The organism is Streptosporangium sp. NBC_01639 (genome assembly GCF_045209755.1).
Lineage (GTDB): Bacteria > Actinomycetota > Actinomycetes > Streptosporangiales > Streptosporangiaceae > Streptosporangium.
This window is the reverse complement of sequence record NZ_CP109272.1, coordinates 7,392,367-7,449,807: the sequence shown is the minus strand read 5'-3', so window position 1 is coordinate 7,449,807 and position 57,441 is coordinate 7,392,367. Positions and strand designations below refer to the sequence as shown.

54 protein-coding genes (2 of these 54 cut by a window edge) are annotated in these 57,441 nt (G+C 69.0%); 29 read left to right on the top strand and 25 right to left on the bottom strand.

The features are described from left to right. Positions 1–13: the beginning of a glycoside hydrolase family 127 protein gene (locus tag OHA77_RS33870; protein ID WP_406313385.1), read on the bottom strand. It extends 1,883 nt beyond the left edge of the window; the window shows 13 of its 1,896 coding nt (coding positions 1–13); the start codon lies at positions 11–13; the stop codon falls past the left edge of the window. A 166-nt stretch (positions 14–179) separates the two neighbouring features. On the opposite strand from OHA77_RS33870, the gene OHA77_RS33865 reads away from it, so the two are divergent. Next, entirely contained in the window at positions 180–1,211 is a 1,032-nt protein-coding gene (locus OHA77_RS33865; protein WP_406313384.1) for a LacI family DNA-binding transcriptional regulator, read from the top strand. Between the two features lie 66 nt (positions 1,212–1,277). On the opposite strand, the gene OHA77_RS33860 is transcribed toward OHA77_RS33865, so the two are convergent. Continuing rightward, the gene (locus tag OHA77_RS33860) at positions 1,278–3,200 is read right to left on the bottom strand and encodes an Ig domain-containing protein (protein ID WP_406313383.1); all 1,923 of its coding nucleotides are present in this window, start codon (positions 3,198–3,200) and stop codon (positions 1,278–1,280) included. 188 nt (positions 3,201–3,388) lie between these two features. Here OHA77_RS33860 and OHA77_RS33855 point away from each other — a divergent pair, with 188 nt between their 5' ends. Then, a complete protein-coding gene (locus OHA77_RS33855; RefSeq protein ID WP_406313382.1) occupies positions 3,389–4,408 on the top strand; it encodes a LacI family DNA-binding transcriptional regulator in 1,020 nt (339 codons plus the stop codon). 91 nt (positions 4,409–4,499) lie between these two features. Here the strand turns inward: OHA77_RS33855 and OHA77_RS33850 are convergent, their stop codons facing one another. Further along, positions 4,500–5,492 (bottom strand): LacI family DNA-binding transcriptional regulator, encoded by a 993-nt coding sequence (locus OHA77_RS33850; RefSeq protein ID WP_326824145.1) that lies wholly within the window; start codon positions 5,490–5,492, stop codon positions 4,500–4,502. Between the two features lie 219 nt (positions 5,493–5,711). Here OHA77_RS33850 and OHA77_RS33845 point away from each other — a divergent pair, with 219 nt between their 5' ends. Both OHA77_RS33845 and OHA77_RS33840 read left to right on the top strand, forming a co-directional pair. Then, positions 5,712–6,911 carry a thiolase family protein gene (locus tag OHA77_RS33845; RefSeq protein ID WP_406313380.1) on the top strand — a complete coding sequence of 400 codons (1,200 nt, stop codon included), beginning with the start codon at positions 5,712–5,714 and terminating at the stop codon, positions 6,909–6,911. Further along, positions 6,908–8,980 carry a 3-hydroxyacyl-CoA dehydrogenase NAD-binding domain-containing protein gene (locus tag OHA77_RS33840; protein WP_406313378.1) on the top strand — a complete coding sequence of 691 codons (2,073 nt, stop codon included), beginning with the start codon at positions 6,908–6,910 and terminating at the stop codon, positions 8,978–8,980. Before OHA77_RS33845 ends, OHA77_RS33840 begins: the two co-directional genes overlap by 4 nt. 216 nt (positions 8,981–9,196) lie before the next feature. Here OHA77_RS33840 and OHA77_RS33835 read toward each other — a convergent pair whose 3' ends face one another. Beyond that, complete coding sequence (locus tag OHA77_RS33835; RefSeq protein WP_406313377.1) at positions 9,197–10,666, bottom strand: amino acid permease; 1,470 nt, start codon at positions 10,664–10,666, stop codon at positions 9,197–9,199. Positions 10,667–10,806: 140 nt separating this feature from the next. Here OHA77_RS33835 and OHA77_RS33830 point away from each other — a divergent pair, with 140 nt between their 5' ends. Next, positions 10,807–11,463: a DedA family protein gene (locus OHA77_RS33830; protein ID WP_406313376.1), complete on the top strand. Its 657-nt coding sequence runs from the start codon at positions 10,807–10,809 to the stop codon at positions 11,461–11,463. On the opposite strand, the gene dxs is transcribed toward OHA77_RS33830, so the two are convergent. Then, positions 11,408–13,327, bottom strand: a complete 1,920-nt coding sequence (dxs, locus tag OHA77_RS33825) for a 1-deoxy-D-xylulose-5-phosphate synthase (RefSeq protein ID WP_326824150.1) — start codon at positions 13,325–13,327, stop codon at positions 11,408–11,410. The genes OHA77_RS33830 and dxs overlap by 56 nt on opposite strands. 168 nt (positions 13,328–13,495) lie before the next feature. Here dxs and OHA77_RS33820 point away from each other — a divergent pair, with 168 nt between their 5' ends. Further along, positions 13,496–14,323: a neutral zinc metallopeptidase gene (locus OHA77_RS33820; protein WP_326824151.1), complete on the top strand. Its 828-nt coding sequence runs from the start codon at positions 13,496–13,498 to the stop codon at positions 14,321–14,323. Between the two features lie 108 nt (positions 14,324–14,431). Continuing rightward, positions 14,432–15,208: a neutral zinc metallopeptidase gene (locus tag OHA77_RS33815; protein WP_406313374.1), complete on the top strand. Its 777-nt coding sequence runs from the start codon at positions 14,432–14,434 to the stop codon at positions 15,206–15,208. Between the two features lie 129 nt (positions 15,209–15,337). On the opposite strand, the gene OHA77_RS33810 is transcribed toward OHA77_RS33815, so the two are convergent. From OHA77_RS33810 to OHA77_RS33770, 9 genes are all read right to left on the bottom strand, one after another. Then, positions 15,338–16,540 carry an ROK family protein gene (locus OHA77_RS33810; protein WP_406313373.1) on the bottom strand — a complete coding sequence of 401 codons (1,203 nt, stop codon included), beginning with the start codon at positions 16,538–16,540 and terminating at the stop codon, positions 15,338–15,340. Between the two features lie 35 nt (positions 16,541–16,575). Next, positions 16,576–17,823 carry a sugar ABC transporter permease gene (locus OHA77_RS33805; protein ID WP_406313372.1) on the bottom strand — a complete coding sequence of 416 codons (1,248 nt, stop codon included), beginning with the start codon at positions 17,821–17,823 and terminating at the stop codon, positions 16,576–16,578. Beyond that, positions 17,820–18,584, bottom strand: coding sequence for an ATP-binding cassette domain-containing protein (locus OHA77_RS33800; RefSeq protein WP_326824155.1), 765 nt, complete (start codon positions 18,582–18,584; stop codon positions 17,820–17,822). Before OHA77_RS33800 ends, OHA77_RS33805 begins: the two co-directional genes overlap by 4 nt. 60 nt (positions 18,585–18,644) lie before the next feature. Then, positions 18,645–19,763 (bottom strand): sugar ABC transporter substrate-binding protein, encoded by a 1,119-nt coding sequence (locus OHA77_RS33795; protein WP_406313370.1) that lies wholly within the window; start codon positions 19,761–19,763, stop codon positions 18,645–18,647. A 609-nt stretch (positions 19,764–20,372) separates the two neighbouring features. Then, positions 20,373–23,144: an aconitate hydratase AcnA gene (acnA, locus tag OHA77_RS33790; RefSeq protein ID WP_406313368.1), complete on the bottom strand. Its 2,772-nt coding sequence runs from the start codon at positions 23,142–23,144 to the stop codon at positions 20,373–20,375. Positions 23,145–23,331: 187 nt separating this feature from the next. After that, entirely contained in the window at positions 23,332–24,060 is a 729-nt protein-coding gene (locus tag OHA77_RS33785) for a metal-dependent hydrolase (protein WP_406313367.1), read from the bottom strand. A 626-nt stretch (positions 24,061–24,686) separates the two neighbouring features. After that, complete coding sequence (locus tag OHA77_RS33780) at positions 24,687–25,400, bottom strand: HAD family hydrolase (protein WP_406313366.1); 714 nt, start codon at positions 25,398–25,400, stop codon at positions 24,687–24,689. A gap of 157 nt (positions 25,401–25,557) precedes the next feature. Further along, positions 25,558–25,875 (bottom strand): recombinase family protein, encoded by a 318-nt coding sequence (locus OHA77_RS33775; RefSeq protein ID WP_406313365.1) that lies wholly within the window; start codon positions 25,873–25,875, stop codon positions 25,558–25,560. Further along, positions 25,872–26,033, bottom strand: a complete 162-nt coding sequence (locus tag OHA77_RS33770) for a hypothetical protein (RefSeq protein WP_406313363.1) — start codon at positions 26,031–26,033, stop codon at positions 25,872–25,874. Before OHA77_RS33770 ends, OHA77_RS33775 begins: the two co-directional genes overlap by 4 nt. A gap of 177 nt (positions 26,034–26,210) precedes the next feature. Between OHA77_RS33770 and OHA77_RS33765 the strand changes: the two genes are divergently transcribed. The 5 genes from OHA77_RS33765 to OHA77_RS33745 all read left to right on the top strand — a co-directional run bounded on the left by OHA77_RS33765 (position 26,211) and on the right by OHA77_RS33745 (position 29,298). Beyond that, positions 26,211–27,029, top strand: a complete 819-nt coding sequence (locus OHA77_RS33765) for a hypothetical protein (protein WP_406313362.1) — start codon at positions 26,211–26,213, stop codon at positions 27,027–27,029. Then, positions 27,026–27,403, top strand: coding sequence for a GntR family transcriptional regulator (locus tag OHA77_RS33760; RefSeq protein ID WP_406313361.1), 378 nt, complete (start codon positions 27,026–27,028; stop codon positions 27,401–27,403). Before OHA77_RS33765 ends, OHA77_RS33760 begins: the two co-directional genes overlap by 4 nt. A gap of 152 nt (positions 27,404–27,555) precedes the next feature. Continuing rightward, the gene (locus OHA77_RS33755) at positions 27,556–27,807 is read left to right on the top strand and encodes a hypothetical protein (protein ID WP_406313360.1); all 252 of its coding nucleotides are present in this window, start codon (positions 27,556–27,558) and stop codon (positions 27,805–27,807) included. A gap of 219 nt (positions 27,808–28,026) precedes the next feature. Continuing rightward, positions 28,027–28,776, top strand: coding sequence for a PadR family transcriptional regulator (locus tag OHA77_RS33750; RefSeq protein ID WP_406313359.1), 750 nt, complete (start codon positions 28,027–28,029; stop codon positions 28,774–28,776). Between the two features lie 6 nt (positions 28,777–28,782). Then, entirely contained in the window at positions 28,783–29,298 is a 516-nt protein-coding gene (locus OHA77_RS33745; RefSeq protein ID WP_406313357.1) for a DUF1707 domain-containing protein, read from the top strand. Positions 29,299–29,352: 54 nt separating this feature from the next. Here OHA77_RS33745 and OHA77_RS33740 read toward each other — a convergent pair whose 3' ends face one another. The 5 genes from OHA77_RS33740 to OHA77_RS33720 all read right to left on the bottom strand — a co-directional run bounded on the left by OHA77_RS33740 (position 29,353) and on the right by OHA77_RS33720 (position 37,387). Next, the gene (locus OHA77_RS33740) at positions 29,353–30,762 is read right to left on the bottom strand and encodes a sugar porter family MFS transporter (protein ID WP_406313356.1); all 1,410 of its coding nucleotides are present in this window, start codon (positions 30,760–30,762) and stop codon (positions 29,353–29,355) included. A gap of 219 nt (positions 30,763–30,981) precedes the next feature. After that, positions 30,982–32,145, bottom strand: a complete 1,164-nt coding sequence (locus OHA77_RS33735) for a VLRF1 family aeRF1-type release factor (protein ID WP_406313355.1) — start codon at positions 32,143–32,145, stop codon at positions 30,982–30,984. Between the two features lie 119 nt (positions 32,146–32,264). Further along, positions 32,265–34,790 carry a polynucleotide kinase-phosphatase gene (locus OHA77_RS33730; protein WP_406313354.1) on the bottom strand — a complete coding sequence of 842 codons (2,526 nt, stop codon included), beginning with the start codon at positions 34,788–34,790 and terminating at the stop codon, positions 32,265–32,267. Beyond that, entirely contained in the window at positions 34,783–36,348 is a 1,566-nt protein-coding gene (locus tag OHA77_RS33725; protein ID WP_406313352.1) for a 3' terminal RNA ribose 2'-O-methyltransferase Hen1, read from the bottom strand. The genes OHA77_RS33730 and OHA77_RS33725 overlap by 8 nt, the downstream gene beginning before the upstream one ends. Positions 36,349–36,463: 115 nt before the next feature. Beyond that, on the bottom strand, positions 36,464–37,387 hold the full coding sequence (locus tag OHA77_RS33720; protein ID WP_406313351.1) for an LLM class F420-dependent oxidoreductase: 924 nt from the start codon (positions 37,385–37,387) through the stop codon (positions 36,464–36,466). Positions 37,388–37,572: 185 nt separating this feature from the next. Between OHA77_RS33720 and OHA77_RS33715 the strand changes: the two genes are divergently transcribed. The 3 genes from OHA77_RS33715 (at position 37,573) to OHA77_RS33705 (ending at position 39,970) form a co-directional block, all read left to right on the top strand. Next, positions 37,573–38,655 (top strand): hypothetical protein, encoded by a 1,083-nt coding sequence (locus tag OHA77_RS33715; protein WP_406313349.1) that lies wholly within the window; start codon positions 37,573–37,575, stop codon positions 38,653–38,655. A gap of 64 nt (positions 38,656–38,719) precedes the next feature. After that, positions 38,720–39,472 carry a Clp protease N-terminal domain-containing protein gene (locus tag OHA77_RS33710; protein WP_406313348.1) on the top strand — a complete coding sequence of 251 codons (753 nt, stop codon included), beginning with the start codon at positions 38,720–38,722 and terminating at the stop codon, positions 39,470–39,472. Positions 39,473–39,553: 81 nt separating this feature from the next. Continuing rightward, positions 39,554–39,970: a hypothetical protein gene (locus OHA77_RS33705; protein WP_406313347.1), complete on the top strand. Its 417-nt coding sequence runs from the start codon at positions 39,554–39,556 to the stop codon at positions 39,968–39,970. A gap of 512 nt (positions 39,971–40,482) precedes the next feature. Here OHA77_RS33705 and OHA77_RS33700 read toward each other — a convergent pair. Continuing rightward, positions 40,483–41,373 (bottom strand): LysR family transcriptional regulator, encoded by an 891-nt coding sequence (locus tag OHA77_RS33700; RefSeq protein ID WP_326824169.1) that lies wholly within the window; start codon positions 41,371–41,373, stop codon positions 40,483–40,485. Between the two features lie 327 nt (positions 41,374–41,700). On the opposite strand from OHA77_RS33700, the gene OHA77_RS33695 reads away from it, so the two are divergent. The 4 genes from OHA77_RS33695 to OHA77_RS33680 all read left to right on the top strand — a co-directional run bounded on the left by OHA77_RS33695 (position 41,701) and on the right by OHA77_RS33680 (position 44,856). Beyond that, positions 41,701–42,345, top strand: a complete 645-nt coding sequence (locus tag OHA77_RS33695; protein ID WP_406313346.1) for a disulfide bond formation protein DsbA — start codon at positions 41,701–41,703, stop codon at positions 42,343–42,345. Positions 42,346–42,348: 3 nt separating this feature from the next. After that, a complete protein-coding gene (locus OHA77_RS33690; protein ID WP_406313345.1) occupies positions 42,349–42,543 on the top strand; it encodes a uracil phosphoribosyltransferase in 195 nt (64 codons plus the stop codon). Beyond that, positions 42,540–43,499, top strand: coding sequence for an EamA family transporter (locus tag OHA77_RS33685; protein WP_406313344.1), 960 nt, complete (start codon positions 42,540–42,542; stop codon positions 43,497–43,499). Before OHA77_RS33690 ends, OHA77_RS33685 begins: the two co-directional genes overlap by 4 nt. 139 nt (positions 43,500–43,638) lie before the next feature. After that, positions 43,639–44,856, top strand: coding sequence for an MFS transporter (locus tag OHA77_RS33680; protein ID WP_406313343.1), 1,218 nt, complete (start codon positions 43,639–43,641; stop codon positions 44,854–44,856). Between the two features lie 217 nt (positions 44,857–45,073). Here OHA77_RS33680 and OHA77_RS33675 read toward each other — a convergent pair whose 3' ends face one another. Next, positions 45,074–45,265 carry a hypothetical protein gene (locus tag OHA77_RS33675; RefSeq protein WP_406313342.1) on the bottom strand — a complete coding sequence of 64 codons (192 nt, stop codon included), beginning with the start codon at positions 45,263–45,265 and terminating at the stop codon, positions 45,074–45,076. Between the two features lie 15 nt (positions 45,266–45,280). On the opposite strand from OHA77_RS33675, the gene OHA77_RS33670 reads away from it, so the two are divergent. After that, positions 45,281–45,544, top strand: coding sequence for a hypothetical protein (locus OHA77_RS33670; RefSeq protein WP_406313341.1), 264 nt, complete (start codon positions 45,281–45,283; stop codon positions 45,542–45,544). 447 nt (positions 45,545–45,991) lie between these two features. Beyond that, positions 45,992–46,159: a hypothetical protein gene (locus tag OHA77_RS33665; RefSeq protein ID WP_406313340.1), complete on the top strand. Its 168-nt coding sequence runs from the start codon at positions 45,992–45,994 to the stop codon at positions 46,157–46,159. A 191-nt stretch (positions 46,160–46,350) separates the two neighbouring features. Here OHA77_RS33665 and OHA77_RS33660 read toward each other — a convergent pair whose 3' ends face one another. Both OHA77_RS33660 and OHA77_RS33655 read right to left on the bottom strand, forming a co-directional pair. Next, a complete protein-coding gene (locus OHA77_RS33660; RefSeq protein ID WP_326824175.1) occupies positions 46,351–46,527 on the bottom strand; it encodes a hypothetical protein in 177 nt (58 codons plus the stop codon). Between the two features lie 241 nt (positions 46,528–46,768). Next, positions 46,769–47,311, bottom strand: a complete 543-nt coding sequence (locus OHA77_RS33655) for a hypothetical protein (protein ID WP_406313338.1) — start codon at positions 47,309–47,311, stop codon at positions 46,769–46,771. Positions 47,312–47,436: 125 nt separating this feature from the next. Here OHA77_RS33655 and OHA77_RS33650 point away from each other — a divergent pair, with 125 nt between their 5' ends. From OHA77_RS33650 to OHA77_RS33615, 8 genes are all read left to right on the top strand, one after another. Then, positions 47,437–47,658: a hypothetical protein gene (locus tag OHA77_RS33650; protein WP_406313337.1), complete on the top strand. Its 222-nt coding sequence runs from the start codon at positions 47,437–47,439 to the stop codon at positions 47,656–47,658. Positions 47,659–47,712: 54 nt separating this feature from the next. Continuing rightward, a complete protein-coding gene (locus OHA77_RS33645; RefSeq protein ID WP_406313336.1) occupies positions 47,713–48,897 on the top strand; it encodes a helix-turn-helix domain-containing protein in 1,185 nt (394 codons plus the stop codon). A 192-nt stretch (positions 48,898–49,089) separates the two neighbouring features. After that, positions 49,090–49,491, top strand: coding sequence for a hypothetical protein (locus OHA77_RS33640; protein ID WP_406313334.1), 402 nt, complete (start codon positions 49,090–49,092; stop codon positions 49,489–49,491). Continuing rightward, a complete protein-coding gene (locus tag OHA77_RS33635) occupies positions 49,488–49,661 on the top strand; it encodes a hypothetical protein (RefSeq protein ID WP_406313333.1) in 174 nt (57 codons plus the stop codon). Before OHA77_RS33640 ends, OHA77_RS33635 begins: the two co-directional genes overlap by 4 nt. A 236-nt stretch (positions 49,662–49,897) precedes the next feature. Beyond that, the gene (locus OHA77_RS33630; RefSeq protein ID WP_406313332.1) at positions 49,898–52,060 is read left to right on the top strand and encodes a B12-binding domain-containing radical SAM protein; all 2,163 of its coding nucleotides are present in this window, start codon (positions 49,898–49,900) and stop codon (positions 52,058–52,060) included. Positions 52,061–52,136: 76 nt separating this feature from the next. After that, the gene (locus OHA77_RS33625) at positions 52,137–53,144 is read left to right on the top strand and encodes an aldo/keto reductase (RefSeq protein WP_406313330.1); all 1,008 of its coding nucleotides are present in this window, start codon (positions 52,137–52,139) and stop codon (positions 53,142–53,144) included. Positions 53,145–53,225: 81 nt separating this feature from the next. Next, positions 53,226–53,783 carry a class IV adenylate cyclase gene (cyaB, locus tag OHA77_RS33620; RefSeq protein WP_406313329.1) on the top strand — a complete coding sequence of 186 codons (558 nt, stop codon included), beginning with the start codon at positions 53,226–53,228 and terminating at the stop codon, positions 53,781–53,783. Positions 53,784–54,124: 341 nt separating this feature from the next. After that, entirely contained in the window at positions 54,125–55,060 is a 936-nt protein-coding gene (locus tag OHA77_RS33615) for an ornithine cyclodeaminase family protein (RefSeq protein ID WP_406313328.1), read from the top strand. A gap of 380 nt (positions 55,061–55,440) precedes the next feature. Here the strand turns inward: OHA77_RS33615 and OHA77_RS33610 are convergent, their stop codons facing one another. Next, entirely contained in the window at positions 55,441–56,688 is a 1,248-nt protein-coding gene (locus OHA77_RS33610) for a class I SAM-dependent RNA methyltransferase (protein WP_406313327.1), read from the bottom strand. A 61-nt stretch (positions 56,689–56,749) separates the two neighbouring features. Further along, a protein-coding gene (locus OHA77_RS33605; protein ID WP_406313325.1) for an APC family permease crosses the window boundary here: on the bottom strand, positions 56,750–57,441 show its 3' portion. Its footprint extends 1,411 nt past the window's final position; the window shows 692 of its 2,103 coding nt (coding positions 1,412–2,103); its start codon lies beyond the right edge, outside the window — the gene reads right to left on this strand; its stop codon occupies positions 56,750–56,752.

Genomic DNA, 57,441 nt, shown 5'->3' with positions numbered 1-57,441 from the left:
GGAAGGCACCCATCGAGCTCCTCAGGCCAAGGGGAAACAGCGAGCCAGCAGGAAAACTGAGAATAGGTTTTCTCAAACCGACGGTAAGCTGTGACGCAACATGGGTCAAGAGGCCCATGTTCTCCCAGCGTCAGAGCTGTTGTTGTGCGGGAGCCAAGCCGAGCCAAGGAGGAAAACGGTTGTCCAACCCTTCCGGCGAGCCCGGAAAGCCGGCCACGATCAGAGATGTCGCGGCAGCCGCCGGCGTGTCGATCGGGACCGCTTCCAAGGCGCTCAACGGCCGCGGCAGGATGCGCGACGAGACGAGGACCCGGGTGACCGCCGCCGCCGAATTACTCGATTTCCGCCCCAACACCCTTGCCCAGGGCCTGCTGGCCGGCCGTACCCACACCGTGGGCCTGGTGACCGGCGACAGCTTCGGCCGCTTCAGCATCCCGGTCATGCTCGGCGCGGAGGACGCCCTGGGCGCCGGCCAGATCTCCGTCTTCATGTGCGACGCGCGCGACGACCCGATCCGCGAGCGGCACTACGTCCAGCGGCTGCTCGCGCGCCGGGTCGAGGGCATCATCGTGACCGGGCGGCGCACCGAGTCCCGCCAGAGCATCGGCACCGATCTGCCAGTACCGGTGGTGTATGCGATGACCCAGTCGACCGAGCCGACCGATATCTCGGTCATCCCCGATGATTTCGGCGGCGGGGTGCTGGCCACGAGGCATCTCCTCGCCACCGGCCGCACCCGTATCGGCCACATCACCGGACCTGAGCGGTTCCAGGCGGCCAGGCTCCGCGCGGCGGGGCTGTCGGAGGCGCTCGGCGAGGCGGGCGCCGAGCCCGCCGGCGCGCCGCTGTTCGGGGACTGGTCGGAGGAGTGGGGGCGGCAGGGCGCCGACATCCTCCTCCGCGCCCGGCCCGAACTCGACGCGATCTTCTGCGGCAGCGACCAGATCGCCCGCGGCGCCGCCGAGACCCTGCGGGAGCGCGGCCTGCTCATCCCCAATGACGTCGCGCTGGTGGGCTTCGACAACTGGGAGCCGATGGCGCTGGGCAGCAGGCCGCCGCTGACGACCGTCGACATGAACCTGGGTGAGATCGGCCGGGTCGCGGCCGAGCACCTGCTGGACGCGATCGCCGGGTCTCCGCCGCCGGGCGGAGTGCAGACGGTCCCGTGCGAGCTGGTCCTGCGCGAGTCGACCAGGGTCGCCCTCACCTGAACGACGCCCGCAGGGTGGGGCACCCGCCCCCCAAGGCTCTGCTGTTCCTTGATCGCGGTAGACGCGTCAGGAACCGTAGGCCTTCACCTCCAGCAGCCCCACCGAGTCTTGGCCACTGGTCAGCACGACGCGGAGCCGGGTGGTGCTCACCTCGGTGAAGCTCACCCGGTTGTACCGGTTGAGCGCGGTCGGGTATCCGCTCGCACCGGGCACGTCGGCGTAGGCGCCGCCGTTCCAGTACTGCAGTTTCCACGAGGCCGGGGCGCGCACCCCCATGGCGTCGTCGAAGATGTAGACGTCGGCCGACCTGATCGTCCGCGCCGAGGGCCAGGTCAGCTCGGCCCACTGAGTGCCGGTCTGCGGCCAGGTGCCCCAGCGCGGGTTGGCGGTGTCGTTCGAGGACGATGGGTCGATACCGTCGTTCAGTGCCGCGACGCTCTCCCACGGCGAGGTGTAGGACCCCGTCGGGGTCGCGCTCCGCGCCAGGTTCTCCGGCGCGGTGCCGCCGACGGTGATCTGGAAGGTCCTGGTGACCGGGGTGCTGAGCTTGTCGTAGTCGCGCAGCTCGACGGTGGCGGAGTACGTGCCCGCGGCCGCCGTGCTGGTCCCGCTGATCGTTCCGGTGAACCTGTCGAGGCTGAGCCCGGCGGGCAGCGCGCCGCCGGTGACCCGCCAGTCGTAGAACGGGACGCCGCCCTTGGCGGACAGCGTCTGCTGGTACGGCTGGCCCGCGGCGACCTGGGGCAGGGCGGTGGTGACGATGGAGGGCTTGAGGAACGGCGTGAGGTTGCGGTTCACCTTCCAGCCGGCGTTCTCCGCGACCAGCAGGGCGAGCTTGGTCAGCATCCAGCGGCGCGTCGGGAACAGGTGCGTCCAGCCTCCGCTCTGCCCGCTGAGCCGGTCCCAGCTCTCCTGCGTACCCGGAATGTGGTAGCTGCTGTCCAGCGGGACCGGGTGCCCCATGTAGTCGATGACGTCCTGGTCGCTCGCCCCTGACGTGCTGACGTAGTTCCGCATCCCCGCCCAGTCGCTGTGGAAGGCGACGGCGTGGCCGTACTCGTGCATGACCAGGCCGTGCACGTCGAGCACCGAACCCTGAATCTCGGTCTTGTACCAGTCCTCGTCGGCCAAGGAGGTGAAAAGCTGCTTGCCCGCCTCGTCGTACTCGAAGATCATCGCGGTTGAGCGGTGGATCGGGCCGGGCAGCTGCTGCCCGTTCCTGGCGTGGTACTTGCCGTTGGCGGCCGGATAGCCGGTGGAGTAGGGGGTTTGGATACCGCGGAAGTAGACCCACATGCCGTTGTAGGCCGCGTTGTTCGTGACGGAGACGGTGTTCTGCCAGTCGTTGCCCGGCAGGTGGTTGTTCTCGGTCCCGGCGGCCACCGTGTCGAAGGGCTGGAGGTCGAAGAACCTGAACCAATCCTTGACCGCCTCCTCCGCCGCGGTCCTGAAGGGCTGGCCGGAGAAGTAACCGGTGATCGTGTCGTAGCGGTAGTCGAAGGTGATCGGGATCGTCGGTTCCAGCGAAGTCTTCTGGTCCTGCTGGACCCGGATCGGCATGGTCTGCTGGTAGGTCGTGTTGTCCGCGGCCTTGGTGGTGAGCCGCAGAGTGTGCTGTTCGTCGGTGCCCGCGCCCCGTTTGGAGTGGATCGCCAGTTTGAAGGTCTTCTGCTCGGAGGCGTTGGCGAACGTCAGGCTCTTGGTCGCGCCGGTGGCGGTGAGCTGGCTGGGCAGGTCCATCATCAGCCGGGAGGTGCCCTCGGCCTTGAGGTCGATCGTGACCGGGAACGGCACGTCCTGCGGGGGGCGGACGGTGAGTTCGACGTAGGGGTTGGCGAGGTATCCCTCCCAGTCCACCAGCTTGACGCCGTAGCCGTTGACGACCCTGCCGAACATGTCGACGACCTGGACGGTGGGAGCGGCATGCGCGGCCGGCACGCCTACCAGCACGGAGGAGAGAAGGGCCAACGAGAGGAGCGTTCGTTTCATGGCAGGCTCCGGTTCCTGATACCTGTGAGGGTCATCGCGCGCTCCTCCACGCCACCTGAAGGAAACAAAAGGAATAGGTTTTCCTAATGGAAGGTAGATTTGATATGAGCCCGGAGTCAATAGGGGGAGGCCGCCCTCGGAAATGCTCACCCGGGGCTCTGCCCGCTGAACCACGGAGAGGAAAAGGCTTGTCCGAACAGGTGGCAGCCGTCACGATCCGCGAGGTGGCCGCGGCCGCGGGCGTGTCGATCGGCACGGCTTCCAAAGCGCTCAACGGGCGCGGCAAGCTGCGCGAGGAGACACGGGCCCGGGTGGCGGCCGTGGCGGAGGAGCTCGGCTTCCGGCCCAACACGATGGCACAGGGGCTGCTGGCCGGGCGCACATACACCGTGGGCCTGGTGTCGTGCGACAGCTTCGGCCGCTTCAGCATCCCGGTCATGCTCGGCGCGGAGGACGCCCTGGGCGCCGGCCAGATCTCCGTCTTCATGTGCGACACGCGCGACGACCCGATCCGCGAGCGGCACTACGTCGAGCGGCTGCTGGCCCGCCGTGTCGAGGGGATCATCGTCACCGGCCGCCGCACCGAACCTCGCCCGAGCATCGGCACCAGCCTGCCGGTCCCCGTCGTATACGCCATGACCCGGTCGACCGATGACTCCGACTTCTCCGTCATCCCCGACGACCTCGGCGGCGGGGCACTGGTCGCCCGGCATCTCCTGGCCACCGGACGCTCGCGCATCGGTCACGTGACGGGTCCACCGCGGTTCGAGGCGGCCCGGCGGCGGGCGGAGGGCATGACGAGTGCGCTGGCGCAGGCCGGGCTGCGGTCCGCGGGTGAGGCGCTGTTCGGCGAGTGGAGCGAGGAATGGGGCCGCCAGGGCGCCGACATCCTGCTGCGGGCGCATCCCGAGGTCGATGCGATCTTCTGCGGCAGCGATCAGATCGCCCGCGGGGTCTGCGAGACCTTGAGGGAGCGCGGACGGCGCGTCCCCGACGACGTGGCGCTGGTGGGGTTCGACAACTGGGAGCCGATGGCGCTGGGCTGCAGGCCGCCGCTGACCACGGTCGACATGAATCTGGGGGAGATCGGGCGGGTCGCCGCCGAGCACCTGCTCGGCGCCATCAGTGGTGCTCCCCGGCCGAGCGGCGTGCTGACCGTGCCGAGCAGCCTCGTGCTGCGCGAATCCTCCCGAGGCAACCCCAGGTGACCGATCGACGGGAGTGGCCCCTGTTTTCGCAGCTGTCCGGGCTCTCGCGGATCGGGTTCGAAGCGGTCCGGATCCGGCGGCGGGAGGCGGCCTACGCCAGGCTGCGGGCGCTCTCGCGGAGGACGACCTCGCCGCTCACGTGCACGACGCGAGGCTTCTCATCGGAGCCGAGGGCCAGCTCCAGCGCGCGGGCGCCCATGTCGGCCAGCGGCAGCCGTACGGTGGTGAGGGCCGGGACCAGATCCCGGAGGGTGGCGATGTCGTCGAATCCCGCCACCGAGACGTCCTCGGGCACCCGGATGCCACGGTCCCTGAAGGAGGCCAGCGCGCCCACGGCCATCACGTCGTTGACCGCGAACACGCACGTGGCGCCGGAGACCGCGGCCGCCGCCGCGTAGCCGCCGTCGCGGTCGAAGGAACCGTGCACGACCTGCGGCGCCGGCAGGCCGAGCCCGGCGAGCGCACCGGCGAATCCGGCCGTCCTGTCGCCGGCCGTGATCAGTCCGGCGGGGCCCGCGAGCACCGCGAAGCGCCGGTGTCCCAGCCCGGCGAGCGCCTGGGCGAGCGCGGCGGCGCCCTCACGGTTGCCCGGAACGACGGAGTCCACCCCGAGCAGGTCCTGGCCGACGCAGGCCACCCGCCCGCCGGTCCGCCGGTAGTGGTCGAGCTCCTCACGGAGCCCGCGGGTCACGTGGGGGTCGGCGACCCGGGACCCGGCGAGCAGCACGGCACCGACCCGCTGCGCGTTCAGTGTCGAGACGTAGGCGATCTCCCGTTCGGGGTCGCGGTGCGTGGTGCCGACCATGACCACCAGCCCCTGGCTCTCGGCCACCCGCATGGCGCCGTCCGCGATCGCAGCGAAGTAGGGGTCGGTGAGATCGTGGACCACCAGTCCGATCACGTTGCTGGCCCCCCGGGCCAGCGTCTGCGCGGCCACGTTGGTCCGGTAGCCGAGCTGGGCGGCGGCCAGCTCCACCTTGGTCCTCAGGGACGCCCCCACCTGCCGGGTGCTTCCGTTGAGCACCCGTGAGGCTGTGGCGAGCGAGACGCCCGCCTGCCGCGCGACATCCTCGAGCGTGACCACTGACAACCTCCTGGAAAACGTTTTCCAAAGTCTGCCAGAGATGCTCGCCCCCCGCACTCCGGACATGCCGGCCCGGGGAAGGGCCCGACATGCGGCATCGTAACGTCCCGCCGTGATATCGGACACCTTCCCGGGAGCGCGGACGACCTGGTCGCCCAAGATGTTGTTACCGGCGAGTAGCATAGGCGGGAAGCCACCCAGCAACGAGGAGCGAACCCCGTGCCTTCCTCTCGTGACGTCGTATTCGTCGACGGCGTGCGCACGCCGTTCGGCAGGTCGGGTCCCAAGGGCCTGTACGCCGAGACACGCGCCGACGATCTGGTGATCCGCGTCATCCGCGAGCTGATCCGGCGTAATCCCGGCCTTCCCCCGGAGCGCGTTGACGAGGTGGCCATCGCGGCCACCACCCAGATCGGCGACCAGGGCCTGACCATCGGCCGTTCCGCCGCGGTGCTGGCCGGACTGCCCAAGAGCGTGCCCGGCTACGCGATCGACCGCATGTGCGCCGGAGCCATGACCGCCGTGACCTCGGTCGCCGGCGGCATCGCCTTCGGCGCCTACGACGTCGCCATCGCCGGCGGCGTCGAGCACATGGGCCGCCATCCGATGGGCGAGGGCGTGGACCCCAACCCCCGTTTCCTGGCCGAGCAGCTCGTGGACGGCTCCGCCCTGGTCATGGGCATGACCGCGGAGAACCTGCACGACCGCTACCCGAGCATCACCAAGGAGCGCGCGGACGCCTTCGCCCTCGCCTCCCAGGAGAAGGTCGCCAAGGCCTACGCCGACGGCAGGATCCAGCCCGACCTGGTCCCGATGGCCGTCCGGTCGGCGGAGCAGGGCTGGGGCCTGGCCACCGTCGACGAGGGGCCCCGCCCCGGCACCACCCTGGACGGGCTCGCCACGCTGAAGACCCCGTTCCGCCCGCACGGGCGGGTCACCGCCGGCAACGCCTCCGGGATCAACGACGGCGCGACCGGCTGCATCGTGGCCGCCGCCGACGTCGCGCGGGAACTCGGGCTCACGCCCAAGATGCGCCTGGTCTCCTACGCCTTCGCGGGCGTGGACCCCGAGGTCATGGGCGTCGGCCCGATCCCGTCCACCGAGCGGGCGCTCCGCCTGGCGGGGCTGTCGATCTCCGACATCGGCCTGTTCGAGATCAACGAGGCCTTCGCCGTACAGGTGCTGGCCTTCCTGGAGCACTTCGGCATCGCCGACGACGACGCCCGGGTGAACCCCTACGGCGGCGCGATCGCCTTCGGCCACCCGCTGGCCTCCTCGGGAGTGCGGCTGATGACGCAGCTCGCTCGCGAGTTCGGCGAGCACCCCGACGTCCGTTACGGCGTGACCACGATGTGCGTCGGCATGGGTATGGGCGGGACGGTCATCTGGGAGAACCTGGGCTGGGAAGGTAAGAAGTGACGGACATCAAGGAACTCTTCGCTGACGAGGTCGTCACCAGGGCGGTCGTCCGCGACGTGGAGCTGCCGTACGGCGCGGGCACCATGGCCCTGATCACGCTGGACAACGGCCTCGACCACACCAAGCCGTCCACGTTCGGCCCCGGGGGGCTCACCTCCCTGAACGAGGCCCTCGACTCGATCGCCGGCCGCGGCGACCTCGCGGCCGTGGGCGTCGTCGGCAAGCCGTTCATCTTCGCGGTGGGCGCCGACCTCAAGGGCGCCGCCCTCGTCGGCGAGCGGGACCAGGCCCTCGCCATCGGCACGCTGGGCCATGCCGTGTTCCGCCGGCTCGGCGAGCTGGACGTGCCGTCGTTCGCTTTCGTCAACGGCGCGGCGATGGGCGGCGGCCTGGAGGTCGCCCTCCACTGCACCTACCGGACCATCTCCTCCGGCGTGCCCGCGGTGGCCCTGCCAGAGTGCTCCCTCGGCCTGGTGCCCGGCTGGGGCGGCACCCAGCTCCTGCCCCGCCTGATCGGCCCGGCCGCGGCCATCAAGCTGATCGTCGAGAACCCGCTCGCGCAGAACCGCATGATCAAGGGCCGGGACGCCTTCGCCGCCGGCATCGCCGACGCGATGTTCGAGCCCGCCGACTTCCTGGAGGAGTCGCTGCGCTGGGCGGCCCAGGTGCTGCGCGGCGACGTGACCGTCTCGCGCACCGACCACACCACCGAGGACTGGTCCAAGACCGTCGCCGACGCCCGCTTCGGCGTCGACATGAAGCTGCACGGCGCCTCCCCCGCCCCCTACCGGGCGCTGGAGCTGGTCGAGCTGGCCCGCACCGCCTCCCGCGACGAGGGCTTCGACGCCGAGAGCCAGGCGCTGGCCGACCTCCTCATGAGCGACGAGCTCCGCGCCGGCCTCTACTCCTTCGACCTGGTGCAGCGCCGGGCCAAGAGGCCCGCCGGAGCCCCCGACAAGGCGCTGGCCCGCAAGGTCACCAAGGTCGGCGTCGTCGGCGCGGGCCTGATGGCCTCGCAGATGGCGCTGCTGTTCGCCCGACGCCTGGAGGTCCCGGTCGTGCTGACCGACCTCGACCAGGCCCGGCTGGACAAGGGCGTCGGCTACGTCCACGCCGAGATCGACAGGCTGCTCGGCAAGGGCCGCGTCTCCGGCGACCAGGCCAACCGGCTCAAGGCCCTGGTGACGGGCTCGTTGACCAAGGACGGGTTCGCCGACGCCGACTTCGTCATCGAGGCGGTCTTCGAGGACCTGAAGGTCAAGCAGCAGGTGTTCGCCGAAGTGGAGGCGGTCGTCTCCGCCGAGTGCGTGCTGGCCACCAACACCTCCTCGCTCTCCCTCACCGAGATGGCCGCCGGGCTCCGGCACCCCGAGCGGGTGGTGGGCTTCCACTTCTTCAACCCGGTCGCGGTGATGCCGCTGCTGGAGATCATCCGGGGTGCGCGGACCGACGACGCGACGCTGGCCACGGCCTTCTCGGTCGGCAGGTCGCTGAAGAAGTCCTCGGTGCTGGTCAAGGACGCGCCCGCGTTCGTGGTCAACCGGATCCTGACCCGGTTCATGGGCGAGGTCATCGGCGCCGTCGACGAGGGCACCCCCCTTTCGGTCGCCGACCACGCGCTGGACGGGCTCGGCCTGCCGATGACGCCGTTCACGCTGCTCCAGCTCGTCGGCCCGGCCGTCGCGCTGCACGTCGCCGAGACCATGCACGCGGCCTTCCCGTCCCGCTACGGCGTGTCGGAGAACCTCGCGCGGCTGGTCGCGGCCGGCAGGCCCGGCGTCTACGCGCCGGACTTCTCGCTGGACGCCGAGGCCGTGGCCTTCTTCTCCGGCGGCACCTCTCCGTCGACCGCCGAGGAGGTACGGCTGCGCGCGCTGCGGGCGCTTGAGGAGGAGATCCGCATCATGCTCGACGAGGGCGTGGTGGCGGCGGCCCAGGACATCGACCTGTGCATGATCCTCGGGGCCGGCTGGCCGTTCCATCTGGGGGGCATCACCCCGTACCTGGACCGGGCGGGCATCGCCGAACCGCGTTTCCTGCCGCCGGGTACGGCCTCCGTCCCCGGGTAGCGTCACCTTTCCGGAGATGACCGCCGCCCGCCCGGTGCGCCGCTCACCGGGCGGGCGGCGGGATGCCTTCTCCGCTCCCGCGTGCCGCACCCGCTGCCGGCGCCGGGAGGGCCGGCCGGACCGGTCCGGCCGGGCCCGATCCGGGCCGCCTGAACGGGCCGCTTGAACGGGCCGGGCCTCCGGGACGGGCCGGCCGCTGATCCGGGCCGTGGTCTCCTACGGGGTGTCCAGCGGTCGCCGTGCCAGCCGGCTGTGGCGGTAGCCGTAGGTGGCGTACACGACGATGCCGATGATCATCCATATGACGAACCTGAGCCAGGTCTCCACCGGAAGGTTGACCATCAGGTAGAGGCAGGCCAGCACCGACAGGATCGGCACCAGCGGGACCAGCGGGGTGCGGAAGGAGCGCGGGAGGTCCGGGCGGGTGCGCCGCAGGATGACCACCGCTATCGAGACGATCACGAACGCGAAGAGCGTGCCGATGTTGACCAGCTCGGCGATCGTCGACAGCGGCACCAGCCCCGCCAGGATCGCGACGACGACACCCACCATGATGGTGATCCGGTACGGCGTGCCGAACTTCGGGTGGACCTTGGCCAGACCGGCCGGCAGCAGGTGGTCCCGGGACATCGCGAACATCACCCGTGACTGGCCCATCATGAGGATCATCACGACGGTGGTGAGACCGGCCAGCGCGCCGATGCTGATGAGCGTCGCCGCCCAGGTCTGGCCGACCGCCTTGAACGCGTCCGCCAGCGGCGCGGCCTCGCTGAGCTGCGAGTAGGGCTGCATGCCGACGACGACCAGGGAGACCGCGACGTACAGCAGGGTGCAGATGGCCAGCGAGGCGATGATGCCGATCGGCAGGTCACGGCGCGGGTTACGGGTCTCCTCGGCCGCGGTGGCGACCACGTCGAAGCCGATGTAGGCGAAGAACACGATCGCGGCGGCGCTGAAGATGCCCAGCACGCCGAAGGCGACGGGGCTGATCCCGAACATCACCTGGATCAGCGGCGCCGCGAGGCCCTCCACCGCGGGGGTGGCCTTGGACGGCGGGATGAACGGACTGTAGTTGGCCGCCTTGATGAAGAACAGCCCGGCCACGATGACGAGCAGGACCACCGTGAGCTTGATGGCGACGATGACCAGGTTGAACCGGGAGGAGAGCTTGACCCCGGAGACCAGGATGGCGGTGAGCAGCAGCACGACCAGTGCCGCGGGCAGGTTGAAGGTCGCTCCCTCGCCGGCGATCGCGGCGGGCAGGGTGAGCCCCATGGAGGACAGCAGCGAGGTGAGGTAGCCCGACCAGCCGACCGCGACCACCGCCGCGGCGAGCATCAACTCCAGCGTCAGGTCCCAGCCGATGATCCACGCGGGGAACTCACCGAGCGTGGCGAAGGCGAAAGTGTAGGCCGATCCGGCCACCGGCACGGTGGAGGCGAACTCGGCGTAGCAGAGCGCGGCCAGCGCGCAGACGATCCCGGCGGCCACGAACGACAGCGCGACCGCGGGCCCGGCCAGATCCCTGGCGACCCGGCCGGTGAGCACGAAGATACCGGTGCCGATGATGACGCCGATGCCGAAGACGGTCAGGTCGAGCGCGGAGAGATCCTTGCGCAACCGGTGCTCGGGAGCTTCGGTGTCCCGGATCGACTGTTCTATCGACTTAATACGGAAAACCGTCATGAATCCCCCTTACAGCCTAGAGTTGCTGTTCTCCATGAATCAGGTCATGCCCACCTGATCAACGGCTGAACGGGAAGGTAAGGGTTCTTTAGGGGAAAGTCCCTGATGTCCTCAGCACTCTCGCAGGACACCATCGACCCATGCTCTTGGACATGTTGGGCCGGTTGGACCCCTATCTGGTCAGCGCGGTGTTGCTGGCCGTGCTGGCGCTGGACGGTTCCCTGCTGATCGGGACCGTGCTGCCCGGCGACGCGGCGATCCTCGTGGCGGGAACCACATTGACGGGCGTCGCCGAGATCGCGGTGGCCGCGGTCGCCGGGGTGATCGGTTGCTACCTGGGCGCCACCGGCGGCTGGCTGATCGGCCGCCGGTACGGCTCACGCGTCCGCCACAGCAGGGCCGGGCGGCGGATCGGCGAACACCGCTGGAACCGGGCCGAACGGCTGGCGACCGGGGTGAGCGGCGGTCCCGCTCTCGCCACCGCCTCCTTCCTGCCCGTCGTCAACTCGCTGACCCCGATCCTCGCCGGGACCTTCGGCATGCCCTACATCCGTTTCATCCGCTGGACGCTGGCGGGCAGCGTCACCTGGGTGACCGCCTATCTGGTGCTCGGCTCGGTGGCCGGCGGGTTCGCCCGGCAGAACCAGCACCTGGTGGTGCCGGTCGCCGGGTGCCTCGCCGTCCTGGCCGCGGCCCTCGTCGTGATCGTCAGGAGGGCCCGCGCGGGCCGGGCGGCCGGAGTCAGCGAGCCGGGTCGTTCTCCAGCACCGGAGACCGTCTCGCCACCGCTTCGGTGATCTCGCGGGCGATGTCCTGCGCGTTCAGGCCGATCTCGCTGAGGATCTTCGCCCGCTTGGCGTGGTCCAGGAAGCGCTGCGGGATGCCGTAGGTCCGGATCGGGACATCCACGTCGGCGTCGCGGAGCATCCTGGCGACCGCGTCGCCGACGCCGCCCACCCGGCCGTTGTCCTCCACCACCACCACCAGCTTGTGCGCGCCCGCGGCCGTCACCAGCGCCTCGTCCAGCGGTTTGACCCAGCGCGGGTCCACCACGGTCGTCGAGATCCCCTGGGCGTCGAGCAGGGCGGCGGCGTCCAGGCACAGCTCGGCCATCGGGCCGACGGACACGAGCAGCACGTCCGGATCTCCGGCACGCAGCACGTCCATCCCCCCGAGCTGCCCGACCGCCTCGATCTCGGTGGCCACCGGTCCCTTGGGATAGCGGACGACGGTGGGACCGTCGTCGACCTCCACCGCCTCGGCCAGCAGCTCGCGCAGGCGCGGCTCGTCACGCGGGACCGCGACCGACAGACCCGGGACGACCTGGAGGATCGACAGGTCCCACATGCCGTTGTGGCTGGCGCCGTCGTCACCGGTGACGCCCGCCCGGTCGAGCACGACCGTGACCGGCAGCCGGTGCAGGGCGACGTCCATGAGGAGCTGGTCGAAGGCCCGGTTGAGGAAGGTGGCGTAGATCGCCACCACCGGGTGCAGCCCGCCGAGCGCCAGTCCGGCGGCGCTGGTGAGGGCGTGCTGCTCGGCGATGCCGACGTCGTAGAGGCGGTCGGGGTAGGCCTCGGAGAACGGGATCAGCCCGGTCGGGCCGAGCATCGCGGCGGTGATGGCCACGATGTCCTTCCGCTCGGCGCCCAGCCGTACGATCTCCTGGCTGAAGACGTTGGTCCAGCCGTGCGGCTTGGGCTTCTCCTCGCCGGTCAGCGGGTCGAAGACACCCGGCGAGTGGAAGCAGTCCTCGTCGTGGTTCTCGGCGAAGGAGTAACCGAACCCCTTCTTGGTGAGCACGTGGACGATGACCGGGCGGCGGAAGCCGCGGGCCTTGCGCAGCGCGGTCTCCACGGCCTGCTCGTCGTGGCCGTCGACCAGGCCGATGTATTTCAGGCCGAGGTCTTCGAACATGACCTGCGGGGCGAGGACGTCCTTGATGCCCTTCTTCGCACCGTGCAGCGCGTCGTAGAGCGGGGGGCCCACCAGCGGGACCTTCGTCAGGTTGTCCTTGACGAACTCCAGGACGTCCTCGTAGCGCTGGGTGGCGCGCAGCGAGGCCAGGTGTGAGGCGAGGCCGCCGATGGTCGGCGAGTAGGAGCGGCCGTTGTCGTTGACCACGATGATCAGCGGCAGGTCCCGGTGCGCGGCGATGTTGTTGAGCGCCTCCCAGGCCATGCCGCCGGTGAGCGCGCCGTCGCCGATCACCGCGACGACCGTGCGGTCGGACTCGCGGCGCAGCTTGTAGGCCTTGGCCAGGCCGTCGGCGTACGACAGCGCGGTGGAGGCGTGGGAGTTCTCGATGATGTCGTGCTCGGACTCGGTCTGACTCGGATAACCCGACAGACCGCCTTCCTGGCGGAGCGTCTCGAACTGCGCGGCGCGGCCGGTGAGCATCTTGTGGACGTAGGCCTGGTGGCCGGTGTCCCAGAGGACGCGGTCGCGCGGGGAGTCGAAGACCCGGTGCAGGGCGATGGTCAGCTCGACCACCCCGAGGTTGGGCCCCAGGTGGCCTCCGATGCGGGCAGTTGAACTGACCAGCAGGTCCCGGATCTCGGCGGCCAGCCGGGGCAGCTCGTCGGCTCCCAGCTGTTTGAGATCCCGTGGTCCCTTGACCGTCTCCAGAAGACTGCCAGGCCGTCCGGTCCGCTCGCTCACGGAATCATCCCCTCTGTTCCAGTCAGCATCAGACCGAGTCTAGTTCGCGTGGCGGGCGGCGCCTCCAGCGACGGAGATTCTGCACGTTTTATTCGCACTTGCAATACTCTTTGCCTCACCATGAGCACTCTCCCCTTTAGGCAACTATCGTCACTCATCGTCGCTTCGTTGGCTTTCCCGCTGGTCATGGGGGTGGGAGTCGCGAACGCCGCCGCTCCGTCGACCGCCAAGACCTCCGTGGCCTCCGTCGCCCCCGTCGCCTCCGTGGCCTCCGTCGCGAAGGAGCAGGCCGTGCCGCGCGGCCGTGCCGCCGCGACGGCCAACCCCATCTACCGGACCGGCATGCTGCCCGCCGTACGGTGCACGACCGGACAGCTCCGCGCGGGGAGCGCGGCCTCCTACAAGGTCTTCATGACCCGTGTGGACCGCTGCCTGAACCTGGCGTGGAAGACGCAGTTCAAGAAGGCCAAGCTGCCCTTCGCCCAGCCCAAGCTCCGCTTCACCACCTCCAAGGTCAGCAGCCCGTGCGGCCGCTGGCCCAAGGGTGCGGGCGGCTACTACTGCTCCAGTAACCGCACCATCTACATCGGCGTCTTCCGGGAGGTGCTGAAGAGCCCGTACGCCCCCAACCACGCCCAGTTCATGGCGCACGAGTACGCGCACCACGTGCAGCAGCTCGGCGGCATCATGAACTACTACGGCCAGAGCGTCTGGCGGGCCAGGACCTCCACCAAGCTCGCCTACTCCCGCCGTCTCGAACTGCAGGCCGACTGCCTCGGCTCGGCCTTCCTGCGGCAGATCGCCGACGACCTGCCGGTCGAGCAGGAGCAGTGGGACGCGATGGTCGACTGGGTCGCCGAGAACGGCCACAAGAACTGGGTGACCAACGACCACGGCAAGGGCCGCAGCCAGGCCTACTGGATGCAGCGCGGCTACAACGCGGGCGGCCCGTCCGCCTGCAACACCTGGGCGGCTTCCTCCCGCACCGTCGCCTGACCATTTATCGCTGACCATTTTCCACCGAGAATGCGGCCGTGCACTCCGTGCACGGCCGCATTTTTTTGACTTTACCTCCGACATTGAATCCCATTAAGGTTCGGGATCATGCGCACCCCCCTTATCGCCCTGCTGTCCGGCGTGCTCGCGGGTCTGCTGTTCGCCGGCACGGCGAGCGCAGGCGTCGTGGAACGGTCCGGTCCCGTGCCCACCGGCAAGAAGGCCCAGACCGACAACCCGATCTACCGGACCGGGAAACTCGAACTCAAGGAATGCCAGGAACAACCGGTCGTCTCCAAAGACCTCGACTCCGCGCGTGTCTATCTCGAGTTTTTGATGGAGTGCCTCGACGAAAGCTGGGAGTATCAGTTCTCCAAGGCGAAACTGCCCTTCTCCAAGCCGTCATTCGAAACCATCTCCCGGGCCGGCCGGCCGACCGCCTGCGGCAAGTTCCCCAAGGGCGCCCAGGCCATCTACTGCGAGCGCAACAAGAAGATCACCTTCCTGCTGAACCCGGGGATCCTCTCCCGCCCGTCCGAGCTGCTCCTGTTCGAGGTGATGGCCCACGAGTACGGCCACCACGTGCAGCAGCTCTCGGGCATCCTGGGTGCCGCCGACCGGAAGTACAAGAGCGAAAAGGCTCTTCTCGCCGAGATCCGTAAGATCGAACTCCAGGCCGAGTGCCTCAGCGGCGCCTTCATCGGCAGCGTCTGGCAGTCCCTGGGCCGTCGCGAGTCCGACTTCGACTACGTCCTCGACTCCGCCTACGACACCGTCAGCCACGGCAAGGCCGTCAACATCGCCTACTGGCTGAGGCGCGGCTTCGACCAGGAGAGCCCCGGCGCCTGCAACACCTTCTCCGCTCCCGCCTCGAAGGTCGCCTGACCTCTCCCGTCTTCCGAAGCCGCCCGTCGCCGCCCCCCGGGCCGCGCGACGGGCGGCTTCTCTTTGCGGAAGGGCTCAGGGACCGGCTCTTTGCGAGCGGGGCTCAGGAACGGCCATTTAGGGAAGGGCTCAGGAACCGGCCCGGAGGAGGACTTCCAGGGGGTCGGCCAGGACCTGGGCGAAGGCCAGCTCGGCGGCGCCCACCAGGGTCGCGTCATCGCCGAGGGCCGAGGTGCGGAGGCGGAGGACATCGCGTGACGGGGAGAGTGCGTCGACGGCGACCCGGCTGCGGACCTGGGCGGCGGAACCGAGGTAGACCTCGCGGAGCATGCCGCCGAAGACGACCATCTCGGGGTTGAAGACGTTGACGAGGTTGGCGACCCCCAGGCCGAGCCAGTCACCGACGCGGCTCAGCGCCGCCTGCGCGACGATGTCGCCGCGGTCGGCGGCGTCGACCACGGCACGGACGGCGTCCCGGCCCATCTCCGGTCCGAGGCGGCCCGCGGCCTCCAGCACCGCCCGCTCCCCCGCCTCGGCCTCCAGGCAGCCGAGCGAGCCGCAGCCGCAGAGACGGCCCTTGGGGTTGACGACCATGTGCCCGACCTCGCCGCCGAAACCCTGGTGGCCGCCGAGCAACTGGCCGTTGACGATCACGCCGCCGCCGATGCCGACGTCGCCGTGCAGGTATATGAGGTCACGGCAGCCGACCCCGACGCCACGGGTGTGCTCGGCGAGGGCGGCGAGGTTGGCGTCGTTGCCCACCGTCACCGGCAGGCCGAGTGCCAGCCGGCGGGTCATCTCCGCCGCGAACGGCACGTCCACCGACCCCAGGTTGGGCCCGAACCTGATGATCCCGTCGCTCCGGTCCACTCCACCGGAGACGGCCGCGGCCACCCCGACGCACACCGTGTCGGGCCGGGTCCTGCGATGCATCTGCCGGGCGAACCCGGCGAGCGGGCCGACGACCTCGTCCAGGGAGAAAGGGCCGCGGCGCCGTACCGTCTCCCGCCGGTCGAGGATCGTGCCGCCCAGGCCGACGCGGGCGGCCACCAGCCGGTCGACGCCCACGTCGAGGGCGAACACGTAGACCCGCGCCGACTCCGGCCGGACCACCAGGGACGGGCGCCCGGCCCGGCCCGTCTCCTTGGGAAGCTCCTCCCTGACCAGACCGGCGGCGGTCAGGTCGGCGGTGAGGGCCATGATGGTGCTGCGGTTGAGCCCCATCCGGCTGGTGAGCTCGGCGCGCGAGGTCGGGCCGCTGAGGTGCACGTGCCTGAGCAGGGCGCCGAGGTTGTGGCGCCTGATCTCCTCCTGGGAGGGGCCAGCCCGCATCGCTTGGGTGTCCTTCGGGGGGTCGGGGTCGCTGATCACCTTAGACCAGTGGCGGCCGCCCGCTTGCGGGACAGTGCGTCCACCCCGGCTGCCAGCAGCAGGACCGATCCGGTGACCATGAACTTCACCCCGGAGCTGTAGCCCATCAGGCCCATGCCGTTCTCGATGATCGCGACCACGGTGCCGCCGAGGATGGCGTCCAGCACCCGGCCCTTGCCGCCGAACAGGCTGGTCCCGCCGATCACGGCGGCGCCCACCGCGTACAGCAGCACGTTGCTGCCGCCGGTGTTGGGGTCGACCGAACTGGCCCGGGAGGCGGCGATGATTCCGCCGACGGCGGCCATGGAGGAGCAGATCACGAAAGCGCTGATCTTCATCCGGTCGACGTTGATGCCCGCCCGGCGCGCGGCCTCGGCGTTGCCGCCGACCGCGTAGAGGTGCCGTCCGAACGCGGTACGGCGGAGTACGAACGTCCAGATCAGCAGGAGCACCACGATGATCGGCACCACGATCGGCACGCCCGCGAGCGAGACGACCGCCGGGTTGCGGCTGCGTTCCACGTTGAGGAAGTAGACGGCGAGCCCGCCGAGCACAGCGAGGGCGCCCACCCGGAGCGCGATCAGCGAGATCGGGTCGGACGTCAGGCCCCGGGCGGCCCTCTTGCGGGCCCGCAGCAGCTGCAGCGCGGCGTAGGCGACGACTCCGGCGGCCAGCAGGATCCAGCCCAGCGTGGGCGGGAGGTTCTTGTTGGCGATCGCGAGGATCGTCTGATCGCGGATGGCGATGATGGTGCCGCCCTTGATCAGCAGCAGCACGAGCCCCTGGAAGGCCAGGAAGGCGGCGAGGGTCACCACGAAGGAGGGAATGCCGAGCTTGGTGACGATGGAGCCGAGTGTGGCACCGATCACCACACCGGCCAGGATGGCCACCAGCACCGCCAGATACCAGGGCAGCCCCTGGTTGGTGAGCATGATCGCGAGAATCGAGGCGCAGACGCCGCTGGCGAAGCCCGCCGACAGGTCGATCTCACCGAGGAGCAGCACGAAGACCAGGCCCATGGCGATCACGATGACCGCGGCGCCCTGGGTGAGCAGGTTGGCGAAGTTGCCCGAGGTGAGGAAGGAGGGGCGCAGGATGGCGAAGACCGTGCAGAGCACGACGAGGCCGAACACCGCGGGCAGTGCGCCCATCTCGCCACCGCGGACCCGCTCGACGTAGCCGCGGATGTTGGAGCCGATGGAGGGCGCCTCCGGCGCGCGCTCGGGGGACATCGTGGCGGTCATACCGTGACTCCGTTGGTGAGGCCGAGGTCGCCGCTCCGGCCAGAGGTGATCAGTTCGACGACCTGCGCGTGGGTGACGTCGGCGGTCTTCACCTGGGCGGCCATCCGGCCGAGGTAGAGCGCTGCGATCCGGTCGGACACGGCGAACACGTCGTTCATGTTGTGTGAGATGAGCACGACGGCCAGGCCCTGGTCCGCCAGACGGCGGACCAGCTCCAGCACCTGTGCCGTCTGGGCCACGCCGAGCGCGGCGGTGGGCTCGTCGAGGATGACGACCTTGCTGTTCCAGAGCACGGCCTTGGCGATGGCCACGGTCTGCCGCTGGCCACCGGAGAGGCTGGCGACGTGCTGGCGGATGGACTTGACGGTCCTGACCGACAGGCTCTCCAGGGTCTTGGCCGCCATCTCCTCCATCGTGTCCTCGTCGAGCACGACGCCGCGCTTCTTCTCACGGCCGAGGAACATGTTCTGGACGATGTCCAGGTTGTCGCAGAGTGCGAGGTCCTGGTAGACGATCTCGATGCCCAGCTCGCCCGCGTCACGCGGACTGTGGATCTGGACGGACTTGCCGTCGAAGAAATACTCGCCCGAGTCGATCGGGTGGATGCCGCCGACGCACTTGACGAGGGTGGACTTGCCTGCGCCGTTGTCGCCGACCAGCGCGGTGACCTCTCCGGGGTAGACGGAGAAGTCGACGTCGTGCAGAACCTGCACGGGACCGAAGCTCTTGTCGATCCCACGGAGTTCCAGTACGGGGTTCATGTGGGCTCCTCGATGCGGGGGCACGGCCGGCGGAGGTCCACCGGCCGTGTCCCCTGCGCGTTACTGGATTCCGGCCTCGGTGCACTTGGCGGCGTAGTCGCCGGTGCACAGCTCGTCCTTGGTCACGTAACCGTCGGCCACGACGTCCTTGACGTTGTCGAGGTAGATGGCCTGCGGGTCGAGCAGGACGGCGGGGACGTCCGCGTTGCTCTCGGTGTCCTTGACCGAACCGGTCGCCGCGGGCTTCTCGCCCTTGGCGAGGGCGATGGCGAGCTGGGACGCCGCGTCGGCCTCCTTCTTGATCGCCTTGTAGACCGTCATGCACTGGTCGCCGGCGAGGATGTTCTGCAGCCCCTGCACGGTGGCGTCCTGGCCGGTGACCGGGACCTTGCCGTTGAGGTTGTTCTTCTTCAGCACGGTGATGGCGGCGTTGCCGAGGCCGTCGTTGGCGGCCAGCACGCCGCCGATCTTCGGCTGCTCGGTGAGCATCTGCTCGAAGATCGTGCCCGCCTGCGCGTTGTCCCAGTCCGGCACCGACTGGTCCGGGCCCTTGACGTAGTCCTTGGAGTCGTACTTGGCCTTGAGCACGCCGTCGTAGCCGTTCTTGAACAGCGTGGCGTTGTTGTCGGTGGGCGAGCCGTTGAGCTCGGCGATGATCGGCTTGTCGGCCTTCTTGTCGGTCAGGCACTTGACCAGGCCCTCACCCTGCAGGGTGCCGACCTTGGTGTTGTCGAAGCTGACGTAGTAGGAGGCGCCGCCGTTCAGGGTCAGCCGGTCGTAGTCGATCGTGGCCACGCCCTGGGACTTAGCCTTGTCGAGCACGGCCTTACCGGTGCCGCTGTCCAGGTTGACGATCATCAGCACGGTCGCGCCGTTGGTGATCATCTGGTCGGCGATGGTCTGGAACTGGGTCTTGTCGCCCTGGGCGTTCTGGATGTCGTAGGCGACGCCCGCGGCCTTGAACGCCTCCTCCAGATACTTGCGGTCCGCGGTCTCCCAGCGGGCCGAGGACTTGCTGTCCGGCAGGATGACGCCGACCTTGCCGGCGGCCGCCTGGCTCGCGGCGGGAGCGGAGGAGCTGCTCTGGGCGGTGGTGGTGCCGCTGTCATCACCGCAGGCCGTGAGACCGAGGGTCATGGCAGCGGCGGCGGCGGTCAGGCTGAGGATCCCCTTGCGCATGGTGCACGGGTCCTTTCTTCGGGAATTGAGGGGCAGAAGTGGGGCATAGATCTGGGGTGGGGGCATGCCAAGCTCGCGGGTACGGCCGTCCGGGTTCCGGCTCGCCGTTCCGTTGAATGTTGTTTGCCGCAACGTATTCCGCCGTTGGCCAGGAGCACCAGCCCCTGGACGGGTAAAGTTTGTTGTGTCCGGTAACAATCCAGAAACGCAGACTTAACCGATCGCGCCCTGCGCGATCAACGTTGGGAGCGGTAACCGGCCCCTGAGCGGCTTTCCGTCCCGGTCCCGGATCAGAGAAGCGCCCGGCGGCCTCGCTCAACTTCAACTCCATCAAGAAGGCCGGCGACTACTCGCTCAAGGACCAGCCGTACCAGCCCTGCCGATGACCCGCGGCATGGCCCCGCTCCCCAGCGGGGTCATCGCCCGAATCGCCGCTGGACGGCCCTGCCCGGCAGCGCGAAGCCCGGCCCTCACCGACTCACTCCGCGCCGCGCCGGACGGCCCGCAGACGCGAAACCGCCCGGCGGGATGATGTCCCACCGGGCGGTTCTCGTGCGGGGTTTCCCCCTTTACGGGCGGAGGCTCACGTACGGCCCCGCCACCCCTGGCTCAGCTCTTGGCGAGCAGGGAGCGCAGGACGTACTGCATGATGCCGCCGTGGCGGTAGTAGTCGGCCTCTCCGGGAGTGTCGATGCGCACGACCGCCTGGAACTCCCGGCCAGCCGCCTTGACCGTCACGGTCTGCGGGATGCCGCCCTCGTTGAGCGCCTCGACCCCGGTGATGTCGAAGGTCTCCTCACCGGTCAGCCCCAGCGACTCCGCCGTCTCCCCCTCGGGGAACTGCAGCGGCAGCACGCCCATGCCGATCAGGTTGGAGCGGTGGATGCGCTCGTAGGACTCGGCGATCACCGCGCGGACGCCGAGCAGCGCGGTGCCCTTGGCCGCCCAGTCACGCGAGGAGCCGGAACCGTACTCCTTGCCCGCGAGGACGACGAGCGGGATGCCCGCGGCCTGGTAGTTGGCGGAGGCGTCGTAGATGAAGGACTGGGGTCCGCCCTCGCGGGTGAAGTCGCGGGTGTAGCCGCCCTCCACGCCGTCGAGGAGCAGGTTCCGCAGCCGGATGTTGGCGAAGGTGCCCCGGATCATGACCTCGTGGTTGCCCCGGCGGGAGCCGTAGGAGTTGAAGTCCTTGACCTCGACGCCGTTCTCGCGCAGGTACTCCGCGGCGGGCGTGCCGACCTTGATGGCACCGGCCGGGGAGATGTGGTCGGTGGTGACCGAGTCGCCCAGCTTGGCCAGCACCTTCGCGCCGGCGATGTCCGTCACCGGCTCCGGTGAGGCGGGCATGCCGTCGAAGTAGGGGGCCTTGCGGACGTAGGTCGAGGCCGGGTCCCACTCGAAGGTGTTACCGGTCGGAATCGGCAGCGAACGCCACGTCTCGTCGCCCTTGAAGACGTCGGCGTAGTCGTGCAGGAACATCTCCTGGTCGATCGAGGAGGCGACGACCGCCGAGACCTCCTCCGGCGACGGCCAGATGTCGGCGAGGAACACCGGCTTGCCGTCGGCGCCCGTGCCCAGCGGCTCGTTGTTCAGGTCGAGGTCCATGGTGCCCGCGAGGGCGTAGGCGACGACCAGCGGCGGCGAGGCCAGGTAGTTCATCTTGACGTCGGGGTTGATCCGGCCCTCGAAGTTGCGGTTGCCCGACAGCACCGCGGTGACCGCGAGGTCGTTCTCCTGGATCGCGGCGGAGATCTCCTCCTGCAGCGGGCCGGAGTTGCCGATGCAGGTGGTGCAGCCGTAGCCGACCAGGTTGAAGCCGATCTTGTCGAGGTACGGCTGGAGGCCGGAGCGCTCGAAGTAGCCGGTGACGACCTGCGAGCCCGGGGCGAGGGAGGTCTTGACCCACGGCTTGCGGGTCAGGCCCTTCTCGACCGCGTTCCTGGCGAGCAGCGCGGCGCCCATCATGACGTACGGGTTGGAGGTGTTGGTGCAGCTGGTGATGGCCGCGATGGTCACCACACCGTGGTCGATCTCGAAGCTCGTGCCGTCGGCCAGGGAGACCTGGACCGGCCTGCGCGGGCGGTCGCCGTTGTGACCGGCGGCGTGCGGCTTGTCGCCGTTGCTGTCGTGGGAGATCGCCGGGGAGTCGGAGGCCGGGAAGGACTCGTCGGAGGCCTCGTCACCCGGGCTCAGGACGCTCGGGGCGTAGTCCTTGACGGCCGCGCGCCAGGCGCTCTTGGCGTCGGACAGCGCGATGCGGTCCTGCGGGCGCTTGGGACCGGCGATGGACGGGACGACCGTGGCCAGGTCCAGCTCGATGTACTCGGAGAAGACCGGCTCGTCGGCCGCGGGGTCCAGCCACAGGCCCTGGGCCTTGGCGTAGGCCTCGACCAGCGCGACCTGCTCGGCGGAGCGGCCGGTCAGCGTGAGGTAGTCGATCGTCTGGCCGTCGATCGGGAAGATCGCGCAGGTGGAGCCGAACTCGGGGCTCATGTTGCCGATCGTGGCCCGGTTGGCCAGCGGCACGCTGGAGACGCCCTCGCCGTAGAACTCGACGAACTTGCCGACGACGCCGTGCTTGCGCAGCATCTCGGTGATCGTGAGCACCAGGTCGGTCGCGGTGGCGCCGGCCGGGAGCTTGCCGGTCAGCTTGAAGCCGACCACCCGCGGGATCAGCATGGAGATCGGCTGGCCGAGCATCGCGGCCTCGGCCTCGATGCCGCCGACGCCCCAGCCGAGAACGCCGATGCCGTTCTCCATGGTCGTGTGGGAGTCGGTGCCGACGCAGGTGTCCGGGTATGCCTTGCCGTCGCGGATCATGACGACACGGGCCAGGTGCTCGATGTTGACCTGGTGCACGATGCCGGTCCCCGGCGGGACGACCTTGAACTCGTCGAAGGCGGTCTGGCCCCAGCGCAGGAACTGGTAACGCTCGCGGTTGCGCTCGTACTCCCGCTCGACGTTGCGCCGGAAGGAGTCCTGCCCGCCGAAGAAGTCGACGATGACGGAGTGGTCGATGACCATCTCGGCCGGCGCGAGCGGGTTGATCCTGGCGGGGTCGCCGCCGAGGTCGCGGACGGCCTCACGCATGGTGGCCAGGTCCACGACGCAGGGGACGCCGGTGAAGTCCTGCATGATCACGCGCGCCGGGGTGAACTGGATCTCCACGCTCGGTGCGGCGGTGGGATCCCACTGGGCGAGCGCGCGGATGTGGTCGGCGGTGATGTTCGCGCCGTCCTCGGTGCGGAGCAGGTTCTCCAGAAGGATCTTCAGGCTGTACGGGAGGCGTCCCGCCCCCTCGACGGCGTCCAGCCGGTAGATCTCGTATCCCGCGTCACCGACGCGGAGCGTGTCACGGCTGCCGAAGCTGTTCGCGGACACGATTGGCCTCCCTCATCACCCAGTTGTCCGACGCGCCACCATAAAAAGGCGCATCTGAATCCTGCCGCACCCTTGGAGTGCCCATGTCAGTTAGGTCTGCCTAACCAGGGCCTCGGGGCCGCAGCGAATCTCTCGACATCAAGATATCCCCAGAGATATCTCGACATCAAGTTACCCTTCAGTAGGATCAGAGGGGGGCGAGACGGAAGTACAGCAGTCCGAGGACCACGACGGAGAGGACCGGGGCGAGGAACTTCTGCTCGAAGGCCCGGCCCGTCTTGATCCCGATCTTCCACGGCAGCACCCAGCGCTGCCTTATCGGCCACAGCACCGGACAGCCCTTCTCCGTGCAGCAGTCCCCCGTGATGTGCGTCAGACACCCGACCGCGACCGCCAGCCCCAGCCAGGCGTATCCCACGTTGTCGCTGCGGAACGTCGCGAACAGGCCGACCGTCAGACCGAGGTTGACCATCGCGGAGGCGAACTTCTTGCCTGGGATGCCGATCCCGATCGCCCGCAGCGCCAGGCCGATGAGCAGCACGACCAGGATGTCGCGGCCGATCGGGTAGGCGTTGGCCAGGTAGTGGGCGCCGAACCCGGCGCCGACCGCGAAGAGGAGGGAATGGGTGGCGTTGCGGTGACCGCCGCTCAGCCAGGCGACAGCCTTGCTCAGCCCCCAGGTGACAGGGCCGAAGGTCTGGGCGATCGTCGCGCTGGGATGGTCCAGATCCGGCAGCATGGCGGCGCCGGAGCAGATCAGCGCCCCGGCGACGAACTCGGCCGGGGTGAGGGCGTTCACCATGACACCGGTCTCGATGTACCGGGTGGACTCGGTGAGCAACGGCAGGGCCGCCAGGGTCGGCGCCACCCCCAGCCAGGCGATCGCCCCCGTCAGCGCGTGCGTGTGCCCCATCATCCGCCGAACACCCCCATCAAGATCACCTAGATGACTGTACGGCAAAGCCCGCGTCAAGCGGAGGACCGTGCCACTTTGCATCATCGGTGCGCCGGGGCGGTGAGATCAATCCGGCGGACGGTGACTTCTGGGTCACTGGACGGGGCTCGCCTCGCCGGATGACCGCGACCTTCCCGATGGGAGCGCCCCTGCTCGCCTCCGTTCACACCCGGGGAACGGACGGGGCCGTGATCGGCGCCGCCGAACGGCAGAGGTCACATGGAACGGGCGCCCCGCCGGAGATCTCCCTGGCGGGACGCCCGTACGTCCCAGAAACGACAGACGGGACCGTTCCGTACCGAAAGCACCCCCCAGCCCTTCCGGCACGGAACGAATCCCGTCTATGTCCTTTGTAACGTGCAGGTCTCAGTGCTTGTTCCGAAATCCGCTGAGAATCGCGTGATCTATCTCACTTTTTCGCTGGGTGATGTCGATCTCACCCTGGGTATCCGCCGTCGGGTGGCCCGACGGGGAGAACGATCGGGGCGGCGAAGCTGTGACGGGCAACGCTTCCTCAAGATCTTGTCAGTGAGCCGGCCAGCGTCATCACCGGATTCTGGCGTCGCCCCAAGACGACACGTTCCCTGTCATGTCGTCTCCGTGTACTTGGTGACACGCTCCTTAACGGAACGCCGACTCTCATCACCGTCAGGCCTACCCCCGGACACGAACGCCAGGATGTCGTCTACCGCGTCGCGCAGGCTTTCGAAGTGACGGTGCGCTCCGTCTGCAGCAACAGGTGTGTTGACATTCCACACGGTCATCCCGGCCCGTAGCCCGGCCTGCACGCCGGAGGGAGCATCCTCGACGACAAGGCAGTGTTCCGGGGTGACACCGAACTGCTCGGCGGCCAGCAGATAGGGGGCGGGTGACGGTTTGCCCTGCTCGACCGCGGCCGCGTCCACGATCACTTCTGGTATCGGTAGCCGGGTGCGGATGAAACGCCCGCGGACTCGATGAGCGTAGTTCGAGGTCACCAGCGCCCATGATCCCGGCGGCAGGCCGTGCAACAGCTCCGATGCCCCGTCGAAGGCTGTATAGACGCCGGATCGCACGTCCTCGTCTTCCAGTTCGTGAAGTACGGCCAGGCAGGCATGAGGATCCCGGTCCGGTGTGACAACGGCGAAGGTCTCCACTGGCCGGGTTCGAAGCGCCACCTGGTAGACCTCCTCGGGGTCCAGGCCATACCGCGCCGCCCACGTTCTCCAGACCCGGCGTTGGTTGTCCAGGGCATCGATCAACGTGCCGTCGACGTCCAAAAAGACATATCTGTCAGGTTCGGGAGGCTGATAGGTAGACATGCGTTGATTATGGCAATTGGTCATGTTTGAGGGTTGCGCCGCGAGCGGAACTGCCCTGGGCAAAATGCCTGGCCAGGAGGGGATGCCGAACGGGCCGGCCTGTCCTGGCAGCGAGGCCTTGAGCTGGGCGGCGCCTTTGACCTGGTAGGGGTGCGGATCACCGGGTGCCTGCTTGCCGGGTGGCGGGCGGCAGGGCGGGGGCGACCACGGTGGGGCGGCCTCCGACCCGGCCGCGGGCCTTGGCTGCGGCCAGGCCCTCGCGGGTGCCGGTGACGATGAGTTCCCGGATGAACTCGGCCAGTGCCGCGAAGACGTGGAAGACCAGTCGTCCGCCCGGGGTGGTGGTGTCCAGGCTTTCATGCAGTGAGGTGAAGCCGATCTCGCGGCGGCGTAGTTCGACGCGCGGGCGCGCGGTAGACGAAAGTGGGGCCCATTCAGGCCGTCCGAAGACCCAGGTGGGGCCGCGCCGGATCAATCCTTGTCGAGGAACGCGGACGGGCCGCTCAGCATCTCCAGCAGGATGTCGACGTTGTCGATCGCGGCGACCAGGCATTCGCGGGCCGCCTGCATCTCGGCGACGTGCTCTTTGGCAGGACGTTCACAGATGATTCCACCGAGGTGTTCCGAACCCACCTACCAGACCTGTCGGTAAGGCTGGCCCCACCAGGTACACGCGAGGTCCGGCACCACGCCAGGACTTGTGAACGCGAGCCCCGAGGTAGACGAATGGCGTCCAGGCCCCCCACGCCCACTCGGCGTATCAAATGTATCGTTGCATTGATACATTTGTTGGGTAACGGGAGGTCTGGCATGTCACCGATGACGGCGAGGCTCGTCGAACTGCTGCTCCCACCCATCCTGGCGTTACTGATCGGGTTTCGACCGGTGTCCGGAAGGCGGGTCGCCCGTTTCGCCGCCGAATACGACATCGCCCTCACCAGCGGTACCCAACCGATTCTCTCCGTCTACCTGGCTAGAACAAGCAGATGGCGGGCCGCCGGTGGGGCGATCGGCTGGCTCGCGGCCAGCGCGTTCACCTCCGGCAGCGGCTACCACTACTTCCTGGGTGTCGCCGGATACCTGGCCGGTGCACTGGCTGCCGAGATCGGGACGTCCCTGCCGATGCCCGAAGGCCGTCGCCGAGCCGCCCTCATGGTGCGTAAACCAGGTGAACGCCTGACCTGGTGGGCGCACTGGGGCCCGGTTCTCATCGTCACGGCGCTGGGCGTTCACACCTGGCTCTACCAGGTGTGGCCCAAAGCCGGGCATACCAAGGTGGCACCGTCCCAAATAATCCTCGACCTGGCGGGCATCGGGCTGGCCACGGCCGTCATGTGGCTATCGTGCCGGTTCATTGTCATGCGCCCCTGGCCAGTGCGTTCCCTCGACCTTGACGCTGCCGACGACGGGATCCGGGCGAGTTCGCTGCAGACCATCGCCGGGGCGTCGCTGGCCCTGATGTGCCTGGCCACCCTCGACGCGATGTGGGCCATGCTGCTCGACCTCGACGCCCCGGAACCTTTCAACTGGGTCATGAGCGTGCTGGGTTTCGCGATGGTGCTGGCAGCGCTGTACTCCTGGTTCGGCATCCGCACCCGACCACGGCCCGCCCCGAAGGTCCCGGTGTGATCGTCGAGATCGATCCGGACGCGGCCACGCCACCGTACGAGCAGCTCAGGGCCCAGATTGCCGCGCTGATCCGGACCGGAGGACTGGCGGTCGGCGCCCGCCTCCCGAGCATCCGGCAACTCGCCCGCGACCTCGGACTGGCAGCGGGGACGGTCGCTCGCGCCTACCGTGAGCTGGAGGCCGCAGGGTACCTGCGCGGCCGGGCCGGTCAGGGCACCGTCGTGCGCGAAATCCCTCAACTATCCGAAACCGAACGTACCGCCCGCCTCGCCGACGCCGCCCGTACCTACGCGGCCGCGGTCCGCGAACTCGGCATCGAGGTCGACGTGGCGCTCACCACTGCGCAGTTCCACCTAACCCACCCTGCCAGCTGACCCAGACTGCCGATCTTCCGAGTGAGGGCCAGCCCTGCGGCCGCGGAAAGATCGAGCGGCTGTTTTCCACCGTCCACCAGACGTGCCTGTCGGCGCTGTCCGGCTACGCCCCCACGGGCCTGCCCGAACGCGCCCGCCAGGCCCGCCTGAGCATGGCGCCCTCGCCACCGACGAACTCGCCACCGTCTTGGCCACCGCGTTCGGCCATCCTTGGCCTCGGCATCTTCGATGCCACGACAACAGAGGCCATCGCCGCGATCGCCCGCACCACCGCAGGCAACTTCCGGCTCATCACCCGGCTGCTAGACCAGGCCGAGTGTGTCATGAAGCTCAACGAACTCGACCGGATCACCGCCGAAGCCATCGACACGGCCCGCGACGCCCTCGTCATCGGCACCATATGACCGCGTTGCCGACGATGACAGGTCGGCCAGATAGCGCTGCCGATTTCCGGTCAAGGAGTGTTGCCCGTCACAGCTGGCGAAGGCCCTTGTGCACGCCTTCGTGCGGCCCGGACCAGGCAAAACTCTCATATCGCCGCATAGGCTTGTCTTTAGAATGTTCTCGATATATCTTTGAGGCATCGAGAGCGGTCTAAAGAGGATCGCGACCAAGGAGGAAACATGACTTCCGCACACATGATGGGCGGCCGGTGGGCAGGGGCCATCCCCGCCGAGTTGCGGCACGAGATGAAGCGCGCCGCCAGGGAGACCTTTCGGACCATGGCCGCCGGCTGGCAGCAGGGCGGCCCCCACGACGAGCCCGGCCCGCGTCGCGGATGGGGCCCGCACGAGCACCGGCAGCGAGGACACCGCGGCCCCTTCCCCGGCGGCGCCTTCCCGTGGGACTTCGGCCGGGGCGGCCCGGGGCGAGGCGGCCCGTTCGGCGGGCGGCCGCCGTTCGGCCGGGGGCGCAAGGCGAAGCGGGGCGACGTCCGCGCCGCGATCCTCGCCCTGCTCTCCGAGGAGCCGCGCAACGGCTACCAGATCATCCAGGAGATCGACCGGCGCAGCGAGGGAGGCTGGAAGCCCAGCCCCGGCGCGGTCTATCCGGCGCTGCAGCAGCTCACCGACGAGGGCCTGGTCCTCTCGGAGGAGAGCGACGGCCGCAAGTCCTTCCGGCTCACCGAGGCGGGCCGGGCCTACGTGGCCGAGCACGCCGACGAGGTGCGCGCCCCGTGGGAGGAGATGACGCCCGACGTCGACGACAGCACCTGGGAGCTGATGAACCTGGCCCGCCAGTCGGGGTTCGCCATGCTGCAGATCCTGCAGACCGGCACCGACGAGCAGATCCGCCAGGGCAGGCAGATCCTGGTCGAGACACGCCGCAAGCTGTACCAGGTCCTGGCAGACGGCGACCCCGGCGAGGAGTGATCTTCGATGACGTCCCGGGACGATCTCCGCATCGGAGACGCCGAGCGCGAAGCGGCCATGACGGCTCTGCGCGAGCACTACGCGCAGGGCCGCCTGACCCACGAGGAGCTCGACGACCGCATCGAACGGACCCTGTCCGCACGCACCGGCCGTGATCTGGCCCTGGCCTCCGCCGACCTGCCCGACCTGTACGGTTCCCGCCCCGAAGACGACGGCGGCGCACCCGGCTGGGCGGGCCCGGGGTGGACGGGAGCGGGGCACGGGGGCCACGGCCGTCGCGAGTACCGTCGTCGCGGCCACGGCCGGAGCCGGATGGCGGACCACCCCACGGCCTGGCACCACCGCGGAATGGGCCGCCGGGGCGGGCCGCCGGCCTTCCCGCTGTTCCTCCTGGTCCTGGTCGCCGTGGTGGCGATCGCCGGGTTCGGGGCGCTCAAGTTCGTCTTCCTGGCCTGGCTGGTGATGGGCGTGGTGGGCATGGCGCATCGCAGGCGAGGACGCCTCCACCGGCCCGGAGCCTAGGGACGGCCCCGCGTCTGCCCCGGAGCACGGGGCTCAGCGGGGCCCGCGCCGGGTCTACCCCATCTCCTCCAGCTTGCGGCCCTTGGTCTCCTTGACCTTCCACCACACGAAGGCGAAGGACAGCGCGGCGAAGAAGGCGTATCCCACGTACGCGCCGGCCAGGCTCCACTCGGCCAGGGACGGGAAGGAGACGGTGATCAGCCAGTTGGCCACCCACTGGGCGGAGGCGGCCACGGAGAGCGCGGCGGCCCTGATCCGGTTGGGGAACATCTCACCGAGCAGCACCCAGACGACGACGCCCCACGACAGCGCGAAGAACAGCACGAAGACGTGCGCGGCGACCAGGGCCACGACGCCCTGCGTCGCCGGCAGCCTGACGGTGTCCCCGGTGGGGACGCCCGCGCTGAACGCCCACGCGGCCACGGCGAGGGCGATCGTCATGCCCGCGGAGCCGATCAGCAGCAGCGGTTTACGGCCGATCCGGTCGACCAGCGCGATGGCGATGAACGTGCCGACGATGTTGATGATCGAGGTGGAGAAGCTGATCAGCAGCGAGTCGCTCTGGTTGATGCCGACCGACTGCCACAGCGCCGACGAGTAGTAGAAGATGACGTTGATGCCGACGAACTGCTGGAAGACCGAGAGCAGGATGCCGATCCAGACGATCGGCAGCAGCCCGAGCGACCGGCCGCGCAGATCACGCAGCCGTGGCCGGTGCTCGCTGCGCAGCGAGTTCTGGATCTCCGCCATCCGCGCGTCCAGGTCGATGTGCTCACCTTCGACCTCGGCGAGCACCCTGCGCGCCATCGGCAGCTTGCCCACCGCGACGAGGAACCGCGGCGACTCGGGGATGATCGTCGAGAAGAGCAGGTAGAGCAGGGCCGGGACCAGGCAGGCGCCGAGCATCCACTGCCACGCCTCAAGGCCGAAGAGCTTGTTGTTGACGTTGCCTCCGGCGAACTGCGCGATCGCGTAGTTGACGAGCTGGGAGACGGCGATGCCGAGGACGATCGCGAGTTGCTGGAAGGAGCCCAGGCGTCCCCGGTAGGCGGGGGGCGCGACCTCGGCGATGTAGGCGGGACCGATCACCGAGGCCATCCCGATCCCGACGCCCGCCAGCACCCGCCAGAAGGCGAGGTCCCAGATCGCGAACGGGAGCGCCTGGCCGATGGAGCTGATCGCGAACAGGATCGCGGCCACCTGCATCGTCCTGGTGCGCCCCCAGCGATCGGCTATACCCCCGGCGATCCACGCGCCGATCGCCGAGCCCAGCAGCGCGATCGCGACCACGAACCCGATCTGGACCGGGCCGACACCGAAGTGTTTCTGGATCCCGGTGACGGCACCGTTGATGACGGCGCTGTCGTAGCCGAAGAGGAACCCGCCGATCGCCGCGGCGGCGGTGATGAAGACGACATGCCCCAGGTTCTCACTGGAGGTGCCCGAAGGGGTGGTACCGACCATGACAGTCCTTTCCCCCGAAAAACCCAGGTATCCATGGATCGACCGTCAAGGTCGCATCCGATCGCGATCGAGGGGTTGTCCATGTCATGAGCTGCGAAAACACGCCTCTCATCTACAGATGATTGTCTCACAGCGGCCGTTAGTGGATCAGTACGACTCTCCGGTTACGGCCTGCGCGGGCCGGCGGCGCATCCTGCCTCCTCCGCCCCCGGAACTCCCCTACCAGCGCAGGATCGCGGCGACCCCGTCGAAGTCGGCGAGGGTCTCGGCGGCCTGCCGGTCCAGGACGATCACCTCGGCGTCGATGTCCAGGGCACGCTCGATCATGCGCTCGCCCATCCTGTCCTCCTGGACGTGTTCGTGCGCCGACTCCCCCTGCGGGATCTGGTCGGGCGGGCAGAGCCGTCCGTCGGCCGTACGGCTGCCGCTCCACTCGCGTGACTCGGCCAGCAGCAGCTGCGCCACCCGGCTGTCGTTCAGCGCGTTGAGCGTGTCCGCCAGGCCGACGGCTCCGCGCCCGCCGGACAGGGCGGCGTCCTTGGCCCCGTCGGCCAGTGCGGTGGCGAACCGGGTACGGGCGGCCAGCAGCTGAGGCTCCGCGTACTCGGCGATCTTCGACGGGGGCAGCGCGTCCACCACCGCGTCGATCTGGATGACGTCACCGGTCAGTTCCGCCGCCACGATCTCCGTCAGCTGGACGTCCCCGATCAGCGCGATCGCCGTCCAGCCCCGGTTCGCGGCCTGTTCGGTGACGCCCGGCCCGGCGGCGCGCAGGAGCCTGGCGAGGTTCTCATCGACCCGGCGCTCGAACTTGTCCCGGGCCGCCACGGTCTGCTGGGCGAGACCCGAGGGGGCGGGACCGCGCATCCGCCGCCAGTCCTCGGTGTTTATCTCGAAGTCTGTCCGGCCGGCCTCCTCGGCCATGCCGTAACGGTAGTCGATCATGCGCAACCCGTCCCGGGAGACGAGTACGAGCCCGGCGGGCGGCGCGGTCTCCACCGTGTTGACCAGCGGTCGCACATAGGCCGTCGACTCCAGCACGACCTGGTCGGCGACCGGCAGCTGGAAGGAGAAGGTCCATACCTCGTCGCTGCCGACCGGGGCGAACAGCGCCCGTCCCAGCCCGGACTCGGTCGGATTGAGCAGCAGCGCGAACTCCGTCTCCAGCTGCTCCAGCCGCGCCAGGACGGCCGTCCGCCGCGGCCGGTCCCCATCGGCGCTGATCTGTCTGCGCAGGTCGGCGAGCTGGTTGCCGAACCGGATCCGCCACGCGGGCCGGACCGCCGCCTCCTCCCGGGGATCAGCGGTCACATAGAACGACAGCACCCCCTGGTCGTCATGGATGGCGACGACATCCCGCAGAGCCGCACGATCGAATCTCACGACGTTCCTCCCTGGTGGCCCGGTCTCCAACGATATGGACACCTCCAGGAAGAGCCGTCGCACCAATCGGGAAAATGCCTTCCTTCTTCTCTTTACCCGCCCTTCTCTTTACCTGCGGATCAGAGACGCGGGTCCACCGGCTCGGACTCCAGTGCCAGGACGGCGAATACCGCCTCGTGCACCCGCCACAGCGGCTCGCCCTCGGCCAGCCTGGACAGCGCCTCCAACCCGAGGGCGTGCTCCCGCAGCGCCAGCGAGCGCTTGCGGCCCAGGAAACGGCGGCGCAGGACCTCCAGGCTCTCGGTGTAGTCGGGGCCGTAGATGATCCGCAGGTACTCCCGCCCGCGCACCTTCACCCCCGGCTGCACCCGGCCGGCGGGCACGGCCGCGCCGGTGGCGTCCGCCTGGTGGGGCCACTCCAGCGGCTTGACGACCATGCCCTCGCCGCCCTCGGCCGTCAGCGCCGACCACCAGGCGGTCGCCGCGTCCCTGGACTCCTGGGAGGCCAGGTCGACGGTCAGCTGCCGGGTGGGGGCGATCAGCGGGTCGGTGAGCCGGGAGAGCATGTCCAGGTGCCAGGAGTGCGGCTCCTGCACGGCGGTGGCCCGGCCCTCGCAGGCCAGGATCTGGAACGGGGCCAGGCGCAGGCCGTCCAGCCCGGAGACCGGCCAGCAGTAACGCGCATAGGCGTCCCTGAACCGGGCAGCATTGACCAGGCGACGGCGGGTGCGGTCCAACAGCTCGCCCACCCCCAACCCGCGCCCGGCCGCCGCCTCAAGGAGGCTGACCGCCTCGGGCAGAGCCGTACGGGCCGCGGCCCCCACCGACGCGTACTGGTTGCGGATCAGTCCCTCCGCCTTGGCCGACCAGGGCAGCAGCTCGCAGTCGAGCGCCAGCCAGTCCGTCTCCAGCTCGTCCATGATGGGCGCGCACACCTGCCTGAGCCGGTTCACCAGGTCGGTGGTGTCGGCGAAGAACGGCCTGCCGGTCCGGGTGTAGACCGCCCCCGCGGTCCCGTCCTCCACCCCGAACCGGGCCGCCGCCACCTGCGGGTTCCTGGCCAGTACGGCCACCGCACGCGAGCCCATGTGCTTCTCCTCGCACACGACCCGGGTGATCCCCGCCTCGGCGAACTCCGTGAACGCCTCGGCCGGATGCTCCAGGTAGCCGTCGAGCCGGGAGGTCTCCGGGGGCGCCATCGTCGGCGGCAGGTAGACCAGCCAGCGCGGGTCGACCGCGAACCGGCTCATGATCTCCAGCGCGGCGGCGGTGTTCTCCTCCCTGACCTTGATACGGCCGCCGCCATGCCGTACCTCGATGTGCCTGACGCCTCCGACGTCGTCGATGGAGAGCACCCCGGGGTCACGGTGGCCGGGGGCGGTGAACGGCCTGACCGACTCGTACCAGACCTTCTCGGCGGGCACCGAGACGATCTCCTTCTCCGGGTAGCGCAGCGCGGTGAGCTTCCCGCCGAACACGGCACCGGTGTCCAGGCAGATCGTGTTGTTGACCCACTCGGTCTCGGGGACCGGGGTGTGACCGTAGACGACCATGGCCCGGCCCCGGTACTCCCGCGCCCACGGGTAACGCACCGGCAGGCCGTACTCGTCGGTCTCGCCGGTGGTGTCGCCGTACAGCGCGAAGGAGCGCACCCGGCCCGAGGCGCGGCCGTGGTAGGCCTCCTTCAGCCCCGCGTGCGCGACGACGAGCCTGCCCCCGTCGAGCTGGTAGTGGCTGATCAGCCCGTCCATGAAGGCCAGCGCGGCGGCGCGGAACTCCTCGGGCTCGGCGGCCAGCTGGTCCAGCGACTCCTGCAGGCCGTGGGCGACCCTGACCTTACGGCCGTTGAGCGCGCGGGCCAGCTTCTGCTCGTGGTTGCCCGACACGCACAGCGCCGTCCCGGCCGCGACCATGCCCATGACCAGGCGGAGCACACCGGGCGAGTCCGGTCCCCGGTCCACCAGGTCGCCGACGAACACCGCCGTCCTGCCCTCGGGGTGGACCGCGCCCGTGCCGCCGGGCTCGACGTCCCAGCCCAGGGTGCGCAGCAGCGTCTCCAGCTCGGCGCGGCATCCGTGCACGTCGCCGATGACGTCGAACGGACCGGTCAGCTCACGCCTGTCGCTCCACGCCTTCTCCCGGACGACCGTGGCGGCCTCGATCTCGTCGGATCCGCGCAGCACGTGGACCCGGCGGAAACCGTCCCGGGAGATCTTCGCCATGGAGCGCCGCAGGTCCTTGCCCTGCCGCTTGATCACATGGGGTCCGAAGTCGCGGTCGGGCCTGGCCGCGTTGCGCTCGATCGCCACCTCCTCCGGGACGTCCATGACGATCGCGTCGACCAGCACGTTGTGGGACCTGGCCAGCTCGATCAGCTTCTTGCGCGCGTCCCACTGGACGTTGGTCGCGTCCACCACGGTGAGCAGGCCCCGCCGCAGGCGGGTGCCGACGATGTAGTCGAGCACGTCGAAGGCGTCGGGGGTGGCGGCCTGGTCGTTCTCGTCGTCGGCGACCAGACCCCGGCAGAAGTCCGAGGAGACCACCTGGGTCGGCGCGAAGTGCCTGCGGGCGAACGTCGACTTGCCGCTCCCCGAGATTCCCACGAGCACGACCAGCGACATCTCCGGCACAGCGATCTCAGTCATCTCCGCCTCCCGCGCCCGTGGCGCTTGCCTTACCGAACAGGGCCAGCTGGGTGGGCGGTCCCACCTCGGGGTCGTCGTCGCCGACCGGCCGGAAGTCGACGCGGTAGCCGTACTCCTCGCCGGTCTTCGCCGCCCACGCCCGGAACTCCGCCCGGGTCCACTCGAAGCGGTGGTCGGGGTGGCGCATGCCCGTCAGGAAGTCATAGCGCACGTTGTACTCGGCGTTGGGGGTCGTCACGATCACGTGTGCGGGCCGTGCGACGCCGAAGACGACCCGCTCCAGCGCGCTCAGCCGGGGCGGATCGACATGCTCGACCACCTCCATGAGCACCGCGGCGTCATACCCGGCGAACCGGTCGTCGGTGTAGGTCAGCGCCCCCTGGAACAGCTCCAGCCGCGCCCGTTTGCGGTCGGGCATCCGATCGATCTTCAGCCGCCGGGCCGCGATCGCGAGCGCCTGCGCCGACACGTCCGTCCCGGCCACCTTCGTGAACTCCGGCCGGCCCAGCAGTTCCCCGACCAGTTGCCCCGACCCGCAGCCCAGGTCGATCACGGTGCGCGCGCCGGTCTCCGCCAGCGTGGCGAGGACCGCCTCGTGGCGCAGCGCGTTCAGCGGCCGCCTGGGGGCGGCCTCCGCCGCGGCGGTCCCGGGGGCCGTCACGGAGACCCCCTCGGTCACCTCGGCGCCCGTCTCGGCAGCGGGGAGGGCGGCTCCGCCCGAGGACTCTCCGACGATCGCCTCGGCCGTCGCGGCGGCCTCCTCGCCGTCTCCGGCGGTGACCTCCTCCTCCAGCGGAGGATCGAGCTCCTCCTCGACGTCGTCGCCGATCTCGGCCAGCCGGGCGAAGGCGGTACGGGTGAGGGACGAGCGGCGGCCGAAGTAGCGACGGGTGATCAGGCCCCTCGCAGGGTGGGCCGCCAGCCAGGACTCACCCGCCCGGATCAGCTTGTCCACCTCGTCGGAGGCCATCCAGTAGTGCTTGGCGTCGTCGAGCACCGGGAGCAGCACGTAGAGCTGGTTGAGCGCGTCCGCCAGCCGCACCTCGCCGCGGAGCGACAGCCGGACGTAGCGTGAGTCGCCCCACTCGGGAAACTCCTCGTCCAGCGGTACGGCCCGCGCCTCGACCGTCCAGCCCAGCGGCTCGAACAGCCGGTGCGCCATCTCGGGGCCGCCCCGGCAGGGCAGCGCGGGCAGCGCGATCTCCAGCGGGATGGGTCCGGCGGCCAGCTCGGGACGACTGTCGCAGCGGCCGGTGCGGGCGGTGCGGAAAACGTCCGCCAGCGCCACGGCCAGCAGCGACGACGCGGCATAGGGCCGGTCGTTGACATACTGGCCAAGGGCGTGGTCGGGCGTGGAGCGGCCGCGCGAGCGCACCAGGCGCACCGGGTCGACGTCGAGCATCAGCGTCGCGGTGCAACGCTCCTCGTCCGCCTCCGGGTAGAAGACGCGCGCCACGCCGTACGACTGGCCGAACTCCTGGATCCGGTCTGGATGCTTGTGCAGCAGGAATCCGAGGTCGGTGGCGGGCCGTACGGTCGTGGAGATCGTGAGCAACACCCGGAACAGTCTGCCCGATACCCGATCATGAGGGCCATCGGTTAACGGAACGGACACCGCCGTGACCGGACCGGCCCCGCGGGACCGGCCCGATCACCAGCAGCCGGCCGGTGCCTCAGACGTGGGGCAGGACCTCGGCGGCGATGAGTTCCAGGTGGTCCAGGTCCGACAGGTCCATCACCTGGAGGTAGACCCGCTCGGCCCCCAGCCCGGCAAACTCGCCGATCTTGTCGACCACCTCGGCGGGAGTGCCCGCCAGGCCGCTCTCGCGGAGCACCGCGGGGTCGTGACCGGCGGCCTCGGCGCGGCGCGCGACCTCACCCTCGTCGGCGCCGACGGCGACGGTCTGGGCGGCCGAGAGCACGATCCCGGTACGCCCGTGCTCCTCGCACGCCTCCCGGACCCGGCCGAAGGCCAGCTTGGTGTCGGCCAGCGTGTGGAACGGCAGGTTGTACTCGTCGGCGAACCGCGCGGCCAGCCGCGGGGTGCGCCGGGCACCGAACCCGCCGATGATGATCGGCGGCCTGGGGCGCTGCGCGGGCTTGGGCAGCGCGGGCGAGTCCGCCAGCCGGTAGTGGGCCCCCTCGAACGAGAACGTCTCCCCCTCCGGCGTGGTCCAGAGCCCGACGAGGATCTCCAACTGCTCTTCGAACCGGGCGAAACGCTCGCTGACCGGCGGGAACGGGATTCCGTACGCGGTGTGCTCGGCGTCGAACCAGCCGGTGCCCAGACCCAGCTCGATCCGGCCGCCGCTCATCTGGTCCACCTGGGCCACGCTGACCGCCAGCGGGCCCGGCAGCCGGAAGGTGGCCGGAGTGACCAGGGTGCCGAGCCTGATCGTGGAGGTCTCTCTGGCCAGACCCGCGAGAGTCGTCCAGGCGTCGGTGGGACCGGGGCCGGGGTCGCCGGGCCCGATCCGCATGTAGTGGTCGGAACGGAAGAAGGCGTCGAACCCCAGACGCTCGGCGGTCCGCGCGACCGTCAGCAGTTCCTCGTAGGTGGCGCCCTGCTGCGGTTCGGTGAAGATCCTCAACTTCATGAAAACCATTATCCGGTCACACCGGACGCCATCCGCAGAAAGCCCACGCCGTGCAGGCGGTGCTTGCTAACGTTCTGGCTTTCGGTCCCACCGGTGACGGATCGACCACTCAGCGCGACTGATCGGCGTCACCGAGAAGGTCAACGGACCCGGCCTGAAGTCCGGGACATCCTGGGGAGAGTTCGGTGAACGCCATGTCGGGGGCGCCAGACCGCTCCGCCGCCCGCCGGGCACGCGAGCCGGGCACACCGCCCCGGCCCCTGGTCGTGCTCGCGGCGGCCGCGCTCGTCACCGGGACCGGCCTGGCCGTCTGGTCCCTGCCCGCCACGTCCGACAACCGGACGGGAGCCGACCGCGCGCCCCATGCCGGGAGCGCGTCGCCTCACCTGACCCGGACCGCGGCGGGCCGGCCGCCGGACGCGGCCTCTCCCCCGGCCGCCGCCGTCCGGCCGTCAGGTTTCGTGGCGTTCGTGGACCCCGTCCGCGACCCGCTCTCCACTTTGCCCGGGACCGCCCGGCGGGAGCGACCCCGGTGGTTCACCCTCGGCCATCTCACCGCCGGACAGGACGGCTGCACCCCCGTATGGGGAGGACCGCGGAGGCGGGGCGGCGATCCGGTCGCCGCGGTTCTGGGCCGGCTGCGCGCGTCCGGCGGTGACGCCGGTCTCGCCTTCGGCGGCCGGGGCGGCAGCGAGCCGGCCGCGACCTGCGCCGACCTCGGCCGCCTCACCGCCGCCTACCGCCAGGTGGTCGGTGCCTTCGGCGTCACCTACATCGACTTCGAGGTGGAGGATCCGGGCGGCGACGAGACCGTCCTGCGCCGTGCGGGAGCGATCAGGGCTCTCCAGCGCGAGGCCGCCGCGAAGGGGCACCCGCTCACCGTGAGCTTCACCCTGCCGGTGACCGGCACCGGCCTGTCCCCCTCGGACCAGGCGATGCTCCGGTCCACCCGGGAGGCGGGCGTCGACATCGCCGCCGTCAACCTCCTCGCCCCGATCCGGCACACCCCCACCGGCCGGACGGATCTGCACCAGGTCGCCTTGGCCGTGCACGCCGCCCACTCCCAGCTCTCCCGGACCATGGGCGAGACCACCGCCTGGCACCGGGTCGCCCTCACCGCCGTCCTGTCCGGCCCCCGGGACCTCACCGTGGCCGACGCCCGCAAGCTCACCGCCTTCACCACCCGCAACGGGCTGGCCTGGCTCTCCACCCGGGGCGCGGCGCCGGCGTCCGACGTTGCCCGGCTTCTCGCCGCTCTTCCTCACTAGACGGCCGCCCCCCAAGGGGTTATAACTGGGTTATAACCCCTTGCTAACCCTAAAGGGAGGCGTAGTGCCGAAGATCAATGTCTATCTGCCCGACGAGCTGGCCGAAGCGGTCAAGGAGACGGGTGTGCCGGTGTCGGCCATCTGCCAGCGCGCCCTGGAACAGGCGGTACGGCGGGTCACGGCCATCCGGGAGACGGCGCTGGGCGCTCCGGACCTCGACGACCCGACGGCACGTCTCACCCATTTCACCGGACGGGCCCGGACTGTGATCAAGCTCGCGGTGGAGCAGGCGGGCGCCGAGGGGGCGGCCGAGGTCGGCACCGAGCACCTGCTGGGCGGCATGCTGGCCGAAGGCGGCAACCTGGCCCTGCACATCCTGCGCGCCGTGGAGATCGACCCCGGCCAGGTACGGCGCGAGCTGGACCGCCTGACCCCCGGCGAGCCGCCCGCCCCGCCGACCGGCTCCCCCCTCCGGTTCGGCCGGCCCGCCGCAGGGGCGCTGGAGCTGTCCGTCACCGAGGCGACCGGCATGGGGCACAACTACGTCGGCTGCGAGCACCTCCTCCTCGGGCTGATCGCCGAACCGGACGGACCCGGCGGGCAGATCCTGCGGAGCCTCGGCGCCGAACCGCGGCTGACCCGCCGCGCCGTCACGGCCGCCCTGGCCGGCTACGTCCACCTCCGGGCGCAGAGCCAGTCCGGCGGCATCCCGGCCGACCCGGCCGCAGCCCTGACCGCCGCCATCCGGCGGGAGCTGGAACCGATCGTCCAGCGGCTGGAACGACTGGAGGAGCAGACCGGCCGCAGCGGAGAGTAGGGTCCGGGGTCGGCGAGCTCCTCACGGATCTCCCGGTGCAGCGCAGTCTCCAGGCTCGCCGGAAGGCTTCCCCTGGAACGGATGACCACAGCCAGTGGACTGCCCGCCGTCCGCGAGTCTCTGCGCCTGGCCCTGCTGGATGCTCCACACGGCAGCCCATTGGTGGTGGAACTCGCCGAGACAGCCGTTGAGCACTACGCGCTCAACTACTCCCGCCACGCCCCCGGCATGCTGTTCGACGAGGTGCACGCCGCCCGCGGCCTGCTCGGCGAAGCCTTGGCCGCACCCGCAGACGGTGTGACTGGAGCTGAGCTGCGCCGCGCGGCCGGATGGCTGTCAGCGTTGCTCGGCAACCTCGCGTTCCACCTCGCAGACCGCAGCGGAGCCCGCGCCCACCTTGCCGTCGCCGCGTCCCTTGGCGACCGTGTCGGTGATGATCGGCTCGTCGCGTGGACGCTCGGACCACAGAGCATGGTCGCCCGGCTGAGCGAAATATGAACGACGGCAGCGACTCAAGAGGATCCGGGAAGACCAGGAGCTGACTCAGAAAGAAGCGCCCGCCTTCCCGAAGGAGAGCGGGCTCTTCGCCGTGTCCAAGGTCAGCAGCAGAGCTCATCGGTGGCGCTGGCGGGTGCGGCTGCTGCGGCGAGACCGGCCGTCACACCGACGGCCATGAGGGCTGTGAGAATGGCGGCGGCAATACGACGACGCATGAGGATCTCCTCTGGGAAGGGGGTGAATTTCACTTTCCCTCGCCTCCCCGGCACGGTCAAGACCGGCGGCGGCCCGTACGTGCGCATCAGCAGGTGGCAACCATGCTCTGCGGCGACCGAACCCTGCGGATCTCGAAGCCCACCGCGTCCCCGAAGATCGGGCGTTGCAACGACCGCCGGCAGGCGAGATTTTCGGTCCTGAGGTGTTTCATGATCATGCGTATCCCGTGCGCGCAGATCCTGCAGGAGCCCCGGGGACCGCCAGGGCTCTCCAGGACACATCACGTCGTGTCGGGTTCATTCCGTGCCGGGTATGGCTGGGATGTCAAGGATGGCGAGGAAGGCGGTCGCCGCGGGCGTGCGGCCGTCGCGGCTCCAGATGACGTATTCGACGCGGGTCGGCGCGTCGGCGACCTCGATGGTGGTTACGCCGGTGAGCTGGGACACGTAGGCGGAGGGGAGCATGGCGATGCCGAGGCCCTGCCCGACCAGTCGAGCCATCATGAAGTCCGCGGTGGTCACTTCGAAGGCGACGTCGCGGCTGAGGCCGGCGGCCGAGAAGGCCTGGTCGGACTGGGCGCGTCCGGCTGTCTTGGCCGGCAGGTCCACGAACACCTCGGAGGAGAGCCTGCGAAGGTCGACCACTGGTTCTTCGGCGAGGGGATGGTCGGGCGCGACCACGGCGACGAGCCGGTCACGGGCGAGTTCACGGGCGTTGACACCTTCGGGTCGCGCTGTGGTCGGCAGCCCGAGGAAGGCCACTTCGATGGCGCCTTGCCTGACCTGCTCGACGAGTTCCTCGCTCGCGCCCACGCGCAGGCTGATGCGCACGTCCGGGTACCGCCGGCGGAAGTCACGCAGGGCGCCTGGGATGTCGACCGCGGCGACGGTGGGGATCAGGCCCACGGCGAGCCGTCCGCGTACCTCACCGACAGCCGCGGCGACCTCGGTGGCTGCGCGCTCGGCGGCGTCCAGGCACTGACGGGCGGCGGGGAGGAACGCCGCACCGGCCGGCGTCAGCCGCACCCGGCGACTGGTGCGCTCGAAGAGCCTCGCACCCAGTTCCCGTTCCAGGCGCGCGATTTGGTGGCTGAGGGCGGACTGGACGACCAGACAACGTTCGGCGGCCCGGGTGAAGCTGTTCGTCTCGGCGACGGCGACGACATAGCGCATCTGCTGGAGCTCCATGGATCTATCTTGATACACGATAGATGAGGTGACAATCATGTGTTGGACTCATTGATAGCCGTCAGGTGAGACTGTCAGCGTGACAAGTCCAGCAGCACAGAGGGTTTCCGACGGAGCCGGCAGCGGTGCTCCCCGTGGAAATCCGCCTCGCACCGTCCTGACGGTGCTCCCTCCCGTGGTGTGGGGCACGACGCATGTCGTCACCACCGAGCTTCGCTCGCCGGGACACCCACTGCTTACGGGACTCTTGCGTGCGTTGCCCACCGGCCTGATCGCGCCGGGAGTCACCCGGCCGCTGCCGCGCGAAATTGAGAGGACGAGCCAATCATGAACATCACGCCACCAGGTCAGCAGGCGGCCACCGCCGCTGATATGTGGTTCGATCCGCGCTGTCCGTGGGCATGGATTGCCTCCCGCTGGCTGCTGGAGGTTGAACGGGTGCGATCCGTCGAACCACGTTTTCACGTGATGAGCCTCTCGGTGCTCAATGAGGGGCGGGAAGTGCCGGAGAAATACAAGAAAGGCATGGTCGAGGGTTGGGGGCCGGTGCGCGTCTGCATCGCAGCCGAGCAGCAGTACGGTTCCGAGGTGCTGCGGGCGCTCTACACCGCCATGGGAACCCGGATTCATCACCAGAAGGCCGGCTTGGGGCGAGACATGCTGCTCGCCGCCCTTGCCGATGCCGATCTGCCGGCAGAACTCGCCGATGCGGCGGAGACAACCGAATACGACAAAGCGCTCCGCACCAGTCACCACGCCGGCATGGACCTCGTCGGCGCCGAGGTCGGCACTCCCGTCATCCATGTTCCCGGGTCCGACGGCGAACTCATCGCGTTCTTCGGCCCGGTGGTCTCCCCCATTCCGCGCGGCGAGGCCGCCGGTCGCCTCTGGGACGGTGTCCTTGCCGTGGCAGGCACCGACGGCTTCTTCGAACTCAAACGCACCCGCACCCGCGAACCCGTCTTCGACTAGCGCATGCGGGTGGCTTGCCGCCGCAACACACGGGTGGCGACCCCTCCTGAGGGCATCGCCGCTGTCGATAACCGCTGTTTGGAGCTGCGGATGACGACCTCCGCCATCGAGGAACGGTTGAACGTGAACGCATATATGTCGCCTGGCATCGGCGGCTTCGGTGACAGGTGTTCCGGTATGGAGAGCGGCGCGGCATGAAGGGCGGCCGGCCACTCCTCACCGCGGGTGTGACGGCGCTGGCACCGGCGATCTGGGGAAGCACCTATCTGGTGACGACCGAGTGGTTGCCACCGGACCGCCCACTGCTGGCCGCCACCGTGCGGGCGCTTCCCGCGGGCCTGATTCTGCTGGCCTTCGCCCGCACGCTGCCGACCTGGATCTGGCTGTGGCGCGCCCTGGTGCTCGGCACGCTCAACATCGGCGCGTTCCTCTTCCTGTTGTTCGTCGCGGCCTATCGCCTACCGGGTGGTGTCGCAGCGATGATCATGTCGGTGCAGCCGATGTTTGTGCTGATCTTGGCGGCGCTGTTCATCGGGGACAGAATTCGGTTCACGCATGTGGTGGCCTGTGGCCTCGGCGCAGGCGGTGTCGTGTTGCTTGTGTTCAAGGGGACGGTGGCACTGGATTTCGTCGGTGTGGCGGCGGCGCTGGGTGGAGCGGCCTGCATGGCTACCGGCATCACGCTGACCAAACGGTGGGGACGCCCAGACGGAGTGGGGCTGCTTCCCTTCACCGGCTGGCAGCTCCTCGCGGGCGGACTCGTCTTGTCGCCCTTCGCGCTGTCCATCGAAGGGCTGCCGACCACCATCACCGGAACCAACATCATCGGGTTCGCTTATCTCGTCTCCCTGGGCGCCGTCATCAGTTATGCGATCTGGTTCCGCGGGATAGAGAGGCTGCCGGCACTGGCGGTCTCTTTTCTTTCCTTGGGCAGTCCGATTGTCGCAACCCTCCTCGGATATCTGTTTCTGCACGAGACGTTGTCGATTCTGCAACTGGTCGGAATCCTGGTGATCATTATCGCCGCGCTGCTCGCACAGCCCCGACCGGCCAAGCCACGAGGGCCCGGCCCTCACGATTCCGCCGACAGCGACAATCCTGCGGAACTCGGGCGGGATCCCATCGCGGACAGGACAGGGGGGCGTTCGCGATGACATGCGAACAACTCCCGAAGCGACCCGCCGGCGTTCCGTGAATGGATTTCGGAACACCGCCGAATCCGATGGATGCGGTCAACATTGAAATACCGCGGTTCTTCCGTAATTCCATAGCCTGAACAATCAGAGAGAAGAAATGCGCACACAGGATGACCGCCCACCCTCGGCTTTAAAGGCGTGGCTGGGCGTCGCGGCGATCACGGCCAGTCTGTTCGTCTTCCTCACCACCGAGCTGATGCCCGTCGGCCTGCTTACTCCGCTGAGCACAAGCCTGGGTATATCAGTGGGTGTCGCCGGGCTGATGGTCACTTTGCAGGGCATCTCAGCCGGCCTGGGCGTACCGTTCATCGTGGCCTGGACCAGGCGCGTCAACCGGCGCGTGCTGCTGTCCACGCTGCTGGCGATATTGGCCCTGGGAAACCTCATCACCGCCATCTCACCGAACTATGCGCTGATCCTGACAACGCGGCTCATCATGGGATTCGCCAGCGGTGTGTTCTGGGCCATCGGCGTGAGCATGGCGATGCGCATCGTCCCGGAACGCCACGCGAGCAGGGCGGCCGCAGTCGTGATGTCCGGCATCTCGATCGCCACGGTGGTGGGCATACCACTGGGAACAATCCTTGAAAGCCTCACCAGCTGGCGAACCACTTTTCTCATCTGGGCCGGCCTCAGCGTGCTGGTGTTCCTCGCGGTCGCTGCCCTGGTCCCATCACTGCCATCGGCGAACGCGGTTTCGGTCCGGGAGGTCTTCGGGCTCCCGGTCAAGAACGTACAGCTACGCCTGGTGTTGTTCATCGTCGTGTTCTTCGTGCTCGGCCATTTCGGCGCGTACACTTTTGTACGGCCCTTCTTGGAGAGCAACGCATCCGCCACGCCCGTCTTCATCACCGTGGTGCTGATAATCTTCGGCATCGGAGGCGCCGTCGGAAACTTCGTCGCCGGATACACGGTGAACAAAAGTCTGAGAGGCAGCTTCATCGTCGGCTGCGTGGGACTCGTGGTCTCCTTGCTGTTGCTGCTCACGATCGGCGACGGGCAGGCCGGTTCGATTGTTTCGCTGGTCCTCTGGGGACTTTCCTTCGGCGCCGTGCAGCTGTGCCAGGTCAATATGACGCTCGCTGCCGCACCCGAAACCTTCGAAGCCGCGATGTCGCTCAACACCATGGCGTACAACACATCCATTGCGCTCGGCGCGCTTTTCGGTGGACTGTTCGCCGACAACGCAGGTGTCACAAGTGTCGTCTGGTTCGGTGTGGCGCTGACCGCGGCTTCGCTGCTCCTGCGGATCAGCACCGGCCGGAAGGCCTCAAGCACCGTCTCTTCGGATGACGAGTTGGTCACCCGTGGATGAGCCCGTCCTCCGATCCCGATGAAGGAGTGAGGGGCACATATATGGCTCTTCTGTCGTGGTGACGGGTGCTGTTCCATGATCGAGTGGGGCGCGCGCCGTACCACCGTCCACGTTTCCGAGTCGCGAGACACCGGAACGGCCAAGGACGGGGCGGCGTGCGCCCCACCAGAACATTGCGGACCCGGCAGCCGGCGGGGCCACCGTCTGCCTGAAGACTTCACACAAAGCCGGTGATGTCTGGGTGGTCACCCGCCGACAGTTCGACCTGCACCCTGTCCGACGCCTGGTGGCTCTCCCCTGAGGTGATGTCCCCGCGCCGGCGCGTGTCGACCACGGCCGCACCCGGTTGGAACTCCCGGCCGATGAGGTCAGGCCGTCCGGCCGCGGCCGGGTCGGCGATCGTGGTCACCTGTCGGCGGCACCGGTGACGGCCCGGCAACCTGCCGCCGGTCACCCCGCCTCGATCGCCGGTGTCGCCCTCGTTCTTGGCGGACACCGAACGGCGGACGCTGTCTCCTTCCTCGCCGACTCGGGCTACGGCTCGAACGAGCACCCCGACACCGTCGCCGAGCTGGCCCAGGCGATCGCCGAGGCCGCGATCGACGCCGCCTGCAAGGTGATGCGCGAGCACGGGCCGAAGCCCGAGACCGACTCGACCGCGCCGTACCGCGCCCTGGACGCGCCGTGAGCTGCCTCGTCCGGCGCCGGTGGAAGGTTCATCGAGCCATCGGCCGAGTGCGGACCGAGCAATGCACCAGATGCGGCACCACCCGAATCCGCGTTCGCTTAGAGCGAGCCCACCACGGCGACATTCCCGGCTGCCCGGCCTCCTCCAACGCGACTACCCCTGACCAGCCGAACTCCAGATCAGCAGAACGAGTACGACCTCATCAGCCGCCGACCCCGACAGGAAAGCTCCCCTGTGGACTCGCACGCATGCGCCGCCACCCACGGCCACGACGACCACCCCGCCCAGATGATCCAGAACGTCCAGATCGGCCTCTGACCTCGAAGGAGCGCCACCCGATGATCGAGACCTACGCCATGGACGACGACGGGAACCTCGTCGTCACCTGGAAGGCCGAGACCCCCGGGAACACAGCCGAGCTCAAGGAGCATGCGCCGGCGGCCGATCGTGGCTGACCGCCCGCCGCGTGCCCCCCGCATGCTGGAGCTCATCCGGTACGCACGACTGTACGACGCCGGGTATGGGCCGCGCTGGATCGCCCACGAGATGGGCGTGGGCCTCCACCGCGTCCGACTCCTGGAGCGCGCCCTGACCGCGCTGAGGACGACGACCTGACCGTGTGCCGGATGGGGATCCACGGTAGGAACCTGATCGCGCACCGCTCAGACGCACGCAGACCCCAGAGCGGGAGTTTGCCTATTCGCGCAGGCCGATCGGCACTGACCTGGGCGAACGCCATCCTGTGATCCGCTGAGACACGAAGGCCCGCCACTGAGCGGGCCTTCATCTGTCCAGGCATGACAGACCTAGATCCCTTGCAGGCGTGTCTCGATCTCACTGAGGCGACTGCCTATCTCGGCCAGGTGGTTCTCGAGGTTCTCGGCGACCCGGAGCGTGGCCCACACCTGCGCCGCCGCCACATCGCCCTTCTGCAACGCCTTGCGCGCCTCGGTCTCGTAGTCGTTCCGCTCGAATGACTGCATCCGTCCCCCTTGCCGATGAGCTGAACGTCGTCAACGTAAGCAGCCCGCCGCACCGCGTGCTACGCGACCGGTGAAGACAACGCACTGTCCCACGGGTGATGGCGTCGTGGTCTTGACCGGAACAGCCCTCAAACACCCCCGGGGTGGGGCGGTGCGCCGGCTTCCTACCACGCTCCCACCGTGCGTGATGCCCCTGCGGCTGGGCCTTCTGTGACCAAGGAACTCAGGAGGCTGGACCGCCTCAGAGCGTGCGGGCGGCTTGACTATGCGACTGAACACTCGCCTTTTTCGGGTCAGTGTCGTCAATCGAGTCAGGCGTGGTCGGCTTAAGGATGTCGTCACGCATCGCCCTGTTCAACGCCCGGGTCTTTCCGCCACCGTCCATTCGCCTGCCCTGCAGAGCTGCAGCGATTCTCGATTCAGTGACTTCGACGTGTGTGATCCCAGCTTTGAGGACTTCCCTGCTGCAGATCAGAAGTAGTGCGTCTACTGCTTGACGCCAATCTGCTTCGGCTATGGCGATCGTCTCCGCAGTGATCTCTTCTGCATCCTTGGGTAAGTACGGCTTTTCAAGCTCACGGATCAAACGGTTCCAGGCATTCCAGTAGTGGAGGTACGTCTCACGCCGCTCCTGCCGTAGCTGTTTAGCGTGCTCCCAATGAAGGGCGCGTTTAGCGGCCCGCCCCTGCCAATGCTGGGTCAGGAAAGCCGTCCCGAACCCCATCGCTCCAGCAAGTAGCACTCCGCCAAGGGCAAACCACGCACTCGTTGCATCTGCTGCCATCGAAAGCCCTTCGCTCAGCCCTGAGTTGAACCTTCGATTATGAAGCGCTCACTGCCACTTTTCAGGTGGTCTCACCACCCAGCCGAAGAGGAACCGCCGGGCGCCTAACCGGCCGCGTCTCAGAGATGGTCGACACCGCCATCGCCAACCAGATCAACCCCGGTGAGGTCATCGATCACGACGTCATCGTGTCGGCTATGCCCTTCCCCGGTGGGGGGCGACCCGAGCTCACGATCGTGGTTGTGGGCTACGACGGCACCGCACCCATCCACGTGGGCACCAGCCGTACACTGCCGACGCCTTACGATCGCGAGAGACACACACTGCCACATGCCCCTGCACAGTAAAGGCCCTGCACCGTAGCCTGAGGTTGTCGAGACGCTCAGGAAGGTGCAGAGCCTATGAACGACGGTAGCAGCATCGGCAACCAGCTCAAGAGAATCCGGGAAGACCAAGACCTGACTCAGGAGGAGCTCGCCGAGCGGGCCGGCCTCAGCCGGGACATCATCGCCAAGCTGGAGCAGGGCCGCCGGAAATCAGCCCGGCTGACCACGCTCATCAAGTTGGCCAACGCCCTGGACGTCGACCTGTCCAAGCTGACCGACAAGCGCGACCGCATGGGCGCTGACCGCGACGGCGGCAGCGTCCTGGCCCTTCGCGACGCCCTGCTCTCACCGTCCTTCCTGCCCAACCTCGATGATGGCCACGACGGCGAACCCACTCCGCTCGGCGACATCAAAGCCGCGGTGGACGACGCCTGCCGCCGTTACTGGGCCGGGGAGTTCCCCGCGCTCGTCGCCCAGCTCCCCGGGTTGATCGCCGAGGCCCGGCTCGCTCACTCCGCGCTCGGGCCAGCGGCCGTCTACCCGCTGGCAATGGCCTACGACCTGGCCGCGAGCATCATGGTTCACCTCGGCCGCGACGACCTGGCCGCGATCGGCGCCGAGCGGGCCATCACCACCGCGCATGGCGGCGGCGACGAGCTGTTGTGGGCCACTCTGCACGGCACCTACGCCTGGGTCATGCTCCACCAGGCCCGGCTGCAGGACGCCGAGCGCCTCGCCGCCACGATGGCCCAGCGCATCGAACCCAGCTTCTCCGCCCCGGCCACCCACGTCGCCGTATGGGGCAACCTGCTCATGACCGCGCTCGCCCCGGCCGCCGCCGCCGGCCGGGACGTTGCCGAGTACATCTCGCTCGCCACGGCCGGGGCTGAGCGGCTCGGAGAGCGAGTGCCCTTCTACAACTCGTCGTTTGGGCCCGCGACGGTGGCGATGCAGGCGACGCACGCTTACACCGTGCGGCGAGAGCCGGACAAGGCGCTCAAGGCGTCCCAACGGATCCACCCGGGAGAGGTGACGGGCATCTCCTACGGACGGCATCTCCTCGACGTGGCCCAGGCGCACTTCGACGCCCGGCGCCATGCCACGGCGGTGCAGCGGTTGCAGGAGGCGCAGGCTCTGTCCCCAGTGTGGTTCCGCCACCAGGGGGTCGCTCGGTCTTTGGTGCGAGAGATCCGCGAGGAGGAGATGCGCCTGTCGCCTGCGGTGCGGTTATTGGTGAGGTCGCTCGACATCGAGAGTTAGGACAAGGCGTCCTCATTGGTGGTCAAGAAAACCCACCAGACGGACAATGCGTCCCTGGTGACCTAGATCGCATGATCTCACTATCGGTACATGCCATGTCACCGAACGCTTGAAGCGAACGGCCTGCACGGATTTCCCGACGAGCCGGACCGCCATGAAAGACCCGGCGGGTACACCGCAGCCGTTCATGCCGTGCAGCTGCTGCGACAGGCCCTCAGTGACCGCGACATCCCAACGTTGGACACCGACGTCATGGTGATGCGCAGCGGCCACCCGACGCTCAGCATCGCCCAGGGCGTGCTGGTGTGGTGTGGTCCCGAGCGGTTCCGCTGGCCCAGCGAGACCGGCCTGTGGTCCTGGCACCCCGTCTGTGATCCCGAGGGCGCGGCCGTGCGCCTGGCCGCCCAACTCGACAAAGACCCGGTATTGCAACTGCGCCGCGCCTTCCCCTGGTGGACGATCCTGCGGTTCGCCGGCACCGACCGGTTCTGTGCCGCTCCCGCAAGCGCGGATCTCTCAGGCGCTCCGGCGGTTGAGGCGGGAACGCCGGAGGCCCTGGCAGCGCTCCTACGAGCAGTCGAGCCATCGTCATGATGTCCCCACCCGGATATGACCGATGGGCCAGCCTGCCAGCCTCCGGCCACGCGCCCAACGCCGACCAGCAGATCATCATTTCCCGCATGCTCAACAACGCCGAGCGGGCCGTCAAGAAACTGCAGGAACGGTGGCAGGCCGAGCGCGACGCCGGTCCGGCACCCCGGTGACGGGGCAGCAGTACGGCGCGGTGGAGCTGATGTCCCGTTGGGAGCTGCGCCGCGAGGACCTGAACACCACAGCCGATGTGCTGGGCGTCGACCGACTCTCCGACGAGGAGTGGCTGAGCGCCTCGGCTCTCTATGAACAGCACAGCGGCGCAGCGAGAGCGTCTCCGGCGCCGCTGTGCGAAGTCCCGCGAACTTTTGAAACGCACCCCAGCAGCGGCCCATAGCTAGGAGTCGACATGCCCGACACCTGCACCACCAGCGCATCCGCGTTGGATGAGTACTCAGCCCACGACCGGCTGATCATCGCAGTTCGTCACGCGATCGGCGCCGCACCGTTCACCGCGGCCGACCTCCACGAAACACCGCTAGAGCAGCCGGTTGCCCTGCACCGGTTCCTCACCGAGCGCCTGCCCGCCCGAGTGGCGTTGACCGGGACCGTGGATCGGCGGCTCCTCGTAGTCGAAAACCCAGTCGGCCCCGGGTGGACCATCGCGGACCTGTCCGGCCAGCAGCACCGCACGCGGGAATGGCCCACCTGGACACAGGGCCGCCTTCCGCTCACCCAACCGGATTCCTGGCTGTCAAACACCGACGTAGCGGCAAGCACCTTCCACCGCCTGATGCGGCCGAAGGTACTGCTGGTGGCGCTCTACCACCCGGAATACTTCCCCCTTCCGCGCTTCCCCCTGGCCATCAGCGATGTTGCCCGCGCCGCCCGAGCCACACTGATGGGCCACGTCGAGCTCATGGACATGCAGCTCGGCGCGACCCTGGACGACATCACCAGCCGCGTCCAGACCACGACCCCTGACATCATCGGCATCTCGGCGACGTTCGGTCAGCACGACCTGATGATTCAGCTCCTGGACCACCTCGCCGGTCTGGAGAATCGGCCTCTGGTCGTGGCCGGCGGGAGCCTCACCGCCCGTAACGAGAAGCTCCTCCTGGATCGCTACCCGAACCTGCTGATCGCGCGCGCAGCCGGGGAGCCCACCATCCAGGATGTGCTGGCCTACTGGCACGGCGACTTCCCCCTCGACGAGGTCCGCGGCATCGGCTACCGCGGTTCCGTACAGCGCGGGAAGGACACGTTGAGCATCGGCCCGGCCCGCCGCACCGCGACCGTCGCGAACCGGCTCCAGACCGACATCTGGCCTGAGCTGGATTTGCTGGCGCACACGTTCGAGCGGGGCGGCGTCGCCCAACTGGAGACCTCCCGCGGATGCACCAGCTCGTGCTCGTTCTGCCCGCGCGGCCACAAAGGCCAGTGGTCAGGCGCCGGCCCCGAGGGGCTGCCGTGGATTCTGCAGGAGCTGAGCCGCGTCTTCGACCTCCACCCCGACACCTCCCGGACCCTGTACCTGGTCGATGAGGAGTTCATCGGACGCGACGACGGCGCAGTCGACCGGGCGCTGACGATCGCCGACACCCTGCACGCTCACCGGTTCGCGTGGGAGACCTCCTGCCGCGTCGACCAAGTGGCGTGGCCGGACCGGGACCGTGAATGGCACGTCGCTCGCGGCCACCTGTGGCGGGCCCTGGTGGACAACGGGCTGCGGCGGTGCCTGTTCGGCGTCGAGTCGGGGGTGACGTCGATCCTGGAACGCTTCCACAAGGAGACCAGCGGCGAGCAGAACGCGCTGGCCATCCGAACCCTGTCAGCGCTCGGCGTCCCCACCCGGTTCACCTACATCACGTTCGACCACCTGATGACCGAGCAGGAACTGCGGGCGACGCACGCGTTCCAGGCCCGCACCGACCTGGTGCTGAAGCCTCTGCCGCACCTCAGCGTCGAGGAGATCATCGACGGGGTCCGCGACGAGGAGTTCGCCGCCGCTCACAGCCGCGGCGTGCCGTTCTACACCGCGATCAGCTACATGCTCGTCAGCATGGAGTGCCTGAGCGGCGCCGCCTACACCCGCAAGGTGACCGCCGCCGGTCTGGCCGGGCAGGTACGGCCGTCGATGGGACGCGTCGACGCGGTGTTCGCTGACCAGCGGATCGGCGTGCTCAGCCTGTGGGCCCAGCAGTGGGTGGATCGTAACTTCGCCCTGGACTACACCCTCAAATCGTTGGAGAAGATCCTGGACGGTACCGCCCGCCACGCCGTCCGGCAGGCCCGCGTGGTGCTGAAACGGGCCGCGTTCGGTCTCTTCACCGGCATGCTCGCTCTCCTCGATAAGGGTGGCGGTGACCTTGATGTGCTCGGCGCGCGCTGCCGGGCCCTGGCCGATGAGCTCCTGGTCGGCCTCCGTCCGCAGATGAGTACTGCTGTTGCTGAGGTCTGCGCAGCACTCCCCGCCGAGCGGGCCGGCATCTTGGCCCACGAGCACACCCGGTGGGCCGCCACGAACACCTCCTGGAGGCTCATCAACGCCTCCGACCCGTGCGGCACCTGACCCTGTTCCTTTCGCCTTGGAAGGCATCGTGACTCCTCTGCCTGAACCTCGTTTCCTATCCGCCCTCAACCGTTCCGTGTCCGCGATCGGCGCCGGATGCTGGACCATCGGCGGCGCCGCGACCAACGGCGGCGTCCCGATCGGCTGGGACGGCGTGGACCCCGACCAGGCGTACGCCGGCCTGGTGCGCGCTCACGAAGCGGGCGTCACCTTGTTCGACACCGCCGACGTGTACGGGCTTGGCCGCTCCGAACGTCTCTTGGGCCGTCTCCTGGCCCACGTGCGACGCGAGTTGCTGGTGATCTCCAGCAAGGTCGGTTACTTCGCCGGCACCGCAGCCCACCCCTACCACCCTGCCCAGATGCGTCACCAACTGGAAACGAGCCTGACCAATCTCGGCACCGACCGGTTGGATGTCTACTTCCTGCACTCGGCTGACTTCGGGCCCGGAGACCGCTACCTGGAAGAGGCGGTCGACCAGATGCGCCGCTTCCAGCGGGACGGGCTGATCCATGCGATCGGGATGCGCGCCCCGCACGCTTTCGCTGAGGAATGGGCGGCCGCCCCGCACCACAACGCGCAGGTCCAGCGATTCTTGGAGCTGTTCTACCGGATCCAGCCCGAGGTGCTGACCGTCCGCCATAACCTGCTGTCGCCCCGCTACAGCCCAGGGGAGACAGACATCTTCGCGTTCGCGAAACGCCACACTGCCGACGTGATCATCAAGCAGCCTCTCGCACAGGGACTACTGGCCGGCACCCACAGGCCAGGGCTGATGCGGAAGGTCAGCAGCCAGGATCACCGCAGCACCGACCCGCAGTTCACCCCGCCCGTCATCGAAGCAGTGCACGAGGTGCTGGGAAAGGTCGCCGCGCACTTCGGCGACGAGCCCGGCGGCCTGGTCCGGGCCGCCTTACGCTACGCCCTGCACCGCGCCCCGCAAGCGCCCGTACTGGTCGGATTCCGTAACGCCGACCAGATGAGCAGGAACCTCACCGGCCTGACCCCGCTCACCGAGGAGGAGGCCACACTGCTGCAACACCTGACCGACCCCGCCGTGTGGATCGTGACCCCACCTCCGTAATTACTGCACGCGCCCTGGTAGGCACCGCCTACCCTGCCCACGAACCCGATCCCACCAGCGGATTCCTCAGGAAGGACGAGCGTGAAGTACATCGAGGTTGAGCAGAAGTACCAGCTGGACGACCCCGCCGCCATCAAGGCAGCCCTGGAAGCCCTGGAGGCCAAGCCCGGCCAGGCGACCCAGCAGGTTGACACCTATTACAACGCGCCTCACCGGGACTTCCTCGAACCCGACGTCGTCTCCGAATGGTTGCGCGTCCGCGAGGCCGGCAACGGTGCCTCGATCAACTTCAAGATGTGGCACCCCCTCGACGGGGCGGTCAAGACCCACGCTGACGAATACGAGACACCGGTCGAGGATCCTGAGGTCATCCACCGCATCCTCGCCGCACTGAACTTCAAGCGCATGATCACCGTGAACAAGCTGCGGGAGGAGTGGACCCTCCCCGGCCAGGTCGCCATCGCGTTCGACACCGTCGCCGGCGCCGGCGCCTTCGTTGAATTCGAGTTCAAGGGTGAGGCCGACACCGTCGAGGACGCCATCGTTCAACTCGATGCGTTCATCGCCGAGCTGGGCGTCGAACTCGGCGACCGCGTCAACCGCGGCTACCCGCACATGCTGCTCGGCCGCGACCGCTAAGCATGAATCCACGGCCGGGAGACCTCCATCCGGAGCAGTCTCCCGGCCGTTTCGCGTCGCCGGTCACTCATTCAGGCAGCGGGCGCTCTGGTCCCAGTTCCCCTCGCCGGAACCGCGACCAAGGCGATCAGCCGGCGGCCATGGGTCCGCCAGATCGAGGAGCCTCTCCCGCCAGAGCCGCCTGCACCTCCGTCTCGGGCACACCTGCGGCTCGTGCGAAACGAGCACGAGATAGGTCCAGGTCCAGACGGGAGATGGCACAGATAGGGGGCAGACCAAGTAAGGCTGACTTCCCACATACCCATAGACTTAGTAGGAAAAATTAGGAATGCTCTTCGAACATGCTCATGATCACACAGTCGGACATCGAGCGGCTGCTCGCTCCGGTCGACTACATCGACCTCATCGAGGACGTCTTCGCCGCCTACGCCCGTGGCGACACCCTGCCCAGCCGCCTGGCGCACCTGGACAGCCCACCCGGCGAGTTCCACATCAAGGCCAGCGGGCTCGGCGGCGTGGTCGGCGTCAAGATCGGCGCCTGCTTCTACGACCGGCCCGCCACACTGGGCCTGCCGAGCATCGTCGGTGTCATCGTCCTGTTCGACGGCTCGAATGGCCAGCCACTGCTGTTCCTCGAATCGGCCACGGTCACCCGGCTGCGTACGGCCGCAGCGACCGCGGTGGCCGTACGCCATCTGGCGCTCCCCCATGCGTCCACGCTGGCCGTACTCGGCACCGGTGCTCAGGCCGCCAGCCACATCGAGGCGATCCGCGCGGTCCGCCCGATCGAGCGGGTCATCGTATGGGGACGCGACCAGGCCAAAGCCGGACGTTTCGCGGCCGATCACGGAGCGCACCTCGCCACGACGCCTGCGGAGGCCGCGCGGCAGGCTGACATCGTGGTCACCCTGACCCCCGCCACTCAGCCCTACCTGGGCCTGCGGGACGTACGGCCGGGCACCCTGGTGGCAGCCGTCGGCTCGGATGCCCCCGCCAAACGCGAACTCCACGACGACCTGCTGGCGGGCGCCGCCCTGATCACCGACGTGACCCATCAGTGCGCCGAGGTCGGCGAGTTGCATCACCGCCCCGAGACACCGGTCAGAGCCGAACTCGGCGAGATCGTACTCGGCGCCACGCCAGGCCGCAGGAACGCCGACGAGATCGTGGTCTACGACTCCACGGGCACCGCGATCCAGGACGTGACCGCCGCGCAGGCGCTCTACACCGCCGCAGTCAAGAACGGCGCCGGTCAGCCGCTCCCCCTGTGGGAGTGACCACGGCCCACGCAGAAGCGGTCCGGCTCCCGGGCCCCGGGAGCAACGGCGCAGGAAACAATGGATATGCAGGTCAGCGGTCCGTTTTCCAGACCGTGCTCGAAGCTCTTTACAGGGGATTCGACCTGCAGGCGGGTAGCCCGAGGCATCTCGGCCTCGGGCCCCCGCAGCTCCCGGCGTGACAGTCTCCCGCCACCGGGCTCTTGTCATCCTGTTCGCCAGGCGTGCGGTGTCCACCGCCGATGCCGGAACACGGCGGGATGGACGGGAACGTGAGCTCGGTGGCGTCGTGGTCCTGCCATACGTCATGATCTTGCAGGAGCCCCGTGGACAGGCGGGTATCCACGGGGTTGATGTGTTGCATCACTGCTGGTCAGCGCCTAGTTCGAGTCGGCGACCAGCAGGGCCACGCACTCCACGTGGTGGGTCATCGGGAAGGCGTCGAAAGCGCGCAGGTCGGCCAGACGGTAGCCGCGCTCGGCGAACAGGGCGATGTCGCGGGCGAGGGTCGCCGGGTCGCAGGAGACGTAGACGATGCGGGTGGCCAGGAGGGTGGAGACGCGGTCGACGACCTCACGGCCCAGGCCGGCCCTGGGCGGGTCGACGACCACCAGGTCCGCGCGCTCGATGGCGAAACGGTCCAGGGCGTTCTCGACGCGGCCCCGGGCGAAACGGGCCTGGGGCAGGTCCCGGAGGTTGCGTTCGGCGTCGCGCACGGCCACGACATCGGACTCGATGCCGAACACGGCGCCCTCGGGGCCGACCGCCTCGGCCAGCCCGGCGGCGAACAGGCCGACGCCGCAGTAGAGGTCGAGGGCCCACTCCCCCGGCTGCGGGTCGGCGAACCGGAGGACCGCGGCGAGCAGCGTGGCGGCGGCACCGGGGTGGACCTGCCAGAAGCCGCTGCCGGTGACCTGGAAGTCGCGGTCGCCGACACGCTCGGTGAGGTGGTTGCGGCCGTGGACCACGCGGGTGCGGCCCTTGCCCTCGTCCACGAACACGGCCACGCTCGTGTCGAGATCGGGGATGGCCACCGTACGGCGGGGCTTGGGGGCGACCACGACGGCCTGGTCCCCGCCGCTGGAGGCGATGACCTCGACCGAGGAGGCGTTGCGCCAGTTCATGACCTCGGCGCCGACGTTCTCCACCTCGGGGTGGGCGATCAGGCAGAGATCCACCGGCTCGATGTCGTGGGAGCGGTGGCGGCGCAGGCCGGCGACGCCGTCGCGGTCGACGGCGAACTGGACGCGGGTGCGCCAGCCGAGGCCGTCGGGGGCGCCGGGCACCTCCTCGACGACACCCTTCCAGTCGATGCCGGCCAGCCGCTTGAGCTGCTCGACGACCACGTCGGTCTTGAGCAGGCGCTGGGCGTCGAGGGAGGCGTGCTGCCAGTCGCATCCTCCGCAGCGGCCGGGACCCGCGAACGGGCAGGGCGGGGTCACCCGGTCGGCCGAGGGCTCCAGGATCTCGACCGCGTCGGCCCGCAGGAACCTGCTGGTCTCCTCGGTGATCTCCGCAAGGACCCGTTCACCCGGCAGCGCGTGCCGTACGAAGACCACTCGCCCGTCATGACGGGCGACGCACCAGCCGCCGTGCGCGACCGGTCCGATCGTCAGTTCAACCGTCATGCCATGCCCCCAAGGGTCCGTCGTGGTCGAGCCTCCCTACGCCAGGAGTACATACGGAAGGTTATGCCTTACCGTCCTCGCCTCGGGCCACCTCGTCACCGTCCGCCGCGTTCCGGACGGCCTCCGCGCGGCGTGTCTGCTGCCCGGCCGCCTCACGCCGCCAGCGGCGGACGGCATTGGGGGCGTAGCGCTCGGGGCGGCCCTTGAGCCGGTCGGAGGAGTGGAGCTGCCAGGGCACGCTGGTGACCATCACGCCGGGCTGGAAGAGCAGGCGGCCCTTGAGCCGGAGCGCGCTCTGGTTGTGCAGGAGATGCTCCCACCAGTGACCGACGACGTACTCCGGGATGTAGACGGTCACCACGTCGCGGGGCGAGCGGCGGCGCAGCGACTTGACGTACTCCAGGATCGGCCGGGTGATCTCCCGGTACGGGGAGTCGAGCATCTTCAGCGGCACCTGGATGCCCCGCCGTTCCCACTCCTCCTGCAGTGCGCGCGCCTCCTCGCCCTCCACCCCCACGGTGATCGCCTCCAGCGTGGAGGGCCGGGTGGCGCGGGCGTAGGCGAGGGCGCGCAGGGTCGGCTTGTGGATCTTTGAGACCAGGACGACGGCGTGGTTGCGCGCAGGCAGCATCGACTCGTCCACCTGGGCTTCCTCGGGTACGGCGAGCTCGCGCGCCACGTTCTCGTAGTGGCGGTGGATGGCCTTCATCATCAGGAACAACACCGGCATGGCCACGCAGACGATCCAGGCGC

Coding starts and splice junctions, on each gene's coding strand:
- OHA77_RS33635 (WP_406313333.1), top strand. CDS start 49,488: ATGATGTCCCCACCCGGATATGACCGATGGGCCAGCCTGCCAGCCTCC.
- OHA77_RS33795 (WP_406313370.1), bottom strand. CDS start 19,763: ATGCGCAAGGGGATCCTCAGCCTGACCGCCGCCGCCGCTGCCATGACC.
- OHA77_RS33765 (WP_406313362.1), top strand. CDS start 26,211: ATGTCACCGATGACGGCGAGGCTCGTCGAACTGCTGCTCCCACCCATC.
- OHA77_RS33755 (WP_406313360.1), top strand. CDS start 27,556: ATGGCGCCCTCGCCACCGACGAACTCGCCACCGTCTTGGCCACCGCGT.
- OHA77_RS33615 (WP_406313328.1), top strand. CDS start 54,125: ATGCTCATGATCACACAGTCGGACATCGAGCGGCTGCTCGCTCCGGTC.
- OHA77_RS33700 (WP_326824169.1), bottom strand. CDS start 41,373: ATGGAGCTCCAGCAGATGCGCTATGTCGTCGCCGTCGCCGAGACGAAC.
- OHA77_RS33815 (WP_406313374.1), top strand. CDS start 14,432: ATGCGCACCCCCCTTATCGCCCTGCTGTCCGGCGTGCTCGCGGGTCTG.
- OHA77_RS33680 (WP_406313343.1), top strand. CDS start 43,639: ATGCGCACACAGGATGACCGCCCACCCTCGGCTTTAAAGGCGTGGCTG.
- OHA77_RS33685 (WP_406313344.1), top strand. CDS start 42,540: ATGAAGGGCGGCCGGCCACTCCTCACCGCGGGTGTGACGGCGCTGGCA.
- OHA77_RS33655 (WP_406313338.1), bottom strand. CDS start 47,311: ATGGCAGCAGATGCAACGAGTGCGTGGTTTGCCCTTGGCGGAGTGCTA.
- OHA77_RS33785 (WP_406313367.1), bottom strand. CDS start 24,060: ATGATGGGGCACACGCACGCGCTGACGGGGGCGATCGCCTGGCTGGGG.
- OHA77_RS33610 (WP_406313327.1), bottom strand. CDS start 56,688: ATGACGGTTGAACTGACGATCGGACCGGTCGCGCACGGCGGCTGGTGC.
- OHA77_RS33810 (WP_406313373.1), bottom strand. CDS start 16,540: ATGCGGGCTGGCCCCTCCCAGGAGGAGATCAGGCGCCACAACCTCGGC.
- OHA77_RS33800 (WP_326824155.1), bottom strand. CDS start 18,584: ATGAACCCCGTACTGGAACTCCGTGGGATCGACAAGAGCTTCGGTCCC.
- OHA77_RS33660 (WP_326824175.1), bottom strand. CDS start 46,527: ATGCAGTCATTCGAGCGGAACGACTACGAGACCGAGGCGCGCAAGGCG.
- OHA77_RS33730 (WP_406313354.1), bottom strand. CDS start 34,790: ATGACTGAGATCGCTGTGCCGGAGATGTCGCTGGTCGTGCTCGTGGGA.
- OHA77_RS33650 (WP_406313337.1), top strand. CDS start 47,437: ATGGTCGACACCGCCATCGCCAACCAGATCAACCCCGGTGAGGTCATC.
- OHA77_RS33780 (WP_406313366.1), bottom strand. CDS start 25,400: ATGTCTACCTATCAGCCTCCCGAACCTGACAGATATGTCTTTTTGGAC.
- OHA77_RS33690 (WP_406313345.1), top strand. CDS start 42,349: ATGCGGGTGGCTTGCCGCCGCAACACACGGGTGGCGACCCCTCCTGAG.
- OHA77_RS33630 (WP_406313332.1), top strand. CDS start 49,898: ATGCCCGACACCTGCACCACCAGCGCATCCGCGTTGGATGAGTACTCA.
- OHA77_RS33860 (WP_406313383.1), bottom strand. CDS start 3,200: ATGAAACGAACGCTCCTCTCGTTGGCCCTTCTCTCCTCCGTGCTGGTA.
- OHA77_RS33750 (WP_406313359.1), top strand. CDS start 28,027: ATGACTTCCGCACACATGATGGGCGGCCGGTGGGCAGGGGCCATCCCC.
- OHA77_RS33835 (WP_406313377.1), bottom strand. CDS start 10,666: ATGACGGTTTTCCGTATTAAGTCGATAGAACAGTCGATCCGGGACACC.
- OHA77_RS33695 (WP_406313346.1), top strand. CDS start 41,701: ATGAACATCACGCCACCAGGTCAGCAGGCGGCCACCGCCGCTGATATG.
- OHA77_RS33830 (WP_406313376.1), top strand. CDS start 10,807: ATGCTCTTGGACATGTTGGGCCGGTTGGACCCCTATCTGGTCAGCGCG.
- OHA77_RS33705 (WP_406313347.1), top strand. CDS start 39,554: ATGACCACAGCCAGTGGACTGCCCGCCGTCCGCGAGTCTCTGCGCCTG.
- OHA77_RS33745 (WP_406313357.1), top strand. CDS start 28,783: ATGACGTCCCGGGACGATCTCCGCATCGGAGACGCCGAGCGCGAAGCG.
- OHA77_RS33740 (WP_406313356.1), bottom strand. CDS start 30,762: ATGGTCGGTACCACCCCTTCGGGCACCTCCAGTGAGAACCTGGGGCAT.
- OHA77_RS33805 (WP_406313372.1), bottom strand. CDS start 17,823: ATGACCGCCACGATGTCCCCCGAGCGCGCGCCGGAGGCGCCCTCCATC.
- OHA77_RS33645 (WP_406313336.1), top strand. CDS start 47,713: ATGAACGACGGTAGCAGCATCGGCAACCAGCTCAAGAGAATCCGGGAA.
- OHA77_RS33720 (WP_406313351.1), bottom strand. CDS start 37,387: ATGAAGTTGAGGATCTTCACCGAACCGCAGCAGGGCGCCACCTACGAG.